We start from the raw sequence: 57,671 nt of genomic DNA on the forward strand, positions 1-57,671 counted from the left end.
CCAGAGCTTCGGCTCTGGTTTTTTTTCATTTGGCTTTAGAGCGTTGCAAACACAACTATCCTCCATTCGAATCTCCGATCTAAATCACATTTATCCAATCAATTGAATTAATAGTAAAAAAAACGCCAATTTGTTCTAAAGCTTCTAAATTTATCGCCGTTACAGGGATTGAGAGAAATAAAATCGGATGTGCCAATGTGAGGTGAGAGACACAGAGGCCATCTATCCTAAATGCCTAAGGAGATCAGTATGGCAATTAATGTAAACACGAATGTGTCTGCAATGACTGCTCAGCGTTATCTGAATAACGCAGCAGAGAACACACAAAAATCAATGGAACGCTTGTCTTCGGGCTACAAAATCAACAGTGCAAAAGACGATGCAGCAGGTCTGCAAATTGCGAACCGATTGAATGTTCAAAGCCGCGGCTTAGATATGGCTGTAAAAAATGCAAACGATGGTATCTCTATTGCGCAGACAGCTGAAGGTGCTATGGATGAAACTACTAACATCCTACAACGTATGCGTGACCTATCTCTACAATCTGCAAACGGCTCTAACTCAAAAGCAGAGCGTGTAGCAATTCAAGAAGAAGTGACAGCGCTTAATGACGAGCTAAACCGTATCGCGGAAACCACGTCTTTTGGTGGCAACCGTCTTCTAAATGGCACATACGGTACACAGTCGTTCCAAATCGGTTCTAACAGTGGCGAAGCAGTTATGCTGAGCATGAACGATATGCGCTCTGACAATGCACAAATGGGCGGTTCTTCTTATAAAGCGGCTAACGCGAAAGATGAAAGCTGGACAGTTGGAGCGGGTGCTACTTTAACGATTGACCTAAATGACAAAGCGGGTAACGCAATGACTCAGATTGCTATCACTGGTAAAGAAGGTGATGATATCGAGCAACTTGCAACCTACATCAATGGTCAAACAGACCAAGTTCAAGCATCTGTTGATGAAGACGGTGCTCTGCAAATCTTCGCAAGCAGCAACGGCGAAGCTGATAGTGCTTCACTAACGTTCGGTGGTTCACTAGCGGGCGGTTCTGAGCTTGACCTTTCTGGCGCAGCAAGCGCGGTATCAGTTAATGACATCAACGTTACTTCTGTAGGTGGTGCACAAGAATCAGTAGCTATTCTAGATGCGGCGCTAAAATACGTAGACAGTAACCGTGCAGAACTTGGTGCGTTCCAAAACCGCTTCAATCACGCAATCAATAACTTAGATAACATCAACGAAAACGTTAATGCATCTAAGAGCCGTATCGAAGACACCGATTACGCGAAAGAAACGACGGCAATGACCAAGAACCAAATCCTGCAGCAAGCGAGTACTTCAATTCTAGCTCAAGCGAAGCAATCGCCTTCAGCTGCACTTAGCCTACTAGGCTAAAAAAGGCTTACACCTTAGGCAAGTGTGTTGGTGATAGGGTTACTCTATCACCAACTTCCAATTTCAAGCTTATTGCTCAACTAGTTTTACCCCAGTTGGAGTTGGACAATAGAGAAGGTTAGAAACGGGAGAACGAAAGTGGATATCTCATCCTACGCGTCGAACATTCAGCCTTTTGCCTCTTCTAGTGGCACAGAACTTGCTTCGAAAAATACTAATAAAACAACACCGTCAGTTGATACCGATAAAGGCTCACAGCCGATAAAGGTCAATGAACTGAGAACGGCGGAAAGTGTGGCGTTTTCTAACCAGAAAACTTCCGAATTGATTCAGAAAATTGCGACCGAGCGTCATGACCTCAATCAGGCAGAACGTGAAAATATGGTCAAACGTCTTGATGAGTTTCTCACCTCAATGAATACGGGATTATCGTTTCGAAGAGATGAAGAATCAGGGCGCGACATCATTACTGTTTATGCGAAAGACAGCGGTGAGATCATTCGTCAATTTCCAGATCAAGAGCTTCTCGACGTACTAAAGCGTGTTGAAAAACATGGCGCACTCAGCATTGACATGTTGGTGTAGTCGCATCATTAAGATGCAATAGTATTAAATTCGAAGTGGTTTGGTGAATATGGGCCCGATAGGGATGTCTTCAGGCATGGATATCAATTCCATGGTGAGCAAAATAGTCGATGCTGAGCGGATTCCGAAACAGCAACGTCTCGACTATGAGCGTAGCAAAATTGATACCGGTATAAGTGCCTACGGACGACTCAAAGAGTCACTAGATACGATGAAAAATCTTATGGCAAGCTTTCGCCAGGAGAAGGCGTTTGCGCTGAGAAGCGTCAACACCTCCGAAGAAAGCGTTGTCACGGCAACAGCATCAACTGATGCTATTGCTGGCAAATACGCTGTCGATGTATTGCAGCTTGCTCAAAGCCATAAAATCGCTTCGGATGCTATTCCTGAAGATACGAAGTTTGGTCCAGGTAAGCTGCAAATTTCAATGGGTGATGACAGCTTTGATATTTCCCTTCGCAGTAATTCTCGTTTAACCGACGTAGTTCGTGCCATTAACGGCGCGAGTGACAATCCCGGTGTACGCGCATCTATCGTTAAAGACATCAACGGTCCTAGGCTTATTGTGGCGGCCAACCAATCAGGGGCTGAACATGCCTTGATAATTGATGTAGACGCTGAGCCCGGCAATGATCTCTATCGATTCGAATACAAAACTATTGAGCAGCGCGTTAAAGCGTTGGAGCAAGCTCAGGCTGATGCATTAGCTTTACTAGATGTTCCATCCTCTGAGGAAGATGACGCTAAGAAAGCAGATGAGGTGAATGAAGCCACTGCTAATGAAGCTTTGGTAGAGGAAAACACCAAGGATGAGCAAAGCGCAGAATCTGTCGCGCAAGAGGCAACATCTGGCCGCCCTGAAGACACTATTCCCGGTTGGACAGAAACTGCATCAGGAACCTTGATGGATTCCTATCAAGCGCCAGAGCCGGAGCTTGACCAAAAAGCACTAGAAAAATCGGGTGAAGTCCCGGGTTGGAGTAATACGGCCTCAGGCACTTTGACCGACTCTTATGTAACGCCAAGTGAAGCACAAGCTCAGCTAGAGCAAGAATTGGCCGATGAAAAAGCGGCCATTGCCCAAGCTGTTGCTGACGGTGATATGACCGAAGCGGAGGCCAAGCAACTAGAGCGTGCCAAGCTATCACCGGAAGAACGTGAGCGTTTAGAAAAAGTAGAATCAGTTCAAGCTGAACTTGCCGAAGCACAGCGATCGCTGCAAATCTACAATGGCATGTCACAAGTCCAAGCAGCGCAAGATTCAAAGGTCATACTCGACGGTATTGCTGAGCTATCAAGTCACAATAATGTCATTGAAGGTGCCATTGAAGGCGTGGATTTAACGTTGAAAGGCACGACCAAGCAAGGGGATCGTCCAGCGGAAATTGGTGTGGAATATGACCGCGCTAGTGTGCGTGCTGATATTGAACAATTTGTTGCCGCCTACAACCAGTTTTATCAAGTGTCCAAAGAGCTTTCTAGTGCAGACCCCACAACTGGGCAAACCGGCCCATTGGCGGGAGATAGTGTGGTGAGAAGTGCGGACTCGCGTTTGAAAAGTGTCTTTTCATCAGCGGTAGAAGGTGCCCCTGAAGGGTTAGAGACCTTAACTGAGTTTGGTGTCACTACGACGCGCCAAGGTAATCTCGAAATAAACTATCAAATGCTCGATAAGCAGTTGAATAATAACTTCAACAAGTTAGGCGAGTTTTTCGGCGGTAATAACGGATTTGCCAAACGCGTCGAAGATGCTATTCACAGTATGACCGGTGCTACCGGGACGATCCGTACTCGAGAGCAAAGCTTAGTTGAACAAAATTATCGACTGAATGACCAACAGGTCAATTTAGACCGCCGCATGGATAGCCTACAGAAACGAACTCACGACAAATTTGCCGCCATGCAAGACGCTACCGGAAAGATGCAGTCGCAATTAGCAGGCATGATGAGTGCGATGGGGGGATAAGCTGATGTCGAAAGTAGGGTCTACTAATTGAGCATATTCAATCAATTAGGTGATTTGGATCACCGTTTACAATCTGTTTTAGAAAATGATGAGTTGGATACTGAAGAAATTCACCTTCTGGTCGATAAAAGAGAACAGATAATCACGAAGTTAATAGCCGCTTGCCAAAGGAATCCGAACCTAAAGCAGAGTGATGAGTGGCTGCAAGTGGAACAGTCGACACGTCGAATTGCGACCCATATGCAAACCAAAACGGATCAATTGGGACTGGAACTTAGAAAGTACCGACATGGTAGAAAGTCCCTACAGCAGTACCAAAAATTTATTTGAGAGGATAGTGATGCGTGGTTCATTACAAGCATATAAGAAAGTATCTGTAGACAGCCAATTGAGTGCTGCGTCACCGCACAAAGTTATCCAAATGCTAATGGGTGGTGCGATAGAAAGACTGATTCAAGCCAAAGCAGCGATGGAACAAGGCAATGTGCCTGTGAAAGGCGAGCGTATCGGCAAAGCTCTAGATATCATCATTGCACTACGTAGTTGCTTGTCTATGGATGATGGCGGCGACATCGCTAAAAACCTCGACCAGTTGTATGAATTCATGATTGCGCAAATTACAACGGCTAATCACGAAAACAACCCAAAACCAATTGATGATGTGATAGAGATCATACGAGAGATAAAATCTGCTTGGGATCAAATTCCTAGTGATTACCACAACTTAACAGCACAAGAAGTTGGAATCTAAGCGGAATTAACCTCTTAAAGTCAACGTGACAAAGTTGCTATATCAGAATAATGTCAATAGAATAGACGCCATTCCCAGCCTAATGGCGTTTTTTTATATCTAACCACTTGTTTTATAAATTGCTTGTCAATTTTATAAGGTGTTTTTTGGCTTTTGTTAGCTCGGCGTAAAATTGACGAGTGACAAAAAATTGACGCCATTGTGGTTGGTTTTGATCAAGGCATAATTCCTGACTCATGCAAGGCTTAGCTAAACTTCTTGTTATTGCTGATGATCCGCAAATTCGCACTAATCTAAACACCATTTTGGAGTTTGTTGGTGAGCATTGTGTGGCGATTCCATCTACAGACATAAACCAAATCGATTGGTCCCAGACGTGGTCGGGTTGCATCGTAGGTGCTTTGGAAAGCCCAAATCTATCTCAAGTCTTGTTATCGCAGCTTTCGCTGTCTAATCATGTTCCTTTGCTGGTGACGAGTGAATTTACCGGCGCGGTTGAGCCACTTTCCAACTTTGTTGGTGAGTTAGAACTCCCTCTCAACTACCCTCAGCTAAGTGATGCGCTGCGTCATTGTCGCGAGTTTTTGGGGCGTAAAGGCGTTCAGGTTCCGTCGAATCTTCGTAAAAATACGCTATTTCGTAGTTTAGTTGGACAAAGTCCTGGCATACAGGAAGTTCGTCATTTGATTGAACAGGTCTCTGGTTCAGAAGCGAACGTGTTGATTCTGGGTGAGTCAGGCACGGGTAAGGAAGTTGTTGCTCGCAACATCCACTACCATTCAACTCGTCGTAGTGGGCCGTTTGTTCCAGTGAACTGCGGAGCGATTCCGCCGGACTTGCTAGAAAGTGAGTTGTTTGGTCATGAGAAAGGCGCCTTTACGGGGGCGATTACTTCTCGTAAAGGGCGTTTTGAGCTTGCCGATGGCGGTACCTTATTCCTTGACGAAATTGGTGATATGCCAATGCCGATGCAGGTCAAGTTACTTCGCGTATTGCAAGAGCGCGTGTTTGAACGCGTTGGCGGCAGTAGCGTGATTAAAGCCAATGTTCGCATTGTTGCCGCAACGCACCGCGATCTTGAAAGTATGATCCAACAGGGTGACTTCCGCGAAGACTTGTTCTATCGCTTAAATGTTTTCCCAATTGAAATGCCATCGCTTCGAGAGCGCAAAGAAGACATCCCTCTGTTGTTGCAAGAACTGCTAGCGCGTATGGAGGCAGAAGGGGGGCAACCTATCTGTTTCGCCCCTCGCTCCGTTAATTCGTTAATGGAACATGATTGGCCAGGTAACGTTCGTGAACTTGCCAACCTCGTTGAACGTATGGTGATCTTGTATCCAAATAGCTTGGTGGATGTGAATCATCTTCCGGTTAAATACCGCTATAGTGATATCCCAGAATTCCAGCCAGAAATGAATGCGTTCAAAACGATTGAAGAACAAGAGCGTGATGCACTAGACAGTATATTTGCGGAGAACTTTACCTTTGAAGAGCCTGAACTGGAAAGTCACAATGCACCTCAATCGTTACCTCCTGAAGGTGTTAACCTGAAAGAAATGTTGGCCGACCTCGAAGTGAACATGATTAGCCAAGCTTTGGATGCTCAAGAAGGCATCGTTGCTCGTGCTGCTGATATGCTCGGTATGCGTCGTACCACCCTTGTTGAAAAAATGCGTAAGTATAACTTACACCGCTAGATTGGAGCTGATTGTGATGTGATTTAAGTCACGCTCAATTTGCTATGACAATTTATTGACGCGATTAACTTGTTGAAATATATAGACTTAAGCCCGGCATGCTTTTTGCATTTTCGGGCTTAAGTCTTTTATGGACTACGTATTTCTGCGAGTCGTATTGAGAAGGAACATCTCGTAAATGGATCAGTTGGCAACGGGCGAATCACAACAAGATGAGCAATCAAGCTCACACTTAGATTCCTTGGAATCGCAAGTAGAACGATATCAGCAGGTTATAGAAGCGATGCCTGCAGGTGTCATTTTGTTGGATACACAAGGTGTGGTCAGGGAAGCGAACCCAGAAGCGCACCGTATTCTCGATATTCCCCTTGTTGGCCAAAAATGGTTTCATCTGATTCAAGTGGTTTTTGACCCCAAAGAAGATGATGGTCATGAGGTCTCTTTGCGCAATGGCCGCAAGGTTCGATTGGCTATTTCCGCTTCCTCAACTGGACAGTTGATTCTCATTACTGACCTCACTGAAACGCGCTTGCTGCAATCAAGAGTCAGCGATTTACAGCGCTTATCATCTTTGGGAAGAATGGTTGCTTCACTCGCACATCAAGTTCGCACGCCGTTATCCAGTGCTATGTTGTATGCCTCTAACCTTGGTGCGCCTAACCTTCCACAACCTACTCGTGAACGCTTTCAAATCAAATTGGTCGACAGACTTCATGATCTTGAGAAGCAGGTTAATGACATGCTGTTGTTTGCAAAGGGGGGCGACAATAAGGTCATAAAGCCATTTACCCTAAAACAACTGGTGGATGAGTATCAGCCGATGGTCGAGACCACACTAAAAAGCAACAACATCGATTATTGTTTAGAAGTAGAGCAAGACGAAGTAGCGCTGCTGGGTAATGTTAATGCGGTTGCCTCTGCCTTGAGTAACCTTGTACTTAATGCCGTGCAAATTGCTGGTAAAGGGTCGCAATTGGATGTGTTTTTCCGTCCAGTTAATAACGAATTAAAAATCTCTGTCCAAGATAGCGGGCCAGGCGTACCTGCTGAACTGCAACAGAAAATAATGGAACCGTTTTTCACTACTCGTTCACAAGGCACGGGTCTTGGTCTTGCGGTAGTGCAAATGGTTTGCCGTGCTCATGAAGGACGGCTTGAATTGATATCAGAAGAGGATGATGGCGCATGTTTTACCATGTGCTTGCCATTGGCAACGTCATCTCAAGAAGTAACAAATGAAGGAATAAGCTGATGGCTCAAAGCAAAGTACTTATCGTAGAGGATGATGAAGGTCTTCGCGAAGCTCTCGTCGATACATTGGCCCTTGCAGGTTATGAGTGGGTGGAAGCCGATTGCGCTGAAGATGCTCTAGTGAAGCTCAAAACTCAGCCGGTAGATATTGTTGTTTCCGATGTACAGATGGCGGGGATGGGCGGTTTAGCACTCCTGCGAAACATTAAGCAGCATTGGCCCAATTTGCCTGTGTTGTTAATGACAGCTTATGCCAACATTGAAGATGCCGTCGCAGCCATGAAGGAAGGTGCGATTGATTACATGGCGAAACCTTTTGCGCCGGAAGTGTTGTTGAATATGGTCAGTCGTTATGCGCCAGTGAAGTCAGATGATAATGGTGATGCGATTGTTGCGGATGCTAAGAGTATTCAACTGCTTACTTTGGCTGAAAAAGTTGCTAAAACTGACGCCAGTGTCATGGTGCTGGGGCCAAGTGGCTCAGGTAAAGAAGTCATGTCACGCTATATCCATAACAAATCGCTACGTGCGGACGGTCCTTTTGTTGCAATCAACTGTGCGGCGATTCCAGACAACATGTTAGAAGCGACCCTATTTGGCTATGAGAAAGGGGCGTTTACCGGCGCTATTCAAGCCTGTCCGGGGAAATTTGAACAAGCTCAAGGTGGCACCATTTTGCTTGATGAGATCAGTGAAATGGATTTAAACCTTCAAGCTAAATTACTTCGCGTACTACAAGAGCGTGAGGTAGAGCGGTTAGGCAGTCGTAAAAGCATTGCGCTAGACGTTCGTGTATTGGCGACCAGTAACCGTGATCTTAAACAATATGTTCAGGAAGGTAACTTCCGTGAAGACTTATATTATCGCTTAAATGTGTTCCCAATTGCGTGGCCAGCTCTTTGTGATCGTTCTGGAGATATTGCGCCTTTAGCCCGTCATCTAACCGAGCGCCACTGTAAGAAATTGGGAATGCCAGTGCCAGAATTTGGTCAGGCAGCATTAGCAAAACTCATGAGCTATCCGTGGCCGGGTAACGTTCGCGAGCTAGATAATGTGGTGCAACGAGCTTTGATCTTATGTGACGAGTCAACCATCTGCGCTGAGCACATTCTATTAGAAGGTGTGGACTGGCAAGACGCATCGAGCTTACAACAAGTGGTGTCGAGCCCTGAGCAAGTTGCACCGGAGATTGCTCCTGTTGCTCAGGTTTCAAGTGACGCGATGGGTCGCAGTGTAGCATCGAGCGAAGGCTTGGGTGGTGAACTTCGTGATCAAGAGTTTTCAATTATTTTGGAGACGCTGAAAGAGTGCGAAGGTCGCCGTAAAGAAATGGCGGAGAAACTTGGTATTAGCCCACGAACCTTACGCTATAAGTTAGCGAAGATGCGCGATGCTGGTATTGAGATCCCGAGCTAAGATGTGTCCTAAAGTGTTGGTTTAGAGCTAACACTTTAGGTTTAAACCATGGCATAATTTTTGCAATTTTCAGGAAAGAATCAAGATATTGTAAGGACACTGTCAAAAGATTGACGGCGATTGATAAAGCATGAAAGTAGACGGATTACACAATGAAATGCAGACCATGATGTTGGAAGCGGCCAACTCTAAGCCTGCAGCAAACGCCCATCAGGTTGGTGCTAACTTTGGCGACATGCTTTCTCAAGCGGTGAACAACGTGAATGGTCTTCAAAAATCATCCGGTGATCTGCAAATGCGTTTTGACCGAGGGGATGCTGATGTCTCTCTTTCTGATGTCATGATCGCTCGAAACAAGTCTAGCGTCGCCTTTGAAGCAACCATTCAAGTGAGAAATAAGCTTGTAGAAGCCTATAAAGAACTCATGAATATGCCCGTTTAATCTAGGTAGTAAAAAGTAGTGGCTCAAGAAAATCAATCGACAGACGTAGCGTTAATGGATAGTGGCTCAGATACCGCAATGGTGACGAGCTCAGACATCGCAGCAGAAAGTCAAAATCCAGACATCAACGAGAAAAGCAGCTCTAAGTTTGACTTAGCCGTAGGCGATCTCGATCTTCTCAGACAAATCGTCCTAGTTCTGTCTATCTCTATTTGTGTGGCGCTCATCGTGATGTTGTTCTTCTGGGTTAAAGAGCCAGAGATGCGCCCGTTAGGCGTATATGAGACCGAAGAGCTTATTCCAGTTCTTGATTATCTTGACCAAAAGAAAGTGCAATACAAGTTAGAAGGTAATGCGCTGAGTGTTCCTGCGAGTGAATACAATAACCTCAAACTTGATATGGTGCGTGCAGGAATAAACCGCGCATCAAATACCGGTGACGATATCCTGATGCAGGATATGGGATTTGGTGTTTCTCAGCGTCTTGAACAAGAACGTCTTAAGCTAAGCCGCGAAAGGCAACTAGGCAAAGCTATCGAGCAGATGAAGCAAGTGCGCACCGCTCGTGTACTTTTGGCACTGCCAAAACAAAGTGTTTTTGTTCGCCATAATCAAGAAGCATCCGCTTCAGTCTTTCTCACCCTAGCAACAGGCGCTGTATTAAGGCAGCAAGAAGTTGACTCCGTTGTGGATATGGTGGCGAGCGCCGTTCCGGGCATGAAGCCATCACGTATTACCGTTACTGATCAGCACGGTCGCCTATTGAGTTCAGGCTCTCAAGATGCTGCTTCTATGGCGCGTCGAAAAGAGCAAGAACTAGAGCAAAATCAAGAACAAGCGTTACGTGAGAAAATTGATTCGGTATTGATTCCGATTCTTGGCTTAGGTAACTACACCGCTCAAGTTGATATTGAACTCGACTTTAGCGCCGTTGAGCAAACGCGCAAGCGCTTTGACCCGAATACGCCAGCAACTCGAAGTGAATATACCTTAGAAGACTACAACAACGGTAATGTTGTGGCTGGTGTGCCGGGTGCACTTAGTAACCAGCCGCCCGCTGACGCCTCTATTCCTACTGATGTCGCACAAATGAAAGATGGCTCGATCATGGGGCAAGGTTCAGTTCACAAAGAAGCGACACGTAACTTCGAACTCGATACCACGATTAGTCACGAGCGCAAACAAAGCGGTGTAGTAAATCGCCAGACCGTAGCGGTTGCAATAAAAAACCGTTCAAGCGTGAACCCAGATACTGGTGAGGTCACTTACCAGCCGCGTTCAGAGAGTGAACTGGCGGCAATTCGACAAGTACTTATCGGTGCTGTTGGTTTTAATGAAAACCGTGGTGATCTACTCAATGTTTTAAGTATGACGTTTGAAGAGCCTACGGCCGATCTATTACCGGATGTACCAATTTGGGAGCACCCTAATTTCAATGATTGGATTCGCTGGTTTGCGAGTGCCTTGGTGATCATCGTCGTGGTCTTTGTTCTAATTAGACCAGCAATGAAGAAGCTGCTTAACCCAGCAGCTCAGGAAGAAGACGACCAGCTTTATGGCCCGGATGGTCTGCCGCTTGGCGCCGACGGCGAAACTAGCTTGATTGGTACCGATATTGACGGCAGTGAGTTGTTCGAATTTAGTACCGGTATTGACCTACCAAACCTACACAAAGACGAAGATGTGCTTAAAGCAGTACGAGCTCTGGTGGCGAATGAGCCGGAACTCGCGGCACAAGTTGTTAAAAATTGGATGGCTGAAAACTAATGGCAAACGAGATCGTGGCAGCAAATGGCGGCCAACTTGCAGAAACCAGTGTCGACATTTCTAGCATTGGCGGAGATGAAAAAGCGGCTATTTTGCTACTTAGTTTGAATGAATCCGATGCGGCCAGCATCATTCGTCATCTTGAACCTAAACAAGTTCAGCGTGTGGGTAGTGCGATGGCGAAAGCCAGCGATCTGAGCCAAGACAAAGTGGGGGCGGTTCACCGCGCCTTCTTAGAAGATATCCAGAAGTACACCAATATTGGTATGGGTAGCGAAGACTTCATGCGCAATACCTTGGTAGCTGCATTAGGTGAAGATAAAGCCAACAACCTTGTGGACCAAATCCTTCTGGGAACAGGCTCCAAAGGTTTGGATTCATTGAAATGGATGGATCCGCGTCAAGTTGCCAGCATCATTGTTAACGAACACCCACAAATTCAAACTATCGTACTTTCTTACTTGGAAGCTGATCAATCAGCAGAAATTCTTTCTCAGTTCCCTGAGAGAGTTCGTCTTGATTTGATGATGCGTATTGCGAACTTGGAAGAAGTTCAGCCGTCTGCGTTAGCAGAACTGAACGAAATTATGGAGAAGCAGTTCGCAGGCCAAGCAGGCGCTCAAGCCGCGAAGATTGGCGGCCTGAAGGCGGCTGCGGAGATCATGAACTACCTCGACAACAACGTCGAAGGGATTCTTATGGATCAAATTCGCGACCAAGACGAAGATATGGCGACTCAGATTCAAGATCTTATGTTTGTATTCGAGAACCTTATCGAAGTGGACGACCAAGGTATCCAAAAGCTGCTTAGAGATGTACCGCAAGACGTGTTGCAACGTGCTCTTAAAGGTGCCGATGATGCGCTTAAAGAGAAGATTTTCGATAACATGTCGAAACGTGCTGCTGACATGATGCGTGAAGATATTGAGGCGATGCCACCTGTGCGTGTTGCTGATGTAGAAACGGCACAGAAAGAAATTCTCACGATTGCTAGACGAATGGCGGACAACGGTGAGCTGATGCTTTCTGGTGGCGCAGATGAGTTCCTATAAAAACTCATAACATATTCATTTGGAAAACTTTCTTAAGAATAAAAGGGAAGGCTTGATGTCTGGAGATAGAAAACGTGGCTTTTTGCGTCCGTCAGAAGACAATACCATAGAGTCAGCTCATTCTTGGGGGTTACCAGATTACACCTCACAAACTAATCAACATGCCAAAGAGACCGCGCTTAACTACGATCCTAGTTGGGCTCCTCTAGAAGAAGCAGCAGCTGAAGAAGAGCCTTTGATGCTCACTGAAGAGCAGATTGAGCAGATCAAACAGGGTGCTTATCAAGAAGGCTTGTTCCAAGGCCAAGAAGCCGGTTTTAAACAAGGCTACGACAAAGGCAAGGAAGAGGGAACTCAAGCAGGACATGCCGAAGGACTTGAGTTAGGCAAAGCAGAAGGCGTTGCCGCTGGTGAAGAGTACATTAAGCAGCAGGTTGAAGTCTTCATGAACATGGCGAACCAATTTGCTCAACCGTTAGAGCTAATGAACAACCAAGTTGAAAAGCAATTGGTCGACATGGTTCTCGCGTTGGCCAAGGAAGTGGTGCATGTTGAGGTACAAACCAATCCGCAAGTCATTCTCGATACCGTCAAGCAATCGGTCGACGCGTTACCGATTGTTGGTCATGCAATTACGTTAAAACTCCATCCGGCTGATGTTGATATTATCCGTGCCGCTTATGGTGATGAAGAGCTTGATATTCGCAATTGGACGCTTGTTATTGAACCGTCTCTCAATCGTGGTGATGTATTTATCGAAGCGGGTGAATCGAGCGTGAGTTACAAACTCGAAGAGCGTGTGAAAAGCGTATTACAGAGTTTTTGTGGAACCAATCGCCATCAGGGAGGCGAGTGATGCAAGCACTTGCCGAGCGACTGGCCAATTACAAAGTTGAAGGGCATAAGTCTCGCGCGATTGCTTCTGGCAAACTGGTTCGTGTTGTTGGATTAACACTCGAAGCCATCGGTTGCAAAGCACCCATTGGTAGTGTCTGTAAAGTGGAAACCATGCACGGCGAAATGGACGCCGAAGTGGTAGGTTTCTCCGGTGAACACTTGTATCTAATGCCAAGTGAACAGATTACCGGAGTTCTTCCTGGCGCTCGGGTAACGCCAATGACTTCTGATGCTGGACTTCCAGTAGGAATGGAACTACTCGGTCGAGTGATTGATGGAGTGGGAAACCCGCTTGATGGACTGGGTGAGATCTATACTGACAAACGCGCGTCGTTCAATGCTGAACCTATCAACCCGCTAGCGCGTAAACCCATCTCTGAACCACTTGATGTTGGCCTTAAAGCCATTAATGGCTTATTGACCGTTGGCAAAGGCCAGCGTATTGGTCTTTTTGCAGGTTCAGGTGTTGGTAAGTCGGTCACGCTAGGTATGATGACTCGTGGTACGACGGCACAAGTGGTTGTGGTGGGACTGATTGGTGAACGTGGCCGAGAAGTTAAAGAATTTATCGAAGAGATTCTAGGGACATCGGGTCGTGAGCGTTCGGTGGTCGTTGCAGCACCAGCTGATGCGTCACCACTTATGCGCCTGAAGGGCTGTCAAACCGCTTTAACCATTGCCGAGTATTTCCGTGATCAAGGGCTCGATGTCTTACTTCTGATGGATTCATTAACTCGTTTTGCGCAGGCGCAGCGTGAGATAGCGCTTTCAGTAGGTGAGCCACCGGCAACCAAAGGCTATCCGCCGTCGGTCTTTGCCAAGCTCCCTGCTTTAGTTGAGCGAGCGGGCAACGGTGATGTGAATCAGGGCTCCATTACTGCATTCTTCACTGTGCTTACTGAAGGGGATGATTTACAGGATCCTATCGCTGATGCGGCGAGGGCGATTTTGGATGGTCATATCGTTCTGTCTCGTGAAATGGCAGATGCTGGTCACTATCCAGCCATTGATGTAGAAAAATCGGTGAGTCGTGTTATGCCACAAATCACGGATGATCAGCATGTACTAATGTCTAAAGCTGTTAGGCAGGTGCTATCGGTTTGTCGCAAAAATCAAGATCTGGTATCCATAGGCGCTTACAAACCGGGAACCGACCCTGCTATCGATAGCGCCTTTACGCTGAAACCTAAGCTTGATCAGTACTTGCAACAAAGTATGCGTGAAACGGTGCCATACGATATGTGTTTGGGTATGCTTAAACAACTGTTGCAGGTAAACTGATTCGGTTATGGATAATGCTCTCGATTTTCTTCTAGAACAAGCCAAAGACAGCGAGCAACAAGCGGTCTTAGCCCTCAACAAAGCACGATCAGAGCTTGAAGACTATTACAACCAAGTAAGACAAATTGAGCAGTATCGCCTTGATTACTGTAATCAACTTGTAGAGCGTGGCAAAGGAGGGCTGACGGCGAGTGAGTATGGTCACCTCAATCGTTTTTTGACACAGCTAGATGAGACATTAACCAAGCAAAAATCCGCAGAAAGTCACTTCAAACAACAGGTCGAAGACTGCCAAGATTACTGGCACAATACTCGTAAACAACGTCGGTCCTATGAGTGGCTTATCGATAAAAAAGCTAAAGAGAAACAACTGCAAGAACAAAAGCTTGAACAAAAACAGATGGATGAGTTTTCTAACCTGCTTTTCGCTCGTCGTCGCTCTGCTCGTTAACCCTATCCTTTAGTAAAACTCACTGTTCGGTACAAATTTTGCATCGATAGATGACATAACTGTAAGCGGCGGCATTTTGCCACCTAGCGTATTTAACTCTTCTTTACGGGCCTTAATGGAATGAGTCTGGCAATTACTAACAACAGTATTTCAGCGACACCAAATGCTAAGTCTAGTGACAAAACCACCTTGGTGGATTCCGCTGATAACGCGGAAGAACAGGGCTTTTTTGAAAAGCTTAAAAGCGCAATTTCTTCAGGAAATACTGAGGAAAACCAAAAGGTTGAAGGCAAAAAATCAGGCGAAAAGATAACGTCGAGTTCGACAGGTGTTTTATTGGAAGATGGCGCTGAAGTGAGTGATGAGGTAGGAAAAGCCGCTGAGACCACGAAGTCTTCACAAGCCACCCCAGCAACGGTAAAGAGTCAGGCGAATGATGAAGATGTAGAAGGCACTGAAGAGAAGGGTGTCAAAAAAATGGCGGCTGGTGGTGCTATAGCTGTGGGTGATGAGACGTTAAGCTCCGATTCTCAAGGCAGCAGTGTCGAAGCCAAAAAAACCGTGAGCGACAGTGCTGAATTGCTTAATCGTTTAGATGAATCAAACAGTGCGCTAAAGCCCAAATCAACATCAGTTGAGTCTCAAGATGAAGCCAAATTAGCAGGAGCCGCGATATTAGGTACTACAACTGCAAACGCTCGCAACCCTCAAACGATGAATCAAGTTGATGGACACGCAGCATCAATGAGTGGCGACGGCTCGTCAATAGAGAAACAAAGCAAAAATATCGTTGCTCCTGATGGGGTTGTCAGTGAAGCTACCGCCGAAGAATTGGCGGCACTTTCTGCGTCTCAGGGCAATCTTTCACAAACGGGGTCTACGCAAAATAATCCTACACAAGGTAGTGCTTCGCTTTCTGGTGATAACCTCGACGGTTCACACAAATCTAAGGCGGTTGCCGCAGGAACTGCAGCAAATTTAGCGTCCGGCCAAGAGGTGAGAGCAACGACGTTTGATGGAGACACAAAAGCTGGCACACAAAACCAAATTGCTTGGTCTAAGCCTGATGCGGAGCAAGGCGGAAAATTAGACGCCAAGACTCTCGCGGCGACGGCTTTTACTGCAGATAAGCTTCATTCGAGTGCAAGTCAAAGTGCTGCTATGGCGACGCCAGCTACCCAGGCAACAGCAGTGCCAATACATAGTGCAACTCAAGCCGGCTCAGAGGGGGCGATGGCCGCAAGTGTGTTAGCGGCTAATGCTGCCGCAACCAATCACAATACCAATAATCCATCGTTAACCTCGGGGAATGCAAGTTTAGCTGGCGTGCAAAAACAAAAAGGAGCCGCCAACCTTGGGCAAGCAAATGATGCTCCCGCCGGTATAACGCATGCCGCAGCAGCAGGTGTGACTGCTAATCAACTGCGAGCTGAGCAATCACAAGCACCAACAAACGTACAGTCGCCCCTAGTGCTCACCAAAGAGAACGCGAGTGACCAAGTTGCAGAGCGCGTTCAAATGATGATGGCGAAAAACTTGAAACATGTGGATATTCGTTTAGATCCGCCAGACTTAGGTCGAATGCAAATTCGCATGAGTTTAAACAATGATTCTGCGACGGTGCATTTTACGGTTCAAAACCAACAAACGCGCGATATGGTCGATCATGCTATGCCAAGGCTGCGTGAAATGCTGTCTCAACAGGGAATTCAACTGGCAGATTCGTCGGTTCAGCAACAGAGTCAAGGTCAGCAACAACGTCACGCTTCTCATGAATCGAGTGGTTCTGGATCTCAATCTAGTGGTCAGTCGAATCATGGTGTCGATGATACTGAAGAAAGCGTAAGCTTGAACGTGAATGTTGCCAATAAAAAAGATGGTATTAGTTACTACGCCTAACGCGAGTAATCTCATGGAAAATAGAAGAACAAAATGGCAGAAGATACTTTAGAACAACCTAAGAACAACAAAAAACTGTTGATCATTATTGTCGCAGCGCTGGTGCTATTACTGGCTGCTGGTGGTGTCGCCTATTGGTTACTGGGATCTGGTGAGGCGCCAGCAAGTGCTCCCGCGGCACAAAGCGGTGCTGCAGCGGTGCCAGTTGACCCAATATCGTATGTGAATATCGCCCAACCATTTATCTTTAATGCCGCTGGCAAACAGCGCGATCGTGTTGTTCAGATCAAAGCGCAACTTATGGTCCGTGGCCTAGATAACGAAGAAGTGGCGCGTTATCACTCTCCTTTAATAGAAAGTACATTGTTGTCGACGTTTGCGTCGGCGACGGTTGAGCAATTGCGCAGTACGAATGGCCGCGTTGAATTACGTGACCAAGCCACCGCTGATGTTCAAGCCAGTTTGTCTCAGGTTGTCGGTAAGCCTGTAGTCGAAAGAGTGTTATTTACCGATTTTGTAATCCAGTAGGTATTGTGTGACCGATTTATTAAGCCAAGACGAAATTGATGCGCTTCTCCACGGAGTAGACGATGTCGATGAAGTTGAAGATGAGCTAGATCAAGACCCCAATGATGTGGTGCATTTTGACTTCTCGTCGCAAGATCGCATTGTTCGTGGTCGAATGCCTACACTCGAACTTATCAATGAACGTTTTGCGCGCCATATGCGAATCAGCTTATTCAATATGTTGCGAAAAACCGCTGAAGTGTCGATTAACGGCGTTCAGATGATGAAGTTTGGTGAATACCAAAACACCTTATACGTGCCAACAAGCTTGAATATGGTGCGCTTCAGACCGCTAAAAGGAACAGCTCTCATTACTATGGAAGCGCGTTTGGTGTTCATTTTGGTAGAAAACTTCTTTGGTGGTGACGGCCGTTTTCACGCCAAGATTGAGGGTCGAGAGTTTACCCCTACAGAGCGGCGTATCATTCAGTTATTGATGAAAACCGTTTTCGAAGACTACAAGGAAGCGTGGTCGCCAGTTATGGGCGTTGAGTTTGAGTATTTGGACTCAGAAGTGAACCCAAGCATGGCGAACATTGTCAGCCCAACCGAAGTTATTGTGGTCAGCTCGTTCCATATCGAAGTGGATGGCGGTGGTGGCGATTTCCATGTGGTGATGCCGTATTCTATGGTGGAGCCTATTCGCGAATTACTCGATGCGGGTGTCCAGTCGGATAAGATGGAAACCGATGTCCGGTGGAGTAGCGCCTTGCGTGAAGAGATTATGGATGTTCCAGTGAACTTCCGCGTGAATTTGTTAGAGAAAGACGTATCACTTCGCGACCTTATGGAGTTGCAAGCCGGAGATATCATTCCTATCGATATGCCGGAAAATGCCACCATGTTTGTCGAGGAATTACCGACGTTCAGAGTGAAGATGGGACGTACTGGCGAAAAAGTTGCCGTACAGATTTCCGAAAAAATAAGACGCCCAGATGTAGTGAAAACCGACTTAGCCTTCCTTGGTAAGGATATTATGGCTGAGTTGGAGCATGTGGAAGACGCAGACGAAGAATAACCAGAGTAGATATAAATAATGACGATTAGTGACGACCAAAAACTTGCAGACGAATGGGCAGCCGCTTTAGGTGAAGATCCAATGGCGCCAGAAATTGATGTGGATGAGGTACTCGCCGCCCCACTGGATGAACTGCAAGACTCACCAGCGCCGATTTCAGAGGACGAGCGTCGTAAACTGGACACGATTATGGATATTCCAGTGACCATCTCTATGGAAGTTGGCCGTTCACAAATTAGTATCCGTAACCTGCTTCAGCTAAACCAAGGTTCGGTAGTGGAATTAGACCGCATTGCTGGCGAATCACTCGATGTCATGGTCAATGGCACCTTGATTGCCCATGGTGAAGTGGTTGTGGTGAACGACAAGTTTGGTATTCGTTTGACGGATGTCATCAGTCAAACTGAGCGAATTAAGAAGTTGCGTTAATATGGCGATAAAGCTTTTTTCTAAAGTTCTGCTAGTGGCTGTTTCAGTGGGAGGGGCATCGACGGCGATCGCCTCTCAAGAAAGTGCTCCACTAAGCGCTTCAGGCTCTCCATTTGACCTAGCTACTACGCTAGGTTCTTTAGTGTTAGTTATTCTGATAATTCTTGGTTTGGCATGGGTGCTAAAACGCATGAAGGTGCCATCACTGGTCAACCAGCAAGGGCTTAAAATTGTTAGGCAGATTCCAGTCGGTACAAAAGAACGTATTGCTATCGTACAGGCGGGTGAAGAGCAGTTTTTGGTGGGTATTACCTCGCAGTCGATTCAGCTGATTTCAAAGTTGGAGACGCCACTAGAAGAAGCCGATTTAGCTCAGCCTGCGTTTGCTGCGCAGCTATCGAAACTGATGAAGAAACCGAATTCCCATGACTAACTTAACTCGACTGATTTTCATCTGTTTGACGTTGCTTCTTGCGCCACTGTCATGGGCAGAAGAGGCGGTAGCGACACCAGTACCGAGTAATGCTGCACTAGACACAGGTGTGACTGTCACCGCTATGCAGAATGACCGGGGGGCAGCGGGCAGCGCCTCCTCAAGCTCGTTTGGCACAGGGCCAGGTATTCCGGCGTTCACCATGAAAACCAACCCTGATGGCAGCGAAGACTACTCAATAAACTTGCAGATTTTGGCGTTGATGACCATGTTGGGCTTTTTGCCTGCCATGGTTATTTTGATGACCTCATTTACCCGTATCGTTGTTGTGATGTCGATACTAAGACAAGCGATGGGTTTGCAACAAACACCTTCTAATCAGGTGATTATCGGTATCGCGATCTTCTTGACGTTTTTCATCATGTCGCCGGTATTGAATCAGGTGAATGACCAAGCGATTCAACCCTACTTGAATGAACAAATCACGGCAAAAGAAGCGTTTCAGCAGGCACAAGGTCCGATGAAATCCTTTATGCTGAAGCAGACACGAGTCAAAGATTTGGAGACGTTTGTTGAAATGTCGGGCTCGACAGCAAAGAACCCAGAAGATGTGTCAATGGCGGTACTGATTCCGGCATTCATTACTTCAGAGTTGAAAACGGCATTTCAGATCGGCTTTATGTTGTTCTTACCGTTTTTAATTATTGACTTGGTTGTGGCGTCGATACTAATGGCGATGGGTATGATGATGTTGTCACCAATGATCGTATCGCTGCCATTCAAGTTGATGTTGTTCGTGTTGGTTGATGGATGGAACTTAATACTGTCCACACTGGCCGGCAGTTTTGCTTTGTAGCTGGAGATAATCGATGACTCCAGAGGTATTTGTTGAACTGTTTAGAGACGCATTATGGATGGTGTTGATCCTCGTCTGTGCCATTGTAGTGCCAAGTCTTCTCGTCGGTTTGGTGGTGGCAATTTTCCAAGCAGCCACTTCTATCAATGAACAGACGCTGAGTTTTCTACCAAGATTGATAGTCACCATATTGGCGTTGATTGGCTTTGCTCACTGGGGCACTCAGATGATGATGGAGTTTTTCTATGAAATTATAGAGAGACTGCCACAGGTACTCTGGTAATAACATTATGGAGTACCCTACCAGCGCTGTACTCGAATGGATCAGTAATTACTTTTGGCCTTACGTGCGTATTTCTGCCATGTTGATGGTGATGTCGGTGACGGGGGCCAACTTTGTGTCACCTAGAATTCGATTGTTTTTGGGGCTAGCGCTGACACTGGCTGTCATGCCTTCTATCCCTGCCGTTCCGCAAACTATCGAGTTGTTTTCTTTCCAAGGCTTTCTTACGGTCGCAGAACAGATACTGATTGGTACTGCGATGGGGATGACGACCGTCTTCATGATTCAGACGTTTGTTATGCTAGGTCAGATCCTCGGTATGCAATCGAGTCTGGGTTTCGCGTCTATGGTCGACCCGGCGAATGGCCAAAATACTCCTTTGCTGGGTCAGCTATTTATGTTCCTAGCCACGATGTTTTTTTTGGCAACGGATGGTCATTTGAAAATGATTCAACTGGTGGTGATGAGCTTTAAGACTTTGCCTATCGGGTCTGGACACCTCTCTAGTGCCGACTTTCGCGAGATGGCTGGATGGTTAAGTATCATGTTCCAAACCGCGCTGAGTATGGCCTTAGCCGGGATTATCGCTCTATTAACGGTTAATTTGTCGTTTGGTGTGATGACTCGTGCGGCACCGCAGTTGAATATTTTCTCTCTTGGTTTTGCCTTTGCATTGCTGATTGGTTTGATGATCTGTTGGTACATCATGGCTGGCCTGTACAGTCACTACCAATTGTATTGGCTCGAAGTGGAAGGTCAGGTATGTCGCTTGATCGACCTGAACTGTTAAGCGAGTAGGAGGCTGACGATGGCAGAATCAGATGGCCAAGAACGCACCGAAGACGCCACCCCCCAGCGGCTTAAACAAGCTCGCGAAAAGGGGCAGGTGGCACGTTCTAAAGAGTTAGCGTCGGTCTCAGTACTGATTGTTGGGGCGCTTTCGCTGATGATGTTTGGTGAAGGGCTCGCGCGCGCTTTGTTTGGTTCAATGGCTCGGCTGTTTAACTTGAGCCGAGAAGAAATCTACGATTCGACCAAGCTGTTTGATGTGGCACTTGGCGCACTTTCCAGTCTATTGCTCCCACTTCTGCTTATCTTGTTTGTTCTATTTATTGCGGCGTTAATCGGAGCTGCTGGCGTTGGTGGTATTAGTTTCTCTGCAGAAGCGGCGATGCCAAAACTATCCAAAATGAACCCGCTGAGTGGCCTTAAACGCATGGTGGGAATGCAAAGCTGGGTTGAGCTGATCAAATCGATTTTAAAGGTCACGTTGGTGGCAGGGATGGCATTCTATCTCGTTAATGCCTCCAGAGCAGACTTGTTCCAGCTTAGTATGGAAGTCTTTCCACAAAACATTTTTCACGCGCTCGATATTTTACTTAACTTTATTTTGTTGATTAGTGCGACACTATTGATTGTGGTCGCCATCGATATTCCATTCCAGATTTGGCAGCATGCGAATCAGCTCAAAATGACAAAGCAAGAAGTCAAAGATGAGTTTAAAGATACCGAAGGTAAACCCGAGGTGAAAGGACGGATTCGAATGCTGCAAAGAGAAGCCGCTCAACGAAGAATGATGGCAGAAGTACCGCAGGCCGACGTTATTATTACCAACCCGGAGCACTTCTCTGTAGCGCTGCGCTATAAACAGGGGCAAGACAAAGCGCCTGTCGTGGTTGCAAAGGGGATCGACCACATGGCACTTAAGATACGAGAAGTGGCTAGAGAGCACAGCATCTACGTAATTCCTTCGCCTCCGTTAGCGCGTTCTCTTTATCATACAACAGAACTGGAGCAGGAGATTCCAGATGGCTTGTTTGCCGCGGTTGCTCAGATATTGGCGTATGTGTATCAACTTAAACAGTATCGCAAAAAAGGTGGACAGCGCCCTACGCTGCAAAATGATCAAATTACCATTCCAAAAGATATGAGATTTTAATGAAGCACCTTATTTATTGGGTGTGCTGTAAAATCATAGTTTGAAATTCAGAGTGATTTAGTAATTGTTTACGACCCTCAGTGATCATTATGTCTATTGAGTCTGCTTCTAAGGTAAAGTCGGTGGGGATCTCATTCATTATCGCTTTGAGTTTTGCATCTTGTACATTCTGAACACTGATCTCAATAAAATAAGGCTTGATAACCTTGTGCTTTGTTGAGCCTTCTTGTGACCATTTCTGCATAGAATCGAGGATTAAATCCTTGGTTGAGTCATTGTAGCGATGGAGCTGAATGTCGGTTACCGCATCCAAGGTATCTTTGATACTTGGAGCTTCAGAGTGACGACCGATACCAAGTTCTGGGGAGGTGGAAGCGTCAACAGAAATAATCACGAATGGAATGCTAGATGATGAATGAGAGGCGTTAAGTATTTGTTCTGCTTCGTAGTGCTCCATCAGTTCATAAATGGCTAATAAACCTAGGTTATCGGTAATTCCGCCATCTACTAGGTGTATGTATTGGTTTTTCTTTTTACTTCTGTAGCTATCTATGCTGTCTACGAATTGCTGGCTTCGGTTAGGTAACCCATGATTGATTAGCTTAAGCGGGATTGGTGTAGATTCACATGTTGGATAATTCTCTAGCACAACGGGCGGAAACAAAACAGGCACAGCAGACGATGCCATGACGGCGCTTGAAATAGGGTAGTTATCTACGTTAGAACATAACAAATCAAAGTATTCCGGTGTAAATGAAAAACGCGTCCGAGTCGTAATATCAGAAGCATTAATAATAATGTATGGTGATTGGGTATTATCTATATCCGAAAAAATGGCGTCACCAAAGATATGATCTTGATAATAATTGGTGGCGTCGGCAGTTAGGTTTTTTGGAACCATCCATCGAAATGGTGAGAGGAAATGCGAAGCGATATCATGGGAAACCTCTTGATATAAGAAATCTTGCCTATATTGCTCTAGCTTGTCATGTCCATATAAGCCAAGGTAGGCCGCGGTGAAACTTCCTCCTGATACAGCACTTACGACATCTACCTCGTCAATTAACGAGATTGACTGGCCGTCTACTTGTATTTGAGTTTGCGCTAGAGCCTCCAGTACACCGTAAGAGAGCGCCGCAGCTCGACTACCTCCTCCTGAAAATGAAAGCATAACAATCATATGGTTAGGTCGTTGTAGGTACTTTTGCAAGGTATAATCAGAAGTGGACTGTGATGTACTGAGTTTTTGGTTAACAGGTAGCGTGTGTGACGTACACCCTAGTGCCAGGCTCATTAACAACACTGGCACGTGTTTCAAATTTCTGATTGTTAACATTGATTCAAAATTTTCCTGCTCAATTCGTTATGACTTAGTCAGTTCGCGAAAATTAATGCGTCTGATCCTAATTTAATCAACTCATTTTTTAAGCAGGGTAATATCGAATTGTCTGTCTCAAGAAATGAGACAATCAGAGGCGCCAGAATATAAAAATATCGTCAAATATTTGACGAATCTAGTGGCTTGATTCTTGCTAGTTGCTGTTGTTATAGGATTATTTTCACCAAGGGCTAGTGGTTTTGGTGACGCAGTGACGTAGTTATTAATGAAGTTGACTTTACCTTTTACCGATAGGTTGCCAAACATTCCTCGCAGAGCATTACCAGCTATTGGTGCGCCAATTATGGTTCTTGCAGCGTTGGCAATGATCGTTCTTCCGATACCGGCATTTCTTCTCGACCTGTTTTTTACCTTCAACATCGCGTTAGCGATGGTGGTACTATTGGTGTCGGTCTATACCCGTCGTCCTCTCGACTTTGCTGCTTTTCCGACGGTGTTGCTCATCGCTACTTTACTGCGTTTGGCACTAAACGTTGCTTCAACTCGAGTGGTGTTACTGTATGGTCACGAGGGAAGTGGTGCAGCAGGTAACGTTATTGAGGCCTTTGGTAACGTAGTGATTGGCGGTAACTACGCAGTTGGTTTAGTCGTGTTTATGATTTTGATGATCATTAACTTTATGGTGGTTACCAAAGGTGCGGGACGGATCTCTGAAGTAAGTGCACGCTTTACTTTGGACGCGTTGCCAGGTAAGCAAATGGCCATCGATGCTGACTTGAATGCAGGCCTTATTGATCAAGAGCAGGCTAGAACACGCCGATTTGAAGTAACCAAAGAAGCAGACTTCTACGGCTCGATGGATGGTGCATCAAAGTTCGTTAAAGGTGATGCCATTGCTGGTATTCTGATTTTGTTCTTAAACATTATTGGTGGCTTGAGTATTGGGATGATGCAGTACTCACTCAGTTTTGGTGATGCCATCCAAATCTATACACTATTAACCATTGGTGATGGTTTAGTAGCACAGATTCCATCACTATTACTCTCTATCGCTGCTGCAATCATGGTAACCCGTCAAAATACTGACGAGGATATGGGACAGCAAGTTGTTTTCCAACTGTTTGATAATCCGAAAGCTCTAACCATTACAGCGGGGATCCTGGGTGTGATGGGTATTGTGCCTGGTATGCCTCATTTTGCATTCTTGATGCTGGCATTGATTGCCGGTTTGGGGGCTTACTGGTTACACAGAAAACAAGCTAAGAAAGAGGAGCAGAAGAATCTGCCCGCTGAGATCAGCAGCAACGAAACCTCATCAACTCCTAAAGAGCTGTCTTGGGATGATGTTCACCCTGTGGATGTCATTGGCTTGGAAGTCGGTTATCGGTTGATACCGCTTGTTGACCGAGACCAAGGTGGTGAATTACTCGAGCGTGTTAAAGGAGTTCGTAAGAAGCTGTCACAAGATTTTGGCTTCCTCATCCCAGCTGTTCATATTCGCGACAACCTAGAGCTAACACCAAATTCCTATCGAATCACGTTGATGGGAGTCGCGGTAGGTGAAGCAGAAATTCGTCCTGACCAAGAATTAGCGATTAATCCGGGACAAGTTTATGGTTTGATTGACGGCGAACAAACCATCGATCCAGCATTCGGACTTGAAGCGGTCTGGATTCAGGAAGCACAGCGAGAGCACGCTCAAGCACTAGGCTATACCGTTGTCGACTCATCTACTGTGTTGGCGACTCACTTAAGTCAGTTGCTAACTAACAATGCTGCGCAATTGCTTGGACACGAAGAAGTGCAAAACCTTCTTGAGATGCTGGGACGAAGTGCGCCAAAACTGGTCGAAGACTTTGTACCAGAGCAATTACCTTTAGGAACCGTGGTGAAAGTGCTGCAAAACTTGCTGCATGAAGCAATACCAATTAGAGATATTCGAACTATTGTGCAAACTTTGGCCGAGTACTCCGGCAAGAGTCAAGAACCTGACGTTCTCACAGCAGCGGTTCGAATAGCGCTAAAACGACTAATTGTTCAGGAAATCAATGGAATAGAGCCAGAGTTGCCGGTTATTACTCTTATTCCTGAGCTGGAACAAATATTGCATCAAACAATGCAAGCTTCTGGTGGTGAATCAACCGGAATTGAACCTGGATTAGCCGAACGACTGCAAGCGTCACTAACTCAAGCGACACAAGAGCAAGAGCTAAAAGGTGAGGCAGCTGTGCTGCTGACATCAGGGGTACTACGTTCGACATTGGCTAAGTTTGTGAAAAATACCATTCCTAACTTACGTGTCTTGTCTTACCAAGAAATCCCAGATGAGAAACAAATCAGAATTGTGCAAGCTGTTGGTAATTAGCGGTTTGGATGGAAAATGGATGTAACAGTTGAAAATTAAACGATTTTTTGCCAGAGATATGCGTCAGGCATTGCTCCAAGTGAAAGAAGAACTTGGTGCTGAAGCGGTGATCATGTCCAATAAAAAAGTGGCGGGTGGGGTAGAAATCGTTGCTGCCGTCGATGGTGATAGTTCGCCATCGGAACCACGTCAGATGCAGAGCAATGCATTGGCGGCACCAACACGTCCACAAAGCAGTTATGACGGTGGTCGCCAGACCAATGACCTTTATGCTGATGGTAGAAACCATAACAGTGGACGCAGCCTCAAGGACGACGTTGTGAATCTCAATCAAAAAAGTTCAGCAAGCGCGCCTTCGGTCACCGATCGATTTGCCAATATGCTCAAAAACTATCGTGGTGCTGACAGCAACGCGAGTAAAAGCGCATCGACACCACCTGATTCTCTTTCTGCTTTGTTAGAAAGACAATCAGAGCGAGCAAAATCGGTCAGTGACGGTTATCAAAACAGCGATCGCTATCAATACGCTCAAGAAAATCGCTCAGATTTTGACTCTCGCGACAATCGCTCAAGCGTACGTTCCACAGGGCGTCATCAATTTGCTGAAAATAGCACAGATGCACCGCGCCGAGGTTCCAGTCCACGTGACGCGAAAATCGGTGAAGAGCTCGAAGCGATGAAGGAAGATATGTCATCCATCCGTCGCCTTCTTGAACATCAGGTGTCCGGTTTAATGTGGCAAGAAGTTGAGCGCCGAGAGCCACTTCGAGCCATGTTAATCAAACGATTAGAAAGAATGGGTCTGTCTCCAGAACTTTCCGATCAGCTCGCTTGTTATATCCCAGAAGATACGCCGCCTCAAAAAGCATGGAAGGCATTGCTGTCTTTAGTCTCAGATCAAATCGTTGTGAGCAAGCAAGATATTCTGCGCAAAGGTGGGATTGTCGCGTTGCTTGGGCCTACGGGTGTCGGTAAAACGACGACAGTGGCTAAATTAGCGGCAAGAGCCGCTATGGAATACGGTTCGGATAACGTAGCGCTAGTCACAACGGATACCTACCGAATTGGTGCTCATGAGCAATTATCCATTTATGGCAGAATTATGGGATGTCCCGTCAGAGTTGCTAAAGATTCTGAAGAACTTGCCGATGTACTATATCAATTAAGAAACAGACGCTTAGTGCTGATTGATACCGCAGGTATGGGGCAGCGAGACGTTAGGCTTTCCGAACAGCTAGATACGCTGATGCAGGAGAGTGGAGAAGTAATACATAGCTACTTGGTGCTACCGGCGACGGCGCAGCGTCAAGTGTTGCAAGAAACGTTAGACCACTTTAGACGCATCCCGTTATCAGGGTGCATTATGACTAAGTTGGATGAGTCGTTAAGCTTGGGCGAATTTATCAGTGTTGTAGTACAAAATGCACTGCCAGTCACCTATATTGCCAATGGACAACGGGTGCCAGAAGACATTGTAATTGCGCAGCCCAAATATATGGTCGCGAAAGCGAACGAACTATTAGAGAAGTCGACAGAGAATGAACCCCACTTCTGGAACAGTGATATGGAGGGGGTTTAGGTGCAAGCGAATATGACAAATAACATGATACATGACCAAGCGAGTGGCCTAAGACGTTTGACTCAGCCAACGTTGACGAAGGTAATTTCAGTTACTGGCGGTAAAGGTGGTGTTGGTAAATCCAATGTGACGCTTGGACTTGCAATCTGTATGGCTCGTCAAGGCAAAAAAGTAATGGTGTTGGATGCCGATTTAGGTCTGGCAAATGTCGACGTCATGCTTGGTATTCGACCTAAGAAAAACCTCGGCCATGTATTAGCAGGCGAATGTGATTTAAAAGATGCTATTGTCGAAGGTCCTCACGGCATTCGAATTATCCCAGCGACATCTGGAACGCAGAGCATGACGGAGCTGAGCCATGCTCAACATATGGGATTGATTCGAGCGTTTGGTAGCTTAGAAGAAGAAATGGACGTCTTGCTTGTTGATACCGCAGCGGGCATTTCCGATATGGTGGTGAGTTTTTCTCGCGCAGCGCAAGATGTAGTGGTGGTGGTTTGTGATGAACCAACCTCAATTACCGATGCTTATGCACTTATTAAGCTACTTAGTCGAGAGCATCAAGTTCAGCGCTTCAAAGTGGTGGCGAATATGGTTCGTAGCTATCGAGAAGGGCGAGAATTGTTTACAAAATTGACATTAGTCACAGAACGATTCCTCAATGTGAGTCTTGAGTTAGTCGCATGCATCCCATTAGATGATAAAGTGCGACAAGCAGTGAAGAGACAAAAGATAGTAGTTGATGCATTTCCACGCTCACCTGCTGCTCTAGCGCTAAGTTCTTTGGCGAACAAAGCGTTAACTTGGCCTATTCCAAAAGTACCAAGTGGGCACCTAGAGTTTTTTGTCGAAAGGCTACTAAATAGACCAGAAGCGCTAGAGGAACCGTTTAGTGAATAAAGCTTTGACCTATGACCAACATGCCAATTTGAGTGGTCAGCAAGCTTTCTTAGAGAAGTACTCAGTATTGGTGAAGCGTATCGCCCACCATTTGATTGGGCGACTTCCACCGAACGTGTTGGTTGAAGACTTGATTCAGGCTGGAATGATCGGCCTGATTGAAGCACAAAAAAATTACGATGGCAGTAAAGGTGCGAGCTTCGAAACCTACGCAGGGATTCGGATTCGAGGAGCCATGCTTGACGATATTCGTCGCGGTGATTGGGTGCCACGTTCGGTACATAAACATAGCCGTGATATCTCTCAGGCCATTTCGGTGTTGGAAGTCGAGCTGAATCGAGACCCAACCGATTCTGAGGTGGCTAACTATTTGGGGCTGAGTCTTGCTCAATACCACAAAGCTCTGACCGATATTAATTGTTCGAAGTTGGTGGGAATAGAAGATTTAGGCGTTTCGGAAGATTCTGTCTCTGTTTCAGATGAAGAAGATAATACTCCGTTTCAAGGCGTCGCGGACGATGCGTTCCGTGAAGCGTTAATAGAATCAATAAAATCGCTACCAGAGCGTGAAGCATTAACGTTATCCTTGTATTATGACGAAGAGTTAAATTTGAAGGAGATAGGTGAAGTATTGGGCGTCAGCGAATCGCGCGTTAGTCAAATATTGAGCCAATCGATGCAGCGTCTTCGCACCAAGCTAAGTGCTTGGACAGATAATAATTAATAAACACTGATCTTGCTTTCAGTGGAGGCAATTTTGAATAAAAACATGAAAATCCTTATTGTTGACGACTTTTCAACAATGCGCCGTATTGTCAAAAACCTTCTACGCGACTTGGGCTTTAGCAACACGCTAGAAGCTGATGACGGTTTAACGGCACTACCAATGCTCAAGAAGGGCGATTTTGACTTTGTCGTAACCGACTGGAATATGCCAGGCATGCAAGGGATCGATCTACTACGACACATCCGAGCGGATGAAGAACTTAAACACCTACCTGTTCTTATGATCACTGCAGAAGCTAAACGCGAGCAGATTATCGAAGCGGCGCAAGCCGGTGTAAATGGTTACATCGTTAAACCATTTACCGCAGCAACACTAAAAGAAAAATTAGACAAAATTTTCGAGCGTTTATAACGCGCTCAGCATAGCGAATGGCTATATCAGAATGATTTCATTAGAACAAGCTAAGCAGCTTGTTGATTTGTTGGAAAACGACAAACAACAAGAAGCCAATGAGCTGGTCATGATGATTCAAGGCGGCAACGAAAGTCGAGTACTTCAAGAAGTTGGCGCTCTGACTCGTGACCTGCACGATGCTTTAAAGGAATTCAGCATTGATACGCGTCTTAATGAGATCGCCAATGATGAAATCCCTGAGGCTCGCGACCGCTTAGAATACGTCATCAACAAAACGGAAATTTCTGCCAATACCACAATGGACGCGGTAGAACGTTGTCTGCCTATGGCGGACAATCTCCATGAATGTTTATTGCAAGTTCGTCCACAGTGGAACGAGCTAATGCATGGCAGGCTTGAGCTAAAACAATTTAAAGACCTGTGTCATCGTATTGATGATCTACTTAGTCAGGTGGAAGGGGATGGTACCGAACTGCGTACTCAGCTCACCAACATTCTAATGGCGCAGGATTTTCAAGACCTTACTGGACAAATCATTCGCCGCGTTATCACTTTAGTCAGTGAAGTGGAAACGAGGCTGGTGGAAATCTTGAAAGTGTTCAGTGACGAACAACAACCAATAACAACAAAACCAAAGCAGGCACCAGTTGGCGTCGAGGGACCGATTATTAACCCTCATGAGAGAGACGATGCCGTCTCTTCGCAAGACGAAGTCGATGATTTGCTTTCGAGTCTTGGGTTTTAGGGGTGGACAATGAGCTACGAATTAGATGAAGAGATTCTACAGGACTTTCTAGTAGAAGCGGGTGAGATACTCGAATTGCTTTCAGAGCAGCTAGTCGAACTAGAGAACAATCCTGAAGATAAAGATCTTTTGAATGCGATATTTAGAGGTTTCCACACCGTAAAAGGTGGTGCAGGATTTCTAGCATTAACTGAACTTGTTGATACCTGTCATGGTGCGGAAAACGTCTTCGATATCCTTCGAAACGGCCAGCGCTCAGTGAATGCCAGTCTAATGGATACCATGCTTAAAGCGTTAGACACCGTTAACCATCAGTTCCAATCAGTTCAGAACATGGCTCCGATTGAACCGGCCGATCCTGCACTACTAGAGGAACTTCATCGCCTAAGTAAGCCAGAGTCCGCAGACGAGGCCGTAGCTCCTAAGGTTGAAATCCCAGAACCTCCGACCGTCTCTGAGCCAGAACTCAGCGTAGTTGAATCTTCAACGGTGGCGCAAGGCGACTCCATCGATGATATTACTCAGGATGAGTTTGAGCGTCTTTTAGATGAGCTTCATGGCAAGGGGAGTGGCCCGAGTAAAGTTGCGGCTGCGCCTGCCATCTCTGCGGTGGATAGCGCGCCTGTTGCGCCTGCGGAACTTAGCTCGTCAGACATTACGGACGATGAGTTTGAAAAACTGTTAGACGAACTACATGGTGTTGGGAAGGGACCTTCTGCGGCAGATGTTGCCCCGGCAGTGACCCCTGTAGCTGCTTCTAAGCCAGAGGTTAAAGAGACACCAGCAGGGTCTGACGGCGGTGATTTGATGACGGACGAAGAGTTCGAGAAACTGCTGGATGAATTGCATGGTGTTGGTAAGGGTCCTTCTCCAGATGAACTGGATGTAGCAACAAAACCTGCATCTCAAAACGTTGCACCAGCGACGATCGAGCCTAAAGTAGCAGAACCTGCTAAAGCGGCGGCCCCGGCTGTTGCGCCAGCCCCAGAAAAATCCTTACCAGCGGAAAGCAAGAACACGGCTGTGCAGGTCAAGAAACCACAAGCCGAAGCAACAGTTCGTGTTGATACTTCAACACTGGATACCATCATGAACATGGTTGGTGAGCTGGTTTTGGTTCGTAACCGCTTGGTAAGTCTTGGTCTCAACAGTAATGATGAAGAGATGTCTAAAGCAGTCTCCAATCTCGATGTTGTGACAGCAGATCTGCAAGGTGCGGTAATGAAAACCCGCATGCAGCCTATTAAGAAAGTCTTCGGTCGCTTCCCACGAGTGGTAAGAGATTTAGCGCGTAGCCTTAACAAGGACATTGTTCTTGAAATGCAAGGTGAAGATACCGACCTCGATAAGAACTTAGTAGAAGCCCTAGCGGATCCACTGATTCACTTGGTTCGAAACTCGGTTGACCATGGTGTGGAGATGCCAGATGTTCGTGAACAGTCAGGTAAATCTCGCACGGGTAAGATAACCCTTTCTGCCTCTCAAGAAGGTGACCATATCGAACTTGCCATTATTGATGATGGCGGTGGTATGGACCCTGAGAAGTTGCGTGCTATCGCGGTAAAACGCGGCATGATGGATGAGGACGCAGCCTCTCGTCTGACCGACAAAGAGTGCTTTAATCTTATCTTTATGCCGGGCTTCTCTAGCAAAGAAAAGATCTCGGATATATCGGGTCGTGGCGTAGGTATGGATGTGGTGAAGACTGCCATTAATACCTTAAACGGCTCTATCGATATTGATTCAGAACTCGGTAAAGGCACCAAAATTACCATTAAAGTTCCGCTCACATTAGCGATACTTCCAACCTTGATGGTGGGAGTGGGAGGTAATCCATTTGCACTGCCTTTGGCAAGCGTGAACGAAATTTTCCACCTAGATTTAAGCCGTACCAATGTGGTTGATGGTCAATTGACCATCATTGTTCGTGATAAGTCGATTCCTCTGTTCTATCTGCAAAACTGGCTCGCACCACATGCGGGTCGCGCTGAGCAGCGGACGGGTCATGGGCATGTGGTCATCGTTCAGATAGGCAGCCAACGTGTTGGTTTTGTTGTGGATACTTTGATCGGCCAAGAAGAAGTGGTGATTAAACCGCTAGATAGCCTATTACAAGGTACGCCGGGCATGGCAGGCGCAACCATTACTAGTGATGGTCACATCGCATTGATATTAGACGTACCTGACTTACTCAAGCAGTACGCAGCAGCATCGCGTATCTAATTTAGGGAAGTCTATGTCACTTAAAGTACTCGTCGTCGACGACTCAAGTTTTTTCCGCAGACGTGTTAGCGATATTATTAATGCAGCCCCTCGATTAGAAGTGGTTGATGTTGCTGTGAATGGCAAAGAGGCCGTCGAAAAGGCATTGTCTCTGAAACCCGATGTGATCACTATGGATATAGAGATGCCAGTTATGGATGGCATCTCTGCGGTACGTGAGATCATGGCGTCTCAGCCAACCCCGATACTTATGTTCTCGTCTTTGACGCATGAAGGCGCCAAAGCGACCTTAGATGCATTGGAAGCTGGTGCTTTAGATTTCTTACCAAAGAAATTTGAAGATATTGCGCGCAACAAAGACGAAGCCGTCAGCCTGTTGCAGCAACGTGTGCAGCAAATTGCTAGCCGTCGCGCGTTGTTACGCAGAACACCTATTCGCCCAATATCAAGGTCAGCGGGCACAATAACATCGAGAACAGCCGCTTCACGTGTCGAACCTTCAGTGAGTGCTGTAAAAGCCACCGCGCCAGCGACCCCAGCCGCACGGTTTCGTGCCAGTGGTAAGTCGTATCAGTTGACAGCGATCGGAACTTCAACAGGCGGACCAGTGGCTCTACAAAAGATCTTAACCAAGTTACCTGTTAATTATCCCCATCCGATTCTGCTTGTACAGCATATGCCAGCGACGTTTACTGCAGCGTTTGCAGCACGCTTAAACTCTCTTTGCCAAATTACGGTCAAAGAAGCGGCGGATGGCGATATGTTACAACCAGGTGTTGCCTATTTGGCGCCAGGCGGAATGCAGATGATGCTCGAAGGACGTCCTGGTAATACCAAGATCCGCATCATTGATGGTGGCGAACGCATGAATTACAAACCCTGTGTTGATGTCACCTTTGGTTCTGCCGCTAAGATCTATCAAGACAAAGTGTTGTCGATGATATTAACTGGAATGGGTGCAGATGGTAGAGAAGGCGCTCGTATGCTCAAAGCTGCAGGGTCAACTATTTGGGCACAAGACGAAGAGTCTTGCGTGGTTTATGGCATGCCTCAGGCTGTAGCGAAAGCAGGTATTTCGACGGAAGACCTGCCGTTGGAGCGCATCGCCGAACGTATTTTAGTAGAGCTCAAGAGGCACTAACTATGATTGTTTGGAGTGTAGCTAACCAAAAAGGTGGAGTGGGCAAAACCACCACCACGGTAACGTTGGCAGGGCTATTGAGCCAAAAGGGGCATCGAGTCTTGTTGATCGATACCGACCCTCATGCATCATTGACCACTTATCTGGGTATGGATTCAGACGAGCTGACTCATAGCTTGTTTGATTTGTTCCAACTGAAAGAATTCAGTGAGACACGTGTTAAAGCCTTAATTCACCAGACCGAGATAGATAATATTGATATTTTGCCAGCTCATATGTCGCTGGCGACACTCGATCGCGTTATGGGTAATCGCAGTGGCATGGGGCTTATCTTAAAACGCGCATTATTGGCACTTCGTGACGAGTACGATTATGTGTTGATAGACTGCCCACCAATATTAGGTGTGATGATGGTCAACGCGTTGGCGGCGAGTGATAGAATTTTAATCCCAGTACAGACCGAGTTTTTGGCTATGAAAGGGCTGGAAAGAATGGTGCGTACGTTGGCTATCATGCAGAAATCACGTCAACGCCCATTCAAAGTAACGATTGTCCCTACCATGTATGACAAACGCACTCGGGCATCTTTGCAAACACTCACCCAGCTTAAACACGATTATCCATCGCAAGTTTGGAGCTCTGCGGTACCTATCGATACCAAATTTAGAGACGCAAGTCTTAAGCACTTACCTGCGTCGCATTTTGCCGCTGGAAGTCGTGGCGTATTTGCCTATAAGCAGCTGCTGATTTATTTAGAAAGGTTGGCTCAAGATGAAAGCTGATGCAGCTCCCCTCTCAAGCGAACAAGCGCTAGACGATTACTTTACGTCATTATTGGGGCTAGAAGATGGCCTTGATTTTGATAGTGGAGAGTCTGAACCAATCGAAGTGAGTGAACCAGTTTCTGTTGCTGAATCATCGGAAGCTGAGGCTCTTATTGAGCAGCAGGATTCGCTATCTACATGGCAACCTGAGCCTCAACTACAACTCAACCAAAGCAAAGAAGTAGCACGCACTTACGACGAACTTATCGCGGAAGCTGAAGAGCCTGATCTACAACACCTTGAGAAGCTGTTTAGTGGGTTGCAGCACCAGTCAGAAACCCAAGCAACTGAAGAGTCAATAGTTGCTGAGCCAAACATAGCCGTTCAGGTGGAGTCAGAACAAATTGCTGCTGAAGCAGCAACAGAAGAAATTCAATCGTGGGATCTAGAAGAAACTTCGGATGTAATTAGTGATATTAAAGTTGATTCTGAGATTGCCGATACAGTTGATGTAGAACTGGTTACCGCAGATGGTGGGTCGGGTGAGCAGAACATTTGGCAAAATGGCGAGCGTACTGAAGGTTTTCAGGTGCTGTATTTTGATGTCAATGGTATGACGTTTGCCGTGCCTTTGGATGAGCTTGGGGGTATCCACCAGATTGGTGAGCTAAACCATTTGATTGGCAAACCTGCTTGGTATCTGGGGCTGCAGTCGAGTCGCGATAGTCAACTTGATGTGGTTGATACGGCTATGTGGGTAATGCCTGATGTTCTTAATGACGATAGTTACAAAGATGCCTATGAGTATATTGTGATGTTAGGTGAGAGCCATTGGGGACTGGCGTCTACAGAGCTTAAAGGTACTGAGCTACTTCAACCAGAAGCGGTGCGCTGGAGAGAAAAATCCGGTAAGCGTCCTTGGCTTGCTGGGATGGTAAAAGAACAAATGTGTGCGTTAGTTCATGTGTCTGAGCTAATTGACATGCTTAATGCTGGATTAGATGTTAAATCGGTACAGTAAACAACAAAATTAATGCTATTTGCTTCCGCTTTCATTATGAAGCAAGGCAGAAATGAATTGAGAGGAAGACTATGTCTCAAACGATGGATGTTGAACTAAGAAAAGATCAAGCTAACGATGAAGTGCTGCAATGGGTGACGTTTCAGTTAGAAGAAGAAACCTACGGCATCAATGTTATGCAAGTTCGAGAAGTACTTCGTTATACAGAGATAGCGCCTGTACCTGGAGCACCAGACTACGTTCTGGGCATTATTAACCTCCGTGGCAACGTGGTCACGGTGATTGATACTCGTTCACGTTTTGGCTTGATGCCTGGTGAAATCACGGATAATACTCGTATCATTGTTATCGAATCTGAACGCCAAGTTATTGGTATTCTAGTCGACAGTGTGGCTGAAGTGGTTTATCTGCGCTCTTCTGAAATTGATACAACGCCAAGTGTTGGTACAGATGAAAGCGCGAAGTTCATTCAAGGGGTGAGCAACCGTGAAGGTAAATTGTTGATTCTTGTTGACCTTAATAAACTGCTCTCTGAAGATGAGTGGGATGAAATGGCTTATCTATAATGATTGACTCTGTGTCTTTGATGTCACCACTGCTATGGGGAGCGGTGGCATTAGCAATTATTCTCTTTGTATGGTTGGTGAAGGTTCATCGTGGCCTGAATCTACATAAGGCACATGCTCGCCAGCAAAAGCGAGCGCTAGAGAAAGATGTAGAAAAATGCAATAAACAGCTTCTTGAAGTACGTTCGGTGTTAGTTGGACTTGGTCAGAAAGTATCTGAACAAGAAGAAATTATAGCTCACCTAACCGAGCGTATTATCGAGCTGGAAAATGTCGATAGTGACGGTCGTTTGTACACTCGCGCTAACAAAATGGTCAAACTGGGCGCGGATATCAACGAGCTTATCGAAGAGTGCGAACTTCCAAAGGCAGAAGCAGAGCTGATGCTCTCCCTGCAGAACAAAATTGCCGGCAAAGAAAAAGTGCCGCCTTTACACAAGGCAAAGCAACCTGTCCGAGCACCCGCCAGTCAAGGTTATCCCTCCCTTAAAAAGAGCAGATAGGCGTTACAGAACATCAATAACTCATTGATGTTCTTGTTCTATTTTAATAACAACGTTAACAATTCTTTACCTTTTTCTAGTCGTCATAGGTGTACGGTTTGCTATTCTATGGTTCGGCATGATATGACAAATTAAGAAAATATCTACCACTTTATGGGTATATATTTCGTTTTAAGAACAGTAATTTATAGTTTCTTACCAAGTTTCGTGAAGCGAGTTTGATCATTATCGTTTAACGCTATTTTAGCTATGGTAAGATGGACGCCCTGTCGAACCAGTACGTAAATGAATGTTAGAAGTAACAAAATTAACAGCGATTCGCGATGACCGCGTATTATTTGAGAATTTATCTTTTTCTTTACAATTAGGCGATCTCGTACAGATTGAGGGCCGAAACGGTACCGGTAAAACCACGCTGATGCGTATTGTTGCTGGACTGGGAGATAAAGAAGAAGGTGAGATCAAATGGAACGGTGAAAAAATCGAATCCAGTCGGGAAGATTATCACCAATCTTTGTTGTTTCTAGGACACCAAACTGGCGTCAAACGCGATCTGACCGCGTTCGAAAATCTAAAGTTTTATCAGTCTATTCATGCTCCTGACACATCGACGGAACAGATTTTTTCTGCGTTAACCCAAGTCGGCCTTGCTGGTCGAGAAGATGTACCTGTTGCTCAACTTTCTGCAGGTCAACAACGCAGAGTAGCGTTGGCGCGTCTTTGGCTCAGTAAGCAACCATTGTGGATTTTGGATGAACCACTGACTGCGATCGATAAGCAGGGTGTTAAAGTGCTAGAAGATCTATTTCTCAACCATGCGGAACAGGGCGGTATCGTATTGTTAACGACTCACCAAGATATGTTTAGCGACAATCCTAAACTCAAAAAGATCAAACTTGGAGAGTAGTATGATTGCGTCCATGATGAAAATAATCCGTCGAGAGCTACTCATTGCGTTTCGTCGTCAAGCCGATATTTTCAATCCACTATGGTTTTTCATCATAGTGATTACTCTTTTTCCATTAAGTATCGGACCTGAGCCGAATCTACTGGCGCGTATTGCTGCTGGTATTGTGTGGGTTGCTGCTTTGCTTTCTGCACTTTTGTCATTGGAGCGACTGTTTAAAGATGACTTCCAAGACGGGTCTCTTGAACAGATGATGCTCATGCCTATTCCCCTACAACTGGTTGTTATAGCAAAGATTATTGCTCACTGGTTGCTGACAGGGTTGCCTCTTATCATTATTAGTCCACTGCTGGCGATTTTGTTATCACTGGACTCAAATACATGGATTGCTGTCGTCTTAACTTTATTGGTGGGGACACCTACCTTGAGTTTTATAGGCGCTATCGGTGTTGCATTGACCGTTGGGTTGCAAAAAGGTGGGGTGCTGCTGAGTTTGCTCGTATTGCCTCTCTATATTCCTATTCTAATATTTGCTACCTCTGCGATTGATGCTGCATCATTGGGTGTTGCGTATAATGGTCAGTTAGCTTTGCTAGCTGCGATGTTAGCCGGAGCAATGACTCTGACTCCGTTTGCTATCAGTGCCGCACTAAGAGTTAGCGTAAACTAAAAATATACCACGCTTACATTGCCGATTCGGCGATGAGAGAAATGTCGTCAAAGAGTGAGAAACACTATGTGGAAATGGCTCCATCCTTATGCCAAACCCGAAACCACTTACCAATTGTGCGGTAAGCTTTTACCATGGTTTGCCACGATAGCATTACTATGTCTATCCATCGGCACCGTCTGGGGACTTGCTTTTGCACCTTCAGACTATCAACAAGGTGATAGCTTCCGTATTATCTATATTCACGTCCCTTCTGCAATTTGGTCTATGGGCGTGTATATGTCGATGGCGATTTCGGCATTTATTGGTTTAGTGTGGCAGGTTAAGTTGTCTAACTTAGCGGCTCTGGCGATGGCGCCAATTGGTGCGGTCTACACTTTCATCGCACTGTTAACCGGTGCTGTGTGGGGCAAGCCTATGTGGGGTGCATGGTGGGTCTGGGATGCTCGTCTGACGTCAGAACTGATTCTTCTATTCCTTTATTTAGGTGTCATTGCGCTTTACCACGCGTTTGATGATCAAAAAACGGCAGCAAAAGCAGCGGGTATTCTTGCCATAGTAGGTGTGATTAACCTCCCTATAATCCATTTCTCTGTGGAGTGGTGGAACACGCTACATCAAGGCGCGACAATTACTAAGTTCGCTAAACCTTCGATTTCCAGCGACATGCTGTGGCCACTACTATTGAATATTTTCGGATTTGCCTTCTTCTTTGGAGCTGTGACGATGATTCGTTTACGTAATGAGATCATCAATAAAGAGGGGCACCGTCCGTGGGTGATCAAACTGGCTGAACAAGCCAAGCAAAGAGGTTAGATATTATGCATTTTGAATCTTTAGGTGACTTTTTTGCTATGGGAGGTTATGCCTCCTATGTTTGGAGTGCATTCGGCATCACCTTTTTGTCCATGATTATTCTTCTTGTGACTAGCGTGTCACGAGGAAAAAAACTACTTAAAGACGTTCAAGCTAAAGTCGATAGGCAGGCGCGTATCGAAGCAGCGAAAAATATGGAGAACACTCTATGAACCCAAGGCGTAAGAAAAGGCTCGGCATTATTCTGGCCATTTTCATTGGTATCGGTGCGACTGTTGGCTTGATCATTTATGCACTTAATCAAAACATGGATCTGTTCTATACACCAACGGAATTGGTGAATGGTAAGAAAGACGGCTCAAAACCTGAAATTGGCCAACGCCTGCGTATTGGTGGAATGGTGGTTGCAGGTTCGGTAAGTCGTGATACAGAATCACTGCGCGTCAGCTTCGATTTAGCTGATGTCGGTCCTAAGGTGACAGTGGTTTATGATGGTATTCTTCCTGACTTGTTCCGTGAAGGGCAGGGCATTGTTGCTCAAGGAGTACTAGTGGAGCCTACTAAGATTGAGGCTTTTGAAGTACTAGCTAAGCACGATGAAGAATACATGCCGCCTGAAGTAGCAGAAGCTATGAAGAAGACGCATGAACCACTGCAATATTCTCAAGAACAGAAACAAGGAAGCGGTCAATGATTGCTGAAATTGGTCACTTTGCACTGATACTCTCGTTGAGTTTATCAGTGTTACTCAGTATTTTGCCGCTCATAGGCGCATCGAAAAACAACACATTGCTGATGAACACGGCAAGGCCCCTCTCTTGGGGTATGTTCATTATGCTACTGTTGTCCTTTGTTATTCTCGAGTGGGCGTTTTACGTTAACGACTTTACGTTGCAGTATGTGGCGAACAACTCGAATACTCAGTTGCCTTGGTACTACCGTCTAACGGCAGTATGGGGTGCTCACGAAGGCTCATTATTACTTTGGGTGTTGATTCAAGCGGCTTGGACCGTTGCTGTAGCTAGCTTTAGCCGTGGTATGCCTCAAGAGTCAGTCGCGCGAGTACTAGCAGTAATGGGCATGATCACAGTAGGTTTCTTACTGTTTATCATTGTTACTTCAAACCCATTTTTAAGAACATTACCTTTCTTCCCGGTTAATGGACGAGATCTCAACCCACTGTTGCAAGACCCTGGTTTGATCATCCACCCTCCAATGCTATATATGGGGTATGTTGGCTTCTCGGTTGCGTTCTCTTTTGCGATTGCATCATTGATGTCAGGTCGCTTGGATACTGCTTGGGCTCGCTGGTCTCGACCTTGGACAACCGCTGCATGGGTTTTCCTAACTCTAGGTATCGCACTAGGTTCATGGTGGGCATATTATGAGCTTGGCTGGGGCGGCTGGTGGTTCTGGGACCCAGTTGAAAATGCCTCGTTCATGCCTTGGTTAGCGGGTACCGCATTAATGCACTCGTTGGCAGTGACTGAAAAACGCGGCACGTTCAAAGCTTGGACGGTATTGTTGGCTATTTCTGCATTCTCTTTGAGTTTGTTGGGTACCTTCTTAGTACGTTCCGGTATTTTGGTCTCAGTACACGCCTTTGCTTCCGATCCGTCGCGCGGTATGTTTATCCTCGGTTTCTTAGTATTCGTGATAGGTGGTTCCTTACTGCTGTTTGCTTTGAAAGGTGCCTCGGTGAGAGTACGTGGTAACTTCGACTTGCTGTCACGTGAAAACGCGCTGTTGGGTAACAATGTTCTGTTGATGGCAGCACTCGTCGTGGTACTTGTTGGTACTTTGCTACCACTTGTTCATAAACAGATTGGTTTGGGCTCGGTATCGATCGGTGCGCCATTCTTTAATATGTTGTTTACTTGGCTAATGGTGCCATTCGCGTTCCTACTGGGTATTGGCCCTCTGATTCGTTGGAAGCGTGACAAAATGTCGACGCTTATTAAGCCAATGGTCATCTCTGGTGTTATCTCACTTGCTTTCTCTGCGCTGATGGTAACCGTTTTGGCCGAATACTTTACAGGTCTAGCATTCCTTGGTTGGTTGATGGCATCTTGGATCATTACCATGCATGGCTTTGAACTTTACGAGCGTGCAACTCACCGCCACAGTTTTGCCAAAGGCATTACTAAGCTACCTCGCAGCCACTGGGCGATGATGTTGGGTCACATCGGCTTAGCAGTAAGCGTTATTGGTATCGCCATGGTGCAAAACTACAGCATTGAACGCGATGTGCGTTTAGCGCCGGGTGAGCATTACCAGATTAATGACTACGATTTCTATTTCAAAGGTCTGCGTGACAAAGATGGTCCGAACTACGATGGTTATATCGCTGACTTTGAAATCACCAAAGATGGTAAATACATCAACACCCTTCATGCAGAAAAGCGTTTCTATCGCACTGCTAAGTCTATGATGACTGAAGCCGCTATCGATCGTGGAGTGACTCGTGACTTGTATATCGCGATGGGTGAGCGTCTAGATGATGGTAAGTCATGGGCAGTTCGTATCTACCACAAACCGTTTGTTCGTTGGATTTGGTTAGGTGCGCTGATTATGTCTATCGGTGGTGCATTAGCTATAAGTGATAAACGTTACCGTTTCAGAAAGACAGCGAAGGCGGAAGGAGACGCATAATGAATAAGAAGATCCTATTTATTCCTTTAGTCGCATTTCTAATTTTGGTGTCGGTCTTTGCCGTTCAGCTAGGGCGTAACCAGGCTGGGGACGATCCTACCAAGCTAGAATCGGTGCTGATTGGCAAACACGTTCCAGAGTTTCGTTTAGAAGATCTTGCCGAGCCTGGAAAACTGTACAATCAAGATATCTTCAAAGGTGAGCCTTTACTGCTAAATGTTTGGGCTACATGGTGTCCAACTTGTTATGCAGAGCACCAGTATCTCAATGAGCTTGCGGGGAATGGCGTCAAAATCATCGGTTTGAACTACAAAGATCAACGTAACAAGGCGATTCAATGGCTTAATGAGTTGGGTAATCCTTACTTGATTAGCCTGTTCGATGGTGATGGCATGTTAGGTCTAGATTTAGGGGTTTACGGTGCGCCTGAAACCTTCTTAATCGATGCTAATGGTGTGATTCGTTACCGTCACGTTGGCGATGTGAACGCTCGCAACTGGAGTGAGAAACTTCAGCCTCTATATCAGCAAATGTTAGAGGAGGCGAAAAAATGAAAAAGTGGTTAATCGCTTTAACGTCTTCACTAGTGCTCGCATTGACAGCTAATGCTGCAATTGAAGTTCATGAGTTTGACTCGTTAGAACAGGAAAATCAGTTCCAAGAGCTAAACCACACGCTGCGTTGCCCTAAGTGTCAAAACAATACTATCGGTGACTCTAATGCTGAGCTTGCTGTAGACCTTCGTCAGAAAGTCTATGAGATGACCAAAGAAGGCAAATCTAAGCAAGAGATTATCGACTATATGATCGCTCGCTACGGTAACTTTGTGACTTATAATCCACCGCTGACATTCGCAACGGCGATCCTCTGGGTTGGCCCGTTATTTGTCGTGGTGTTCGGTTTTGGTTTGATTGTGATGCGCAGTCGTAAGAACCGCGCTAAGCAAACTGAACAAGCAGGCAGCGAGTGGAGCGATGAAAAAGAAGCTCAACTGAAAGCGTTGCTGGATGAAAAAGAGACTGGAGATAAGCAGTAATGACACTTTTTTGGATATCAACAGTCGGTCTTGTTGTCGTTGCAATCGCACTGCTGGCAATCACTCTTAACAGTAAGAAAGCCAACAACGATGAACAGCTTCGTGATGAATTAAACAAGGCATTCTATAAAGATCGTCTTTCTGAGTTGGAAGTGGAAAACGAAGAAGGCTTGGTGGAGAACCAACAAGACTTAATCGATGACCTTAAACAATCACTGCTTGACGATATTCCACAACAGCAGCAACAGACCGAGAAATTCAATATTTCGCCAATGGCGGTACTGATTCCTTCTGTTGCTTTGGTTGTGATCTTGACTTACGGCATGTATATGCATTTTGGTGGTGCAACCAAGGTGAAAAATTGGCAAGAAGTCACAGCTAACCTTCCTGAATTATCGAAGAAGCTGATGGCGGGTTCTGCTGAGCCAATGACTGAAGATGAGATGCAAGATCTTACTTTGGCCTTGCGTACTCGTTTGCACTATCAAAAAGACGATGCAACGGGCTGGTTGCTATTAGGTCGAATCGCCCTTGCGAATCGCGATGTGACAACCGCTACAGACGCGATGGAAAAAGCCTATCGGCTAACGCCTAACGATGCAGATGTTAAGTTAGGTTACGCTCAAGCTCTGATGATGTCTCAAGATGAAATGGATAATAATCGTGCAAGAAGCCTACTTACTAGCTTGATTCAAGAAGAGTATGTTGATCTTCGAGTGTTCTCGCTATTGGCATTCGATGCATTTGAGCGAGAAGATTTCCCAGGAGCTATCCGTTACTGGTCGATTATGCAGAAAATGATTGGTCCAGAAGATAGCCGCTATGAAATGCTTTCTCGAAGCATTGAGAGTGCCAAAGCGCGCATGGGTGAGCCGATTGTTCAAGGTAAGTCAGTGGCGGTGACGATTTCACTAAGCCCTGATGCTCGTATCCCAGAAGATGCAGCACTAATCGTCTCAGTACACCCAGCAGACGGTTCGCCAATGCCAGTTGCGGCGGCGCGCTATCCGCTAGGTACTTTCCCACGTACTGTTGTTTTGGATGATAACAACAGCATGATGGAAGGGCGTAAACTATCAAGTTTGGATGGACTCATTGTGAGAGTTCGTATCGATAGTGATGGTAATGTTGCGACTCGCGATGGCGATTGGTTTGGTGAAAGCCAACCTGCTAAATTGGGTGATACCGTGGAGGTGTCTATTAATCAGCAGTACTAATGCCTATAACATATAGTCATACTGATTAATAAATATTGGCCTAGATTGTTGCTTTAACTAGCCTGTGTAGTTGCATACCGCTATACTCATTACTAGTGGTTATAACAACAATCTAGAGCTTAATTCCTAATTATCAAAGCATTAGGACAAAAAAATACGAAACTGCTCAGATTGTCATGGCTTATGGATGAGGTTATGCAGTCAGCATCAACCGGCAAAAAGATCACTCTTTTTGCCGTTTTTGTTTCTTGCGTATTTCTGTTTGGTTGTTCTTCATCTCCTGAAGATACCCAACCGATAGAAAGCCAAGAGGCAACTTCGACTTTGGATTCTAGCTCAAGTGACTCCAGCGATCTGCAAGTCGAGAACAGTGAACTACAACCTGACAATGATACGACTCAGGTTGGAACCGACGTCTATGATCCCTTCGAAAGCTTTAACCGAGCAATGTGGGCGGTTAATTATGACTATTTAGACCCCTATTTTGTGCGTCCCGTCTCTCTCGCTTACGTCAACTACACGCCTGATCCAGTCAGACTAGGGGTACGTAACTTCCTAGCTAACCTTGATGAACCATTTAGCGCTGTGAACAATGCTGTTATGGGTAATGGTGGTAAGGCGCTGGATCACTTCAATCGATTTTGGATAAACAGTACCTTAGGCTTATTAGGCTTTATTGATATCGCATCTGCGGCCGGTATTGAAAAGCGAGACAAGAAAGAGTTCGGTGATGCGATTGGGCATTATGGGGTCGGTACGGGCCCATATTTTATGATACCGGGTTATGGACCGATTACTTTACGTGAAGGTGCAGATGTCGTAGATGGATTATATCCGCCAATATCTTTCTTGAACTTTTGGGCTAGCTTTGGCAAGTGGGCCTTAGAAGGAATGGAAAAACGCGCGCTAGTCGTCCCTCAAGAAGCGACACTCGAACAGTCACCAGATCCTTATTCGCTTACTCGGGATATTTATATCCAACGTCAGAACTACAAAGCAGAAGTAGTGGATGATGAAGTGGATGCGGAGGAAGAAGCTTATATTGATGACTACTTGGAGGATTTTGAGTAGCTCGAGAAGGAACTTTGTAAAGAGATCCTCATTATGAATAATAGAGGATCTCTTAGTTAGCCTTAGAGACTATTAGAAACGATAGTTCGCTTGTACGCCTACAATCCAAACATCACCTGAGATTTCACCAGTGAAATCACCAAAAACTGACGCGGCTTGGTCATGTGAGTCGCGAGGTTCAACAATCGGAGCTTTACGCGCCATAATATAGGTTAAACCGCCATCCAAAGTGAACTGCTCTGTAAATGCGTAGCTAGCACCAGCACTTAACCATGTACGATCTGTTTCAGGAATAGTGGTTGTACGGTATTTATCGTCAACAGCTGACATATCGTAAGCAATACCACCACGCAACGTTACTTTTTTATTTAAACTGTACGTTGTACCTAGAGCAAAACGATAGCTATCTTTCCAGTATTCACCCTTGATATGATCGCTCATACCATTGTCGTATTTTGCAACAAGTTTGTCGAAGTCACTCCATTGAGTCCAGTTGATACTTCCGTGAACTGCCCATTTTGCGTTCAGTTGATGGAATGAAGCTAGTTCAAGAGTTGCTGGTAGTGGGACTGATAGAGTTCCACCGATACTTTGGTTTGGTACTAATAAACCACTGGCATCACCTTCGAAGTCCATAGTCACTTTCGACTTATAAGCAATACCAACACGGTTGTTAGGATTAATCTGCCAAGCGGCGCCAAGTTGGTAGCCCCAAGAGCTATCTTTTCCTTCCATATACTTCAGATCAGTGCCTGCGACAGGGACTGAAGCACCAAAATGTCCTTCTCCAGTGACAAAACGAATACCGCCACCAATACTAAATTGCTCATTGATTTTATAGCCTAAGCTAGCGACAGCTTCTACCGTCATTACTTTCGCTTGATTGCCATACTGGGTCGCAAGAAAGCTACTATCAAGCTCTGTTTCCATACCGTAGTTTGACCCTAGAGCGAGGCCAGCTGTAAAACTATCATTAATTTGATGTGACACGTATAAGTTAGGTACAGGTGCACTATGAGCAATGTCTTTAGCTTCAGTGTAGCCAAATTTAGAAGAGGTACCGGTAACGTCTATATTTGGGTCGACATAAAGTACACCGCCAGATACCTGAGTACCCTTTAGATAAGTCAACATCGCTGGGTTACGCCATTGTGCGCTTGCATTGTCAGCCATTGCTGCCTCACCTGCAAATGCACGTCCTAGACCAGTCGCTGAATATTCTGCTAGTTGAAAACCTGCCGCTGAGACCTGTGAAGAGGATAGCAGCCCCAAAACCACTGCAAGAGATAGGGGAGTTCGTTTTGAAATTGTCATTGTTGTTCGCTCAAAGTATTTCCATTTAGAGCGGTGATTCTATTTTTAGAGTAAATGCTTTAAAACTAATTTATTACAAATGCATCGTTTTTGAATTTAAATATCGCAAATCTATATTCTTATGGACTAATAATCTAGATGTTATGGTGATGTTTCAAAAATTGAGCTTACATCTGTATACAAAAACCAAGAAAAGGTATGACCAGTTGTATGCTGAAAGTGAAGGATATAGTGAGTCGGGGCAGATAGAAAAAAGGGTCGGAATTACCCGACCCTTAAAAACTTTAGCTATTTAGCTTAGAAGCTGTAGCTGTATTGGATACCCGCTAGCACAGCATCAGCTCGTGTGGTTGCGGTTAGTGTTAGAGGTCCATTTGCCTCTGAAACGCTAACATCTTGCCCCATCAAGTAAGTGAAGCCAAAGTCAACAGTATGGTGTTGCTTGAAATGATAGCCAAATCCAGCAGAGAACCATTGACGATCTGAATCTGGAACAGAGATAGAGGTCAGTTGGTCTTGTGCAGCGGTGTCATACATATAGCCCGCACGTAATGTCCATGCATCATTTAGATAGTAGGTACCACCGATCGCTGCATGATAACCGTCTTTCCATTTGTAGTCTTTGAGATCAACACCACCAGAAGTCTCTAGAGTATCGAAAACACTCCAACCGATCCATTGGAGGCTATAATGCACGGCAAACTTAGTATCTTCGATTTTGTGATAGCCAGAGAACTCAACCATGCTTGGTAGTGAGAACATAATATTTTGTCCGGCTACAGCATTGTTACCATTTGGTAAGCCACCACCAGCGATTCCTTGATCAACAAAGACTGTACCGTCTGCTTCTATTTCAGGGCTGTAGTGGTACGACAATCCAAAGCGATTGTTTTCATTCAACTCGAACACTGTTCCCAAGTTAAAGCCTAAACCAATTCCGCTAGCATCTACGTCAAGAGCATACACTCCAGGAGCAGCCTCACGCTGTAGTTTACCGCTACCTTGAACAATATCTAGGCCACCACCAACACTCCATTGCTCGTTAACACGATACGCAACGCTTAAAGCGTAGTTGATACTGGAAATCTCAGTTGTTCCGCCGAATGCTCTAGCGGTACTTGTACTACCAAATGAATCATCAAAATTGTTCTTAGTACCGAAATTTGAATAGATACCAGCACCTAACGACCATTGGTCATTTAAACGGTGAATGTAATAGATATTCGGAACGGGCGTTCCGCTGGAGTTTGTTACATCACTTTGTTGGCCTACTGCAGGCTCAATGTTAGTGATCTTGATATCTGTGTCGATATAGTTCACACCACCAGAAAACTGATTTGTGTCAAATAACGCCATAGCTGCTGAATTACGCGCCATTACCGAAGCGTTATCCGCAATTACAGCATCACCCGCAAAAGCACGGCCTAGACCTGTTGCTGATTGAGAGTTAAGTTGGAAACCTGCTGCTGCTGCATGTTGAGAGGCGAAAGTGAGTGACGAGACTGCCACTGCTAATAGTGTTTTTTTATACAGACGCGAAGTAGTCATTTAGTATACATCCTTTTTTGTAATCGCCTCTTTGGGCGTTAGTGAAAATTGAGTTAATGCTCAATTTCGGGGCTGATCCTAATCGCTAGTATAGGCAATAGAAATCTGACCAGTAACTAAAATCGCGTAAAAAGTATATAAATGATGACTATTTGGCAGGAAATGCATCGAAAAAGGTTATTTCTAGAGTTGAAACTCTAAAAATAACAATATCAATAAAAAAAGAGCCCTATCCGGAAATAGGGCTCTTTTATCTATAAAATTAAGCAGGGTTAAGGATTTTCTTAATGTTTTCGCCGATTTTACTAAAGTCTTCACCTTCTTCACCAACAAGGATGAAACTGGCATCGCCAATCGGTTCGACCATTCCCGCCATTCCATCTTTATCGAAAGACTTAGTTTGTTCGCTCGCGATGCCTGTTAAGAACAGGGTCACTTTGCCTTTTTCACCTTGAAATACCATGTGCATTGCATTGGACTCACCAAAACCGCAGTGATTCAAATAATAAACATGGTAAGGAAAGCTCTGGCCGATCTGATAAGCAAATGGCAGCAATTTAGCATTAATTTGAGCTTTAGAGACGTTTTCATCAAGTGGCTCAATAAAGCCCATTTCTTCATGAACATGTTTCATAGCTGTATCAGATAACGAAGCTTGTGCCGGTGAAACAACCACATTTCCCCAATTAACTTGGCCTACTAGTAAACCAAAGGCAAAAGCGATAGACGCTGCTAATGAAAGCGCGCGCTTACCGAATTTCACTTTGACCACGTTGCTTTCTGGTTGGTTAAATAAGATCCGGTCAGCTAAATCATCGGGAACATCGACTTTCATCGCTTGTTCGATTCGAGCGTCCAATGACAAAATATCGTCCATATATTTCGCATTGTTTTCGCTTTGTTGGATCGCTTCCAATAACTCAGCATCTTTCGCCTTCGGATCGGACATAATACGACGACGGAATTCTAACTCATCCATTGTGTTGCCCCCTAGGTGAATCCGCAGACTCCAACATTTCCTTGAGCTGGTTGCGTGCTCTAAATAATCGAGTCATTACAGTGTTTTTGTTAAGGTCGAGGATCGAGCCGATTTCTTCACCACTAAAGCCACCAACGACTTGTAGAAAGAGCGGTTCTCGATACTCGACATCGAGTTTCATAATTTGTGCTTGAAGCCATTCCTGCTGATGGTGCGGATCATCAGAAACCTTTGCATCATTGCCATAATCATCGATATCGACGAGATCAAACTGCTTACGTTCAAAACGTCGAGCATTCTCTCTACGTAGAATCGTGATAAGCCATGACTTCGCGGCTTTTTCATCTTGGAGGCTATCCAGAGACTTCCAAGCACGCAAGCAGGTTTCTTGAACAAGATCTTCAGCGACGGGCTTATCTTTACACAACCAATAAGCGTATCGATAAAGATCTCTATGATAAGCACGAACCAGTGCTTCGTATTTTCTTTGTTTGTCCATATTCGAGTTGACCGGACTACTCGAAGATTTCTTTCCAAACTTTTTTATAAATGACACAGGAGCCCCCGTTTTTGCTCTGTGATTCGTGTTTTTTTCCCTGGATTTACAGCAAAGTCACTCAAAATTGATCTAGTTCAAAATTAAGACCTGAGGAGCGGTTATATTAACCCTTGTCATCTCGTTGGTCTTTCGGGACTAACATGTTGAGCAAGATGACACTTCCTTTTGAAGGCTGACTTTACTTTCTCCTAATCAGGAAACTGATTATTTTCAATTGGCGCAAGTTAATTGCTTTATAGATTCCAACCACACAATTTACTGTGTGGTTTTTTTTTGCTCGTAGAATCTATCTTCTTGTTTTCACTATTCCTATTGTCGCTTAGCTTGCGTCATTCTCATATTCCATTTTGGTCGACCATATCACGTTATTCAATAAATCCATCAAGTTTTATTAAACGACTGTTTTAAATTCTTAACATCTTCGTTACAATGCTGTGGTCAGACCTCTTAGGAAGGAGAAATTATGAGCAGTAAGGAAGTGGGGAAAATCGATCTCACCACCCGTAACGGCGAACGTATCGCTGTAGTTGCAGGCTTGCGAACACCTTTTGCGCGCCAAAGCACCGAATTTAGCCAAGTACCCGCTGTTGACCTAGGAAAGATGGTCGTTGCTGAAATGATGGCACGTACCGATATCGACCCTAAGTTAATCGACCAAGTGGTATTTGGTCAGGTTGTTCAGATGCCAGAAGCCCCAAACATTGCGCGAGAAATTGTACTTGGCACTGGTATGAACATTCATACTGACGCTTATAGTGTGACAAGAGCTTGTGCGACAAGTTTCCAAGCCGCTGCCAATGTTTGCGAAAGTATTATGGCTGGCACCATTGATGTTGGGATTGCTGGTGGCGCCGATTCATCTTCTGTTTTACCTATTGGGGTTTCTAAAAAACTGGCGGCGAACCTACTTGCTTTGAGTAAAACCAAAACAGTCGGCCAAAAACTTAGCATTCTTAAGAAGTTGTCGTTCAAGGACCTTATGCCTGTGCCACCTGCGGTCGCTGAGTATTCGACTGGTTTATCTATGGGACAAACGGCTGAGCAAATGGCGAAATCTCATGGAATTACTCGCCTTGAACAAGATGAATTAGCACATCGCTCTCACTCCCTTGCGTCGCAGGCTTGGAAAGAAGGCAAAGTGCGTGATGAGGTAATGACGGCCTTTCCCGAACCATATAAAAAGAGCCTAGAGCAAGACAACAACATCCGTCATGACTCAGAGCTTGCTAGCTATAGTAAGCTTCGTCCAGCATTCGATCGCCAATATGGCACCGTAACTGCGGCTAACAGTACGCCGCTGACCGATGGCGCTGCAGCGATTATGTTGATGCGTGAAGGTCGAGCTAAAGAGCTGGGTTTAGAAATCAAAGGCTATATCCGCTCTTATGCGTTCTCTGCTATTGGTGTTCGTGAAGATATGCTGATGGGGCCATCTTATGCGACACCTATGGCGCTAGATCGCGCTGGAATCTCACTATCAGATTTAACGCTTATCGACATGCATGAAGCCTTCGCTGCCCAAGCACTTTCTAACGTCAAGATGTTTGCAAGTGAGTCATTTGCTAAAGAGAAGCTTGGCCGTTCGAGTGCAATTGGTGAAATCGATATGGAGAAATTCAACGTACTTGGTGGTTCACTTGCCTATGGCCACCCATTCGCAGCCACTGGTGCACGAATGATTACGCAAACACTGAACGAGCTTAAGCGTCGCGGTGGTGGATTAGCGCTTAACACCGCTTGTGCGGCTGGTGGTTTAGGTGCGGCAATGATTCTGGAGGTAGAATAATGAGCGAGCATAAAGCCTTTCATCTTAATGTTGATGAGCAGAACATTGCATGGCTTGGAATAGATGTTCCAGGTGAGAAAATGAATACCCTTCAAGCTGCGTTTGCCGATGAAATGGCACAAGTTTTTTCTGAGCTTGAAGAGAAAAAATCGGCACTTAAAGGGTTGATTGTCCACTCGTTAAAATCGGATAACTTTATTGCCGGAGCAGATGTGAGAATGCTTGATGCATGTACATCTGCAGAAGAAGCACAAGCGTTAGCTGCAAAAGGGCAAGAGATGTTTCAGCAGCTTTCCGATCTCCCATTTCCTGTTGTTGCTGCTATTCACGGTCCCTGCTTGGGCGGTGGTCTAGAACTCGCACTTGCTTGTGATTATCGTGTATGTAGTGATGCGGATATTACTAAGCTAGGACTACCAGAAGTTCAGCTTGGTTTGCTTCCTGGCTCAGGTGGCACACAGCGACTACCGAGACTTATTGGGCTACTGCCTTCTCTTGACCTTATTCTTACGGGTAAGCAACTTCGCGCCAAAAAGGCGAAAAAACTTGGTGTCGTCGATGCGAGTGTGCCACACACTATTTTGTTGGACGTGGCGAAAGATTTCTTAGGTAAGGGCAAAAAGCGCAAAGCGAAAAAGCTCACCAAGAAAGAAGTGTTGATGTCAGGTACAGGTCTTGGTCGTAAAGTTATCTTTGACCAAGCAGCGAAGAAGACCAACGAAAAAACACGCGGTAACTATCCTGCGGCTGATGCCATTTTAGATGTGATTCGCTATGGTCTCGAAAAAGGCATGAAGAAAGGATTGGAGAATGAAGCTAAACGCTTTGGCGAATTAGTGATGACTTCAGAATCTAAAGCGTTACGTTCTATTTTCTTCGCTACCACAGAGATGAAGAAAGAATTTGGTAGTGACGCCCAGCCTAAAGCCGTCGACAACGCTGTGGTACTGGGTGGTGGTTTAATGGGGGCGGGTATTACTCACGTCACCGTATGCAAAGCGAAAGTGCCAGTTCGCATTAAAGATGTTGCTAATGAAGGCATTGTGAATGCGCTTAATTACAACTTTAAGTTGTTAGAGAAAAAGCGTAAGCGTCGCATTATCTCTAAAGCGGATCTACAAGCGCAAATGTTGCAAATGGCTGGCGGCACAGACTTTACCGGTTTTGCCAAGGCCGATGTTGTGGTCGAAGCGGTATTTGAAGATCTATCGTTGAAACAACAGATGGTGAATGACGTCGAGAGCAACGCTAAACCAGAAACCATTTTTGCTACCAATACGTCATCCATTCCTATCGCGCAGATTGCTGAAAAAGCGGAACGTCCAGAAAATGTGGTTGGTCTGCATTACTTTAGTCCAGCCGATAAAATGCCGTTGGTGGAAGTGATTCCGCATGAAGGTACATCGGATGAAACTATCGCGACTATGGTTAAGTTTGCCAGAAAGCAGGGTAAAACACCGATTGTTGTTAAAGACCAAGCAGGCTTCTACGTGAACCGTATTCTAGCGCCTTACATGAATGAAGCGGCAAACGTTCTACTATCAAACGAGCCAATTGAAGCACTTGATAACGCTTTGTTGGACTTTGGTTTCCCTGTCGGACCTATCACATTGTTAGATGAAGTAGGTGTTGATATTGGCGCCAAGATCATGCCAATTCTAGTCGCTGAACTAGGCGAGCGATTCCAAGGTCCGGATGTTTTCGACAAACTATTAAACGATGGTCGTAAAGGCAGAAAAACAGGTAAAGGTTTCTACACCTATAAAGGTAAAAAGAAGTCAGTGGACAGTTCGGTGTACAGCGTTCTTGGCCTGAAACCTGAAGCTAAGATGTCTGAGAAAGATATCGCTATTCGCTGCGCTTTACCTATGTTGAACGAAGCAGTGCGCTGCTTGGACGAAGGCATTATTCGCAGTCCACGTGATGGTGACATTGGTGCGATCTTCGGTATTGGTTTCCCACCATTCTTAGGTGGTCCTTTCCGCTATATGGATACGATTGGAATTAAGAAAGTCGTTGAGTTGATGAACCAGCACGCTGAGAAATACGGTGACCGCTTTGCGCCATGCGACGGTTTGTTAACTCGAGCTGGACTTGACGAAACCTTCTATAAATAAGCGTTAAAAAAGAAAACCCCTCAAATGAGGGGTTTTTTATTATCCTAAATCCGTATCCTTCGGCCTTAATTGAAACTCTTCAATTGAGCCTATCTCTAAACCTAGATCCAAACGTGGCGCGTTAATATGCGCTTTACCTTGGCTGTGCATGATCAGTCGATTGGCGGTTCTTGGCTTTAGCTCATTCACAACAAAGCGAATCATATCCGCCCTTGTAAGTGATTTAAGTTCAGCTAGCACCTTCTCTCGTTGGTTAAACTCAGTGTCTTTGTTGCCAATAGCAATCCACAGTCGCTGAGCTCGTCCTCGTAAAGTTGTATCAAGGGTAGAGATTTGATTCCAAAGACCTTTCTTACTGCTGTGCCACTGGTAATCATTAAGTTCTAGTAACACCATATAGAAGGCGTTTAGAAACTCGTCGATTGAACGAATCAAATCGTTTGGCGCCGCATTTGGTGATTGGACATACAATACAATACCAGGATGGCGGTTAAGCGGCATATTACCGGTACCAACCATATAGCCGAGCTGCTGCTTGGTTCGAATCTCATGGAAGAAGGTGGCGGACATCAGGTGGTTCGCCAACGAATACAGCGCAATGCTTCTTGGTTCAATATCTTCACACTGATAGTAAACCACGATGGCAGAGTCATCTTGGTCGCAGAACACTTCTTTTTGGAAACTGCCATTCTCCCCAAGCATGACCAAAGGACGTAGGCTTTCTTCGTATTTTTGATTATTCAGTCTAAGGGCATCTTTCAAAGTAGTGGCGATATCGAGTGCACCTTGACGATGCCAGTCACCGTAGACAAACATCTCAATATGCAGCTCGGACAAAATAGACTGAACGAAGTTTGGTAGCTCGTCCACCTCGATAGACTCAAGTGCTTCGATTAGCACCGGATAAGGCGGGTTGTTAGGTTGCAATATCCCTGTCATCGCATTGAATAACTGTGAAATAGGACGATCTTTGGCCGTATTGCGCCAGCTTCTCAATAGTTGAGATTTGATGCTTTCGAACCGGGCAGGATTGAACTCTCTAGACGCGAATCGCTTAAGAATCATTTCCAGTAGTTGAGGCTGTTTCTTACTGAATCCTGAGATGGACAGCGTAACACCACCCTGGTGTGCATACATGTCATATCCAAGACCAGCCACTTCAGCGGGGTAAGTTTCTTCAGACAATGAGTCGAGGAACATTTCAACACATAAGCGAGTCTTGACAATGTTCTTGGGTGAATTGACAGAGTGAGGACTATCGATAGCAATAAACACTACGCCTTTTGGGACGTTGAATTTATCGTCTTGTAGGTGCCACAGCCTAAAGCCGTCAAGGTCTTCAATTAGCTCAGGGTGCTCGCCATTGGACTCAACAGGGTAGGTCTTTAAATCGTAGTTAATAAATGGATTTTTCTCTGGCAATCCAAATGGAAGCTCAGAAAGCACAGGCAACTGATTAAAGAATGCTAGCTGTTCGTCAGTAAAACGCGTTACAGAATAGGGCGTAAAATACCACTTCGCTTGTTGGTCGTAATGTTGCTCTTTAGCGACTAAGGTTGCTTTCAAATTGTCTGTGGTGAGATAGGAACCATATAGCTTCAATAGCTCTTCATCATAACCAGACATTTTATAGTCGCCGTAGATAATATCTTCTGGCAAATAGTTTTGCATGTTCATTACAAGATGGCTAACGAGATCTAATGGGCGTGCAGGTTCTTGAAACTGGAACGCTGATTCGGTGACAGCCCTTTTTTCATCGTAGCGCCACTCATCCATGCCGTCAGACTTTATTAGCGCGGTAAACTGGAAAACGGCTTGGATGATCTCATCAACATGCTCTAAGCCAACAGGAGTCAAAGAGACGCTGACACTGAATTCGCGAAAGTTACTGCCCGACGCTCCACCACCAGCAGATAGCGAGGTAATCCACCCTTTATTTTTAAGATAAAGCATTAAGCTGCCTTGACCTTCGTAGCCGAGTAAGTTGGCGAAGTATGACATTGGCTTTTGGTGATAATGCTGATTCGTGGCAGGTAATGGGAAAGAGAGAATCAGCTTGCGGATCTCTTTAATAGGTTCTACTTGAATTAGAACTTCGGTATGTTCTTTCGTCGTAAAAGGGACATCAACTACTTTTCCGTGTAATTGATTATTGCCCACATCGCTAAACTTGCCGGCAGCCCATTGCTCTAGCTCATCAAGTTCATGAGGACCTATGAGTGCTACTGTCATAAGGTCAGCAGAGTATTGTTCTTTATGAAAACGAACAATTTCTTCGCGAATACTTTGCCCATTTCGATCACACAGCGTGTCGATATTTCCGACGGAAAATTTCGAAAATGGGTGAGCTTGGTTAATGGTCTCTTTTTGGACCTGATACAAACGTCGTCCATCTTCATTCAGCTTTAGTTTGTACTCTGAATCTACCGCTTGACGTTCTTTATCGAGCGCTTCCTCATTAAAAAGAGGGGCAGAAAAAAACTGGCTGAAACGGTCGAGACCTTTTTCAAAGGCGTTTGGATAAATATCGAAGAAAAAGCACGAGTGCTCAGTGCCTGTCCACGCATTATTTGAGCCACCATGTTGGCTAATAAAAGACTGGAATTCACCAACTTTGGGGTATTTGTCTGTGCCGAGAAACAGCATATGCTCCAAGTAATGAGCGAGCCCTTCACGATCATCAGGATCGTCAAAATGACCGACATTAACGGCCAGAGCGGCAGCCGATTTTTGAGCCTGCATATCTTGAATAAGCAGTACTCTTAGCTCATTGTTGAGAGTAAGGTAGCGATAGGAGCGACTATCATTAGGACTTAGATGCACTTATCTTCTCCAGATTAAGCGGAAGCTTGGACAGCTCAACCAAGCACCTGGCAACAAAAGCAATGTCTCACTATTGGTACTAACAGGGTTTACCAATACTTAAGTAAAATAATTATGACGTTAAATAAGAGACACGCAAAAACAAAGTTACAAATATTTTTAGACTACTTATTAAATTGTTAAGAAAGTCGAAGCCTTTAGCAAGTGAATTGATATAATTAATTTTTTTAAATAAGTATAGCTCTGTATCGATGGAACGATGAAGTTAACCATCAGTAGAAACAGGTAAACATATGAAAGTTTTTATAATGCGCCATGGCGAGGCTGTCCATTACGCACCTAGCGACGAAGAGCGAGCTCTGACATCTCATGGTAAAGAATGCTCGGTAATCGTTGCGAGAGCTTGCAAACAGCAAGGTTACTCGGAGTTTGACAAAGTGCTGGTCAGCCCATACCTGAGAGCACAACAAACTTGGGCTGCAATTAGTAGCGAGTTTAGTAGTAACGACGTGGTGACCTCTGACGATATTACGCCTTATGGTCAAGCGGAAGACGTGGTTGAGTATGTGTCAGCTATTGCTGAGTTAGAAAATCTAGAGTCAATTTTGCTGGTATCGCACTTGCCGTTGGTTGGTTACCTAACTGCCGAGTTTGTCGGTGATATCAGTGCACCAATGTTTCCAACATCAGGTTTAGTGTGTATTGAGTATGATGTGGAGAGAAGGCAGGGCGAAGTGCTCTGGCACATTCACCCTTAGGACGTTACTTTTCTGGTATTGAAAGCAATACCAACAGAGCACCATCACCACCAAACTCGAGTGGTGCTTGGTGAAACGCCATTACGTCTGGATGTTGCGCCAACCAAAGAGGCGCTTTTTGTTTCAGAATGTGCTTGCCGATGCCATGCATAACGCAAGCACAATGAATGTTCTCTTTCACGCAATGAGCAATCATTGCGCCTAATTCACGTTTTGCTTCTTGTTGTGTCATGCCGTGCATGTCTAAGAAAACATCAGGCACATAGACACCACGACGTAACCTCTTTACTTCATACGTAGACACATCATCGCGAGCATAGCGCGTTGGTCCTTCATCGCTTAAGTGCGGAACAAACTCATCCGAGAAGTAAAACTCTGCGTCTTTCGCTTCTCTATTGGTTCTTTTCGCTTCTTTTTGTTTCTTATTTCGGTTTGGCTGCTGGACTATGGTATCCTGTCGCAACTTTTTTACGCCTTGTACTGCGTCCCGGAATAGACCGAAATCATCATCGGTATTGTCGTCTTTCTGGCTCATTAATGGGAACAACTCATTAAATTAGGTTATTAGCAGTATTGTAGCGCTTTTTGGAGGCAATTTTGGATAAGATTTTTGTGGAAGAAGCCGTTTCTGAGCTTCACACATTACAAGATTTGATTCGTTGGACGGTCAGTCGCTTCAACGCAGCGGGTCTTTTTTACGGCCACGGCACTGACAATGCTTGGGATGAAGCGGTTCAGCTGATTCTGCCAACG

At 45.4% G+C, this 57,671-nt stretch carries 56 protein-coding genes (1 of these 56 running past the window's edge); 49 read left to right on the forward strand and 7 right to left on the reverse strand.

What is annotated here, in order from left to right:
* Nucleotides 1-249 precede the first annotated feature (249 nt).
* From OH456_RS11975 to flhB, 23 genes are all read left to right on the forward strand, one after another.
* On the forward strand, nt 250-1,398 hold the full coding sequence (locus tag OH456_RS11975; protein ID WP_006069953.1) for a flagellin: 1,149 nt from the start codon (nt 250-252) through the stop codon (nt 1,396-1,398).
* A gap of 138 nt (nt 1,399-1,536) precedes the next feature.
* The gene (locus tag OH456_RS11980) at nt 1,537-1,983 is read left to right on the forward strand and encodes a flagellar protein FlaG (protein WP_006069954.1); all 447 of its coding nucleotides are present in this window, start codon (nt 1,537-1,539) and stop codon (nt 1,981-1,983) included.
* A gap of 43 nt (nt 1,984-2,026) precedes the next feature.
* Nucleotides 2,027-3,949 carry a flagellar filament capping protein FliD gene (gene fliD / locus OH456_RS11985; RefSeq protein ID WP_270033535.1) on the forward strand — a complete coding sequence of 641 codons (1,923 nt, stop codon included), beginning with the start codon at nt 2,027-2,029 and terminating at the stop codon, nt 3,947-3,949.
* Between the two features lie 27 nt (nt 3,950-3,976).
* A complete protein-coding gene (locus OH456_RS11990; RefSeq protein ID WP_006069956.1) occupies nt 3,977-4,279 on the forward strand; it encodes a flagellar protein FliT in 303 nt (100 codons plus the stop codon).
* 10 nt (nt 4,280-4,289) lie between these two features.
* Nucleotides 4,290-4,700, forward strand: coding sequence for a flagellar export chaperone FliS (gene fliS / locus OH456_RS11995; protein ID WP_006069957.1), 411 nt, complete (start codon nt 4,290-4,292; stop codon nt 4,698-4,700).
* Nucleotides 4,701-4,936: 236 nt separating this feature from the next.
* Complete coding sequence (locus tag OH456_RS12000; RefSeq protein WP_006069958.1) at nt 4,937-6,397, forward strand: sigma-54 dependent transcriptional regulator; 1,461 nt, start codon at nt 4,937-4,939, stop codon at nt 6,395-6,397.
* Nucleotides 6,398-6,575: 178 nt separating this feature from the next.
* A complete protein-coding gene (locus OH456_RS12005) occupies nt 6,576-7,649 on the forward strand; it encodes a sensor histidine kinase (protein WP_006069959.1) in 1,074 nt (357 codons plus the stop codon).
* Nucleotides 7,649-9,064 carry a sigma-54-dependent transcriptional regulator gene (locus OH456_RS12010; protein WP_270033536.1) on the forward strand — a complete coding sequence of 472 codons (1,416 nt, stop codon included), beginning with the start codon at nt 7,649-7,651 and terminating at the stop codon, nt 9,062-9,064. Before OH456_RS12005 ends, OH456_RS12010 begins: the two co-directional genes overlap by 1 nt.
* Before the next feature lie 130 nt (nt 9,065-9,194).
* On the forward strand, nt 9,195-9,506 hold the full coding sequence (gene fliE / locus OH456_RS12015) for a flagellar hook-basal body complex protein FliE (RefSeq protein WP_006069961.1): 312 nt from the start codon (nt 9,195-9,197) through the stop codon (nt 9,504-9,506).
* Nucleotides 9,507-9,560: 54 nt separating this feature from the next.
* Entirely contained in the window at nt 9,561-11,273 is a 1,713-nt protein-coding gene (fliF, locus tag OH456_RS12020) for a flagellar basal-body MS-ring/collar protein FliF (protein ID WP_412104837.1), read from the forward strand.
* Nucleotides 11,273-12,325: a flagellar motor switch protein FliG gene (gene fliG / locus OH456_RS12025; RefSeq protein ID WP_006069963.1), complete on the forward strand. Its 1,053-nt coding sequence runs from the start codon at nt 11,273-11,275 to the stop codon at nt 12,323-12,325. The genes fliF and fliG overlap by 1 nt, the downstream gene beginning before the upstream one ends.
* 55 nt (nt 12,326-12,380) lie before the next feature.
* On the forward strand, nt 12,381-13,181 hold the full coding sequence (fliH, locus tag OH456_RS12030; protein WP_124940107.1) for a flagellar assembly protein FliH: 801 nt from the start codon (nt 12,381-12,383) through the stop codon (nt 13,179-13,181).
* Nucleotides 13,181-14,503: a flagellar protein export ATPase FliI gene (fliI, locus tag OH456_RS12035; RefSeq protein ID WP_006069965.1), complete on the forward strand. Its 1,323-nt coding sequence runs from the start codon at nt 13,181-13,183 to the stop codon at nt 14,501-14,503. Before fliH ends, fliI begins: the two co-directional genes overlap by 1 nt.
* 7 nt (nt 14,504-14,510) lie before the next feature.
* Nucleotides 14,511-14,954: a flagellar export protein FliJ gene (fliJ, locus tag OH456_RS12040; protein WP_031494285.1), complete on the forward strand. Its 444-nt coding sequence runs from the start codon at nt 14,511-14,513 to the stop codon at nt 14,952-14,954.
* A 120-nt stretch (nt 14,955-15,074) separates the two neighbouring features.
* Nucleotides 15,075-16,853: a flagellar hook-length control protein FliK gene (locus OH456_RS12045; RefSeq protein WP_270033537.1), complete on the forward strand. Its 1,779-nt coding sequence runs from the start codon at nt 15,075-15,077 to the stop codon at nt 16,851-16,853.
* A gap of 33 nt (nt 16,854-16,886) precedes the next feature.
* Complete coding sequence (gene fliL / locus OH456_RS12050; RefSeq protein ID WP_006069968.1) at nt 16,887-17,381, forward strand: flagellar basal body-associated protein FliL; 495 nt, start codon at nt 16,887-16,889, stop codon at nt 17,379-17,381.
* Between the two features lie 7 nt (nt 17,382-17,388).
* On the forward strand, nt 17,389-18,438 hold the full coding sequence (gene fliM, locus OH456_RS12055; RefSeq protein WP_006069969.1) for a flagellar motor switch protein FliM: 1,050 nt from the start codon (nt 17,389-17,391) through the stop codon (nt 18,436-18,438).
* Between the two features lie 18 nt (nt 18,439-18,456).
* On the forward strand, nt 18,457-18,867 hold the full coding sequence (gene fliN, locus OH456_RS12060; RefSeq protein ID WP_006069970.1) for a flagellar motor switch protein FliN: 411 nt from the start codon (nt 18,457-18,459) through the stop codon (nt 18,865-18,867).
* Nucleotide 18,868: 1 nt separating this feature from the next.
* Complete coding sequence (gene fliO / locus OH456_RS12065; protein ID WP_088876012.1) at nt 18,869-19,300, forward strand: flagellar biosynthetic protein FliO; 432 nt, start codon at nt 18,869-18,871, stop codon at nt 19,298-19,300.
* On the forward strand, nt 19,293-20,156 hold the full coding sequence (gene fliP / locus OH456_RS12070) for a flagellar type III secretion system pore protein FliP (protein ID WP_240206857.1): 864 nt from the start codon (nt 19,293-19,295) through the stop codon (nt 20,154-20,156). Before fliO ends, fliP begins: the two co-directional genes overlap by 8 nt.
* Before the next feature lie 13 nt (nt 20,157-20,169).
* Nucleotides 20,170-20,439 carry a flagellar biosynthesis protein FliQ gene (gene fliQ, locus OH456_RS12075; protein WP_006069973.1) on the forward strand — a complete coding sequence of 90 codons (270 nt, stop codon included), beginning with the start codon at nt 20,170-20,172 and terminating at the stop codon, nt 20,437-20,439.
* Nucleotides 20,440-20,446: 7 nt separating this feature from the next.
* On the forward strand, nt 20,447-21,229 hold the full coding sequence (gene fliR, locus OH456_RS12080) for a flagellar biosynthetic protein FliR (protein ID WP_006069974.1): 783 nt from the start codon (nt 20,447-20,449) through the stop codon (nt 21,227-21,229).
* 18 nt (nt 21,230-21,247) lie between these two features.
* Nucleotides 21,248-22,378 carry a flagellar biosynthesis protein FlhB gene (gene flhB, locus OH456_RS12085; RefSeq protein WP_198558129.1) on the forward strand — a complete coding sequence of 377 codons (1,131 nt, stop codon included), beginning with the start codon at nt 21,248-21,250 and terminating at the stop codon, nt 22,376-22,378.
* Nucleotides 22,379-22,391: 13 nt separating this feature from the next.
* Here flhB and OH456_RS12090 read toward each other — a convergent pair whose 3' ends face one another.
* Nucleotides 22,392-23,672, reverse strand: a complete 1,281-nt coding sequence (locus OH456_RS12090) for a patatin-like phospholipase family protein (protein WP_270033538.1) — start codon at nt 23,670-23,672, stop codon at nt 22,392-22,394.
* 310 nt (nt 23,673-23,982) lie between these two features.
* On the opposite strand from OH456_RS12090, the gene flhA reads away from it, so the two are divergent.
* The 22 genes from flhA to OH456_RS12200 all read left to right on the forward strand — a co-directional run bounded on the left by flhA (nt 23,983) and on the right by OH456_RS12200 (nt 45,034).
* Nucleotides 23,983-26,082 (forward strand): flagellar biosynthesis protein FlhA, encoded by a 2,100-nt coding sequence (gene flhA / locus OH456_RS12095; protein WP_124940102.1) that lies wholly within the window; start codon nt 23,983-23,985, stop codon nt 26,080-26,082.
* Nucleotides 26,083-26,110: 28 nt separating this feature from the next.
* Nucleotides 26,111-27,661, forward strand: coding sequence for a flagellar biosynthesis protein FlhF (gene flhF / locus OH456_RS12100; RefSeq protein WP_270033539.1), 1,551 nt, complete (start codon nt 26,111-26,113; stop codon nt 27,659-27,661).
* A 12-nt stretch (nt 27,662-27,673) separates the two neighbouring features.
* Nucleotides 27,674-28,561 carry a MinD/ParA family protein gene (locus tag OH456_RS12105; protein WP_031495379.1) on the forward strand — a complete coding sequence of 296 codons (888 nt, stop codon included), beginning with the start codon at nt 27,674-27,676 and terminating at the stop codon, nt 28,559-28,561.
* A complete protein-coding gene (locus OH456_RS12110; RefSeq protein WP_006069979.1) occupies nt 28,554-29,285 on the forward strand; it encodes an RNA polymerase sigma factor FliA in 732 nt (243 codons plus the stop codon). Before OH456_RS12105 ends, OH456_RS12110 begins: the two co-directional genes overlap by 8 nt.
* Before the next feature lie 45 nt (nt 29,286-29,330).
* Nucleotides 29,331-29,699, forward strand: a complete 369-nt coding sequence (gene cheY / locus OH456_RS12115; protein ID WP_006069980.1) for a chemotaxis response regulator CheY — start codon at nt 29,331-29,333, stop codon at nt 29,697-29,699.
* A 31-nt stretch (nt 29,700-29,730) separates the two neighbouring features.
* Nucleotides 29,731-30,447, forward strand: a complete 717-nt coding sequence (locus OH456_RS12120) for a protein phosphatase CheZ (protein WP_006069981.1) — start codon at nt 29,731-29,733, stop codon at nt 30,445-30,447.
* A gap of 9 nt (nt 30,448-30,456) precedes the next feature.
* Nucleotides 30,457-32,670: a chemotaxis protein CheA gene (locus OH456_RS12125; RefSeq protein ID WP_270033540.1), complete on the forward strand. Its 2,214-nt coding sequence runs from the start codon at nt 30,457-30,459 to the stop codon at nt 32,668-32,670.
* Nucleotides 32,671-32,683: 13 nt separating this feature from the next.
* Nucleotides 32,684-33,811 (forward strand): protein-glutamate methylesterase/protein-glutamine glutaminase, encoded by a 1,128-nt coding sequence (locus OH456_RS12130; RefSeq protein WP_124940099.1) that lies wholly within the window; start codon nt 32,684-32,686, stop codon nt 33,809-33,811.
* A 2-nt stretch (nt 33,812-33,813) separates the two neighbouring features.
* Nucleotides 33,814-34,593 (forward strand): ParA family protein, encoded by a 780-nt coding sequence (locus tag OH456_RS12135; RefSeq protein ID WP_006069984.1) that lies wholly within the window; start codon nt 33,814-33,816, stop codon nt 34,591-34,593.
* Nucleotides 34,583-35,596 carry a chemotaxis protein CheW gene (locus OH456_RS12140; RefSeq protein ID WP_270033541.1) on the forward strand — a complete coding sequence of 338 codons (1,014 nt, stop codon included), beginning with the start codon at nt 34,583-34,585 and terminating at the stop codon, nt 35,594-35,596. Before OH456_RS12135 ends, OH456_RS12140 begins: the two co-directional genes overlap by 11 nt.
* A 71-nt stretch (nt 35,597-35,667) precedes the next feature.
* Entirely contained in the window at nt 35,668-36,162 is a 495-nt protein-coding gene (locus OH456_RS12145) for a chemotaxis protein CheW (protein ID WP_006069986.1), read from the forward strand.
* A complete protein-coding gene (locus OH456_RS12150; RefSeq protein WP_006069987.1) occupies nt 36,162-36,665 on the forward strand; it encodes a DUF2802 domain-containing protein in 504 nt (167 codons plus the stop codon). Before OH456_RS12145 ends, OH456_RS12150 begins: the two co-directional genes overlap by 1 nt.
* Nucleotides 36,666-36,954: 289 nt before the next feature.
* The gene (gene ccmA, locus OH456_RS12155) at nt 36,955-37,572 is read left to right on the forward strand and encodes a cytochrome c biogenesis heme-transporting ATPase CcmA (RefSeq protein ID WP_006069988.1); all 618 of its coding nucleotides are present in this window, start codon (nt 36,955-36,957) and stop codon (nt 37,570-37,572) included.
* 1 nt (nt 37,573) lies between these two features.
* Nucleotides 37,574-38,242: a heme exporter protein CcmB gene (ccmB, locus tag OH456_RS12160; RefSeq protein WP_006069989.1), complete on the forward strand. Its 669-nt coding sequence runs from the start codon at nt 37,574-37,576 to the stop codon at nt 38,240-38,242.
* Nucleotides 38,243-38,308: 66 nt separating this feature from the next.
* Nucleotides 38,309-39,058, forward strand: a complete 750-nt coding sequence (locus OH456_RS12165) for a heme ABC transporter permease (RefSeq protein ID WP_006069990.1) — start codon at nt 38,309-38,311, stop codon at nt 39,056-39,058.
* Nucleotides 39,059-39,063: 5 nt separating this feature from the next.
* A complete protein-coding gene (gene ccmD / locus OH456_RS12170; RefSeq protein ID WP_006069991.1) occupies nt 39,064-39,270 on the forward strand; it encodes a heme exporter protein CcmD in 207 nt (68 codons plus the stop codon).
* On the forward strand, nt 39,267-39,752 hold the full coding sequence (gene ccmE, locus OH456_RS12175; protein WP_006069992.1) for a cytochrome c maturation protein CcmE: 486 nt from the start codon (nt 39,267-39,269) through the stop codon (nt 39,750-39,752). The genes ccmD and ccmE overlap by 4 nt, the downstream gene beginning before the upstream one ends.
* Nucleotides 39,749-41,710 carry a heme lyase CcmF/NrfE family subunit gene (locus OH456_RS12180; protein WP_038229391.1) on the forward strand — a complete coding sequence of 654 codons (1,962 nt, stop codon included), beginning with the start codon at nt 39,749-39,751 and terminating at the stop codon, nt 41,708-41,710. The genes ccmE and OH456_RS12180 overlap by 4 nt, the downstream gene beginning before the upstream one ends.
* Nucleotides 41,710-42,264 (forward strand): DsbE family thiol:disulfide interchange protein, encoded by a 555-nt coding sequence (locus tag OH456_RS12185; RefSeq protein WP_006069994.1) that lies wholly within the window; start codon nt 41,710-41,712, stop codon nt 42,262-42,264. The genes OH456_RS12180 and OH456_RS12185 overlap by 1 nt, the downstream gene beginning before the upstream one ends.
* Nucleotides 42,261-42,746: a cytochrome c-type biogenesis protein gene (locus OH456_RS12190; RefSeq protein ID WP_006069995.1), complete on the forward strand. Its 486-nt coding sequence runs from the start codon at nt 42,261-42,263 to the stop codon at nt 42,744-42,746. The genes OH456_RS12185 and OH456_RS12190 overlap by 4 nt, the downstream gene beginning before the upstream one ends.
* Nucleotides 42,746-43,963: a c-type cytochrome biogenesis protein CcmI gene (ccmI, locus tag OH456_RS12195; RefSeq protein WP_006069996.1), complete on the forward strand. Its 1,218-nt coding sequence runs from the start codon at nt 42,746-42,748 to the stop codon at nt 43,961-43,963. The genes OH456_RS12190 and ccmI overlap by 1 nt, the downstream gene beginning before the upstream one ends.
* A 195-nt stretch (nt 43,964-44,158) precedes the next feature.
* On the forward strand, nt 44,159-45,034 hold the full coding sequence (locus OH456_RS12200; RefSeq protein ID WP_124940097.1) for an MlaA family lipoprotein: 876 nt from the start codon (nt 44,159-44,161) through the stop codon (nt 45,032-45,034).
* A gap of 72 nt (nt 45,035-45,106) precedes the next feature.
* Here the strand turns inward: OH456_RS12200 and OH456_RS12205 are convergent, their stop codons facing one another.
* From OH456_RS12205 to OH456_RS12220, 4 genes are all read right to left on the reverse strand, one after another.
* Complete coding sequence (locus OH456_RS12205) at nt 45,107-46,348, reverse strand: outer membrane protein transport protein (protein WP_270033542.1); 1,242 nt, start codon at nt 46,346-46,348, stop codon at nt 45,107-45,109.
* 297 nt (nt 46,349-46,645) lie between these two features.
* Complete coding sequence (locus OH456_RS12210; protein WP_270033543.1) at nt 46,646-47,896, reverse strand: OmpP1/FadL family transporter; 1,251 nt, start codon at nt 47,894-47,896, stop codon at nt 46,646-46,648.
* Nucleotides 47,897-48,158: 262 nt separating this feature from the next.
* Nucleotides 48,159-48,875 carry a DUF3379 domain-containing protein gene (locus tag OH456_RS12215; RefSeq protein ID WP_006070000.1) on the reverse strand — a complete coding sequence of 239 codons (717 nt, stop codon included), beginning with the start codon at nt 48,873-48,875 and terminating at the stop codon, nt 48,159-48,161.
* Nucleotides 48,868-49,374 (reverse strand): sigma-70 family RNA polymerase sigma factor, encoded by a 507-nt coding sequence (locus OH456_RS12220; RefSeq protein ID WP_006070001.1) that lies wholly within the window; start codon nt 49,372-49,374, stop codon nt 48,868-48,870. The genes OH456_RS12215 and OH456_RS12220 overlap by 8 nt, the downstream gene beginning before the upstream one ends.
* A gap of 523 nt (nt 49,375-49,897) precedes the next feature.
* Between OH456_RS12220 and fadI the strand changes: the two genes are divergently transcribed.
* Nucleotides 49,898-51,220, forward strand: a complete 1,323-nt coding sequence (gene fadI, locus OH456_RS12225; protein WP_006070002.1) for an acetyl-CoA C-acyltransferase FadI — start codon at nt 49,898-49,900, stop codon at nt 51,218-51,220.
* Nucleotides 51,220-53,337: a fatty acid oxidation complex subunit alpha FadJ gene (fadJ, locus tag OH456_RS12230; protein WP_198558119.1), complete on the forward strand. Its 2,118-nt coding sequence runs from the start codon at nt 51,220-51,222 to the stop codon at nt 53,335-53,337. The genes fadI and fadJ overlap by 1 nt, the downstream gene beginning before the upstream one ends.
* A 39-nt stretch (nt 53,338-53,376) precedes the next feature.
* On the opposite strand, the gene OH456_RS12235 is transcribed toward fadJ, so the two are convergent.
* Complete coding sequence (locus OH456_RS12235; protein ID WP_270033544.1) at nt 53,377-56,160, reverse strand: insulinase family protein; 2,784 nt, start codon at nt 56,158-56,160, stop codon at nt 53,377-53,379.
* Nucleotides 56,161-56,453: 293 nt separating this feature from the next.
* Between OH456_RS12235 and sixA the strand changes: the two genes are divergently transcribed.
* Nucleotides 56,454-56,918 (forward strand): phosphohistidine phosphatase SixA, encoded by a 465-nt coding sequence (gene sixA, locus OH456_RS12240; RefSeq protein ID WP_006070005.1) that lies wholly within the window; start codon nt 56,454-56,456, stop codon nt 56,916-56,918.
* 4 nt (nt 56,919-56,922) lie between these two features.
* Here the strand turns inward: sixA and smrB are convergent, their stop codons facing one another.
* Nucleotides 56,923-57,453, reverse strand: a complete 531-nt coding sequence (gene smrB / locus OH456_RS12245; protein WP_031493271.1) for an endonuclease SmrB — start codon at nt 57,451-57,453, stop codon at nt 56,923-56,925.
* A gap of 62 nt (nt 57,454-57,515) precedes the next feature.
* Between smrB and prmB the strand changes: the two genes are divergently transcribed.
* Nucleotides 57,516-57,671, forward strand: the 5' end (the start) of a protein-coding gene (gene prmB, locus OH456_RS12250; RefSeq protein WP_006070007.1) for a 50S ribosomal protein L3 N(5)-glutamine methyltransferase. The gene runs 777 nt beyond the window's last position; only the first 156 of its 933 coding nucleotides appear in the window; the start codon lies at nt 57,516-57,518; its stop codon lies off the right edge, out of view.

The organism is Vibrio sp. La 4.2.2 (assembly GCF_027586995.1).
In the GTDB taxonomy this organism is placed as follows: Bacteria; Pseudomonadota; Gammaproteobacteria; order Enterobacterales; family Vibrionaceae; genus Vibrio; species Vibrio mediterranei.

Excerpts from the sequence above, each read along its gene's own strand:
- OH456_RS11975 (WP_006069953.1), top strand. The coding sequence starts at position 250 with ATGGCAATTAATGTAAACACGAATGTGTCTGCAATGACTGCTCAGCGT.
- fliS (WP_006069957.1), top strand. The coding sequence starts at position 4,290 with ATGCGTGGTTCATTACAAGCATATAAGAAAGTATCTGTAGACAGCCAA.
- OH456_RS12000 (WP_006069958.1), top strand. The coding sequence starts at position 4,937 with ATGCAAGGCTTAGCTAAACTTCTTGTTATTGCTGATGATCCGCAAATT.
- OH456_RS12005 (WP_006069959.1), top strand. The coding sequence starts at position 6,576 with ATGGATCAGTTGGCAACGGGCGAATCACAACAAGATGAGCAATCAAGC.
- OH456_RS12010 (WP_270033536.1), top strand. The coding sequence starts at position 7,649 with ATGGCTCAAAGCAAAGTACTTATCGTAGAGGATGATGAAGGTCTTCGC.
- fliE (WP_006069961.1), top strand. The coding sequence starts at position 9,195 with ATGAAAGTAGACGGATTACACAATGAAATGCAGACCATGATGTTGGAA.
- fliF (WP_412104837.1), top strand. The coding sequence starts at position 9,561 with ATGGATAGTGGCTCAGATACCGCAATGGTGACGAGCTCAGACATCGCA.
- fliG (WP_006069963.1), top strand. The coding sequence starts at position 11,273 with ATGGCAAACGAGATCGTGGCAGCAAATGGCGGCCAACTTGCAGAAACC.
- fliH (WP_124940107.1), top strand. The coding sequence starts at position 12,381 with ATGTCTGGAGATAGAAAACGTGGCTTTTTGCGTCCGTCAGAAGACAAT.
- fliI (WP_006069965.1), top strand. The coding sequence starts at position 13,181 with ATGCAAGCACTTGCCGAGCGACTGGCCAATTACAAAGTTGAAGGGCAT.
- fliJ (WP_031494285.1), top strand. The coding sequence starts at position 14,511 with ATGGATAATGCTCTCGATTTTCTTCTAGAACAAGCCAAAGACAGCGAG.
- OH456_RS12045 (WP_270033537.1), top strand. The coding sequence starts at position 15,075 with ATGAGTCTGGCAATTACTAACAACAGTATTTCAGCGACACCAAATGCT.
- fliL (WP_006069968.1), top strand. The coding sequence starts at position 16,887 with ATGGCAGAAGATACTTTAGAACAACCTAAGAACAACAAAAAACTGTTG.
- fliN (WP_006069970.1), top strand. The coding sequence starts at position 18,457 with ATGACGATTAGTGACGACCAAAAACTTGCAGACGAATGGGCAGCCGCT.
- fliO (WP_088876012.1), top strand. The coding sequence starts at position 18,869 with ATGGCGATAAAGCTTTTTTCTAAAGTTCTGCTAGTGGCTGTTTCAGTG.
- fliP (WP_240206857.1), top strand. The coding sequence starts at position 19,293 with ATGACTAACTTAACTCGACTGATTTTCATCTGTTTGACGTTGCTTCTT.
- fliQ (WP_006069973.1), top strand. The coding sequence starts at position 20,170 with ATGACTCCAGAGGTATTTGTTGAACTGTTTAGAGACGCATTATGGATG.
- fliR (WP_006069974.1), top strand. The coding sequence starts at position 20,447 with ATGGAGTACCCTACCAGCGCTGTACTCGAATGGATCAGTAATTACTTT.
- flhB (WP_198558129.1), top strand. The coding sequence starts at position 21,248 with ATGGCAGAATCAGATGGCCAAGAACGCACCGAAGACGCCACCCCCCAG.
- OH456_RS12090 (WP_270033538.1), bottom strand. The coding sequence starts at position 23,672 with ATGAGCCTGGCACTAGGGTGTACGTCACACACGCTACCTGTTAACCAA.
- flhA (WP_124940102.1), top strand. The coding sequence starts at position 23,983 with ATGAAGTTGACTTTACCTTTTACCGATAGGTTGCCAAACATTCCTCGC.
- OH456_RS12105 (WP_031495379.1), top strand. The coding sequence starts at position 27,674 with ATGACAAATAACATGATACATGACCAAGCGAGTGGCCTAAGACGTTTG.
- cheY (WP_006069980.1), top strand. The coding sequence starts at position 29,331 with ATGAAAATCCTTATTGTTGACGACTTTTCAACAATGCGCCGTATTGTC.
- OH456_RS12120 (WP_006069981.1), top strand. The coding sequence starts at position 29,731 with ATGATTTCATTAGAACAAGCTAAGCAGCTTGTTGATTTGTTGGAAAAC.
- OH456_RS12125 (WP_270033540.1), top strand. The coding sequence starts at position 30,457 with ATGAGCTACGAATTAGATGAAGAGATTCTACAGGACTTTCTAGTAGAA.
- OH456_RS12130 (WP_124940099.1), top strand. The coding sequence starts at position 32,684 with ATGTCACTTAAAGTACTCGTCGTCGACGACTCAAGTTTTTTCCGCAGA.
- OH456_RS12135 (WP_006069984.1), top strand. The coding sequence starts at position 33,814 with ATGATTGTTTGGAGTGTAGCTAACCAAAAAGGTGGAGTGGGCAAAACC.
- OH456_RS12140 (WP_270033541.1), top strand. The coding sequence starts at position 34,583 with ATGAAAGCTGATGCAGCTCCCCTCTCAAGCGAACAAGCGCTAGACGAT.
- OH456_RS12145 (WP_006069986.1), top strand. The coding sequence starts at position 35,668 with ATGTCTCAAACGATGGATGTTGAACTAAGAAAAGATCAAGCTAACGAT.
- OH456_RS12150 (WP_006069987.1), top strand. The coding sequence starts at position 36,162 with ATGATTGACTCTGTGTCTTTGATGTCACCACTGCTATGGGGAGCGGTG.
- ccmA (WP_006069988.1), top strand. The coding sequence starts at position 36,955 with ATGTTAGAAGTAACAAAATTAACAGCGATTCGCGATGACCGCGTATTA.
- ccmB (WP_006069989.1), top strand. The coding sequence starts at position 37,574 with ATGATTGCGTCCATGATGAAAATAATCCGTCGAGAGCTACTCATTGCG.
- OH456_RS12165 (WP_006069990.1), top strand. The coding sequence starts at position 38,309 with ATGTGGAAATGGCTCCATCCTTATGCCAAACCCGAAACCACTTACCAA.
- ccmD (WP_006069991.1), top strand. The coding sequence starts at position 39,064 with ATGCATTTTGAATCTTTAGGTGACTTTTTTGCTATGGGAGGTTATGCC.
- ccmE (WP_006069992.1), top strand. The coding sequence starts at position 39,267 with ATGAACCCAAGGCGTAAGAAAAGGCTCGGCATTATTCTGGCCATTTTC.
- OH456_RS12180 (WP_038229391.1), top strand. The coding sequence starts at position 39,749 with ATGATTGCTGAAATTGGTCACTTTGCACTGATACTCTCGTTGAGTTTA.
- OH456_RS12185 (WP_006069994.1), top strand. The coding sequence starts at position 41,710 with ATGAATAAGAAGATCCTATTTATTCCTTTAGTCGCATTTCTAATTTTG.
- OH456_RS12190 (WP_006069995.1), top strand. The coding sequence starts at position 42,261 with ATGAAAAAGTGGTTAATCGCTTTAACGTCTTCACTAGTGCTCGCATTG.
- ccmI (WP_006069996.1), top strand. The coding sequence starts at position 42,746 with ATGACACTTTTTTGGATATCAACAGTCGGTCTTGTTGTCGTTGCAATC.
- OH456_RS12200 (WP_124940097.1), top strand. The coding sequence starts at position 44,159 with ATGCAGTCAGCATCAACCGGCAAAAAGATCACTCTTTTTGCCGTTTTT.
- OH456_RS12205 (WP_270033542.1), bottom strand. The coding sequence starts at position 46,348 with ATGACAATTTCAAAACGAACTCCCCTATCTCTTGCAGTGGTTTTGGGG.
- OH456_RS12210 (WP_270033543.1), bottom strand. The coding sequence starts at position 47,896 with ATGACTACTTCGCGTCTGTATAAAAAAACACTATTAGCAGTGGCAGTC.
- OH456_RS12215 (WP_006070000.1), bottom strand. The coding sequence starts at position 48,875 with ATGGATGAGTTAGAATTCCGTCGTCGTATTATGTCCGATCCGAAGGCG.
- OH456_RS12220 (WP_006070001.1), bottom strand. The coding sequence starts at position 49,374 with ATGGACAAACAAAGAAAATACGAAGCACTGGTTCGTGCTTATCATAGA.
- fadI (WP_006070002.1), top strand. The coding sequence starts at position 49,898 with ATGAGCAGTAAGGAAGTGGGGAAAATCGATCTCACCACCCGTAACGGC.
- fadJ (WP_198558119.1), top strand. The coding sequence starts at position 51,220 with ATGAGCGAGCATAAAGCCTTTCATCTTAATGTTGATGAGCAGAACATT.
- sixA (WP_006070005.1), top strand. The coding sequence starts at position 56,454 with ATGAAAGTTTTTATAATGCGCCATGGCGAGGCTGTCCATTACGCACCT.
- smrB (WP_031493271.1), bottom strand. The coding sequence starts at position 57,453 with ATGAGCCAGAAAGACGACAATACCGATGATGATTTCGGTCTATTCCGG.